49 protein-coding genes (2 of these 49 cut by a window edge) are annotated in these 57,671 nt (G+C 46.7%); 29 read left to right on the top strand and 20 right to left on the bottom strand.

The window, feature by feature from the left end; translation table 11 throughout:
• The 3 genes in view from nagB-II to KO501_RS16975 are tightly spaced (at most 46 nt apart) and all read left to right on the top strand, a layout consistent with a single transcriptional unit that may run on beyond the window.
• On the top strand, positions 1–375 hold the 3' portion of the coding sequence (nagB-II, locus tag KO501_RS16985; protein WP_252728536.1) for a glucosamine-6-phosphate deaminase NagB-II. Its footprint begins 627 nt before the window's first position; only the last 375 of its 1,002 coding nucleotides appear in the window; the start codon falls outside the window, past its left edge; it ends in the stop codon at positions 373–375.
• A gap of 2 nt (positions 376–377) precedes the next feature.
• Positions 378–1,502 carry an N-acetylglucosamine-6-phosphate deacetylase gene (gene nagA, locus KO501_RS16980; protein WP_216030882.1) on the top strand — a complete coding sequence of 375 codons (1,125 nt, stop codon included), beginning with the start codon at positions 378–380 and terminating at the stop codon, positions 1,500–1,502.
• A gap of 46 nt (positions 1,503–1,548) precedes the next feature.
• Positions 1,549–2,871, top strand: coding sequence for a sugar MFS transporter (locus tag KO501_RS16975; protein ID WP_216030881.1), 1,323 nt, complete (start codon positions 1,549–1,551; stop codon positions 2,869–2,871).
• Between the two features lie 18 nt (positions 2,872–2,889).
• Here the strand turns inward: KO501_RS16975 and KO501_RS16970 are convergent, their stop codons facing one another.
• From KO501_RS16970 to KO501_RS16960, 3 genes are read right to left on the bottom strand one after another with little or no spacing between them, the layout of a single operon-like run.
• Positions 2,890–4,989, bottom strand: coding sequence for an FUSC family protein (locus tag KO501_RS16970; protein WP_354667846.1), 2,100 nt, complete (start codon positions 4,987–4,989; stop codon positions 2,890–2,892).
• Positions 4,982–5,848 carry an HlyD family secretion protein gene (locus KO501_RS16965; protein WP_216030880.1) on the bottom strand — a complete coding sequence of 289 codons (867 nt, stop codon included), beginning with the start codon at positions 5,846–5,848 and terminating at the stop codon, positions 4,982–4,984. The genes KO501_RS16970 and KO501_RS16965 overlap by 8 nt, the downstream gene beginning before the upstream one ends.
• Before the next feature lie 2 nt (positions 5,849–5,850).
• Positions 5,851–6,051, bottom strand: a complete 201-nt coding sequence (locus tag KO501_RS16960) for a DUF1656 domain-containing protein (RefSeq protein WP_216030879.1) — start codon at positions 6,049–6,051, stop codon at positions 5,851–5,853.
• 272 nt (positions 6,052–6,323) lie between these two features.
• Between KO501_RS16960 and KO501_RS16955 the strand changes: the two genes are divergently transcribed.
• The 5 genes from KO501_RS16955 (at position 6,324) to kduD (ending at position 14,834) form a co-directional block, all read left to right on the top strand.
• The gene (locus tag KO501_RS16955; protein WP_216030878.1) at positions 6,324–8,768 is read left to right on the top strand and encodes a TonB-dependent receptor; all 2,445 of its coding nucleotides are present in this window, start codon (positions 6,324–6,326) and stop codon (positions 8,766–8,768) included.
• An 11-nt stretch (positions 8,769–8,779) separates the two neighbouring features.
• Positions 8,780–9,886: a cytochrome c peroxidase gene (locus KO501_RS16950; RefSeq protein ID WP_216030877.1), complete on the top strand. Its 1,107-nt coding sequence runs from the start codon at positions 8,780–8,782 to the stop codon at positions 9,884–9,886.
• A 191-nt stretch (positions 9,887–10,077) separates the two neighbouring features.
• Positions 10,078–11,895 (top strand): hypothetical protein, encoded by a 1,818-nt coding sequence (locus KO501_RS16945; RefSeq protein ID WP_216030876.1) that lies wholly within the window; start codon positions 10,078–10,080, stop codon positions 11,893–11,895.
• Positions 11,896–11,967: 72 nt separating this feature from the next.
• Positions 11,968–14,031 (top strand): DUF4962 domain-containing protein, encoded by a 2,064-nt coding sequence (locus tag KO501_RS16940; RefSeq protein WP_216030875.1) that lies wholly within the window; start codon positions 11,968–11,970, stop codon positions 14,029–14,031.
• Positions 14,032–14,078: 47 nt separating this feature from the next.
• Positions 14,079–14,834, top strand: coding sequence for a 2-dehydro-3-deoxy-D-gluconate 5-dehydrogenase KduD (gene kduD, locus KO501_RS16935; RefSeq protein ID WP_216030874.1), 756 nt, complete (start codon positions 14,079–14,081; stop codon positions 14,832–14,834).
• Between the two features lie 71 nt (positions 14,835–14,905).
• On the opposite strand, the gene KO501_RS16930 is transcribed toward kduD, so the two are convergent.
• From KO501_RS16930 to KO501_RS16895, 8 genes are all read right to left on the bottom strand, one after another.
• Positions 14,906–16,018 (bottom strand): hypothetical protein, encoded by a 1,113-nt coding sequence (locus KO501_RS16930; protein ID WP_216030873.1) that lies wholly within the window; start codon positions 16,016–16,018, stop codon positions 14,906–14,908.
• Positions 16,019–16,092: 74 nt separating this feature from the next.
• Positions 16,093–16,746: a DTW domain-containing protein gene (locus KO501_RS16925; RefSeq protein ID WP_216031124.1), complete on the bottom strand. Its 654-nt coding sequence runs from the start codon at positions 16,744–16,746 to the stop codon at positions 16,093–16,095.
• 76 nt (positions 16,747–16,822) lie between these two features.
• Complete coding sequence (locus KO501_RS16920) at positions 16,823–18,109, bottom strand: alginate export family protein (protein WP_216030872.1); 1,287 nt, start codon at positions 18,107–18,109, stop codon at positions 16,823–16,825.
• A gap of 144 nt (positions 18,110–18,253) precedes the next feature.
• Entirely contained in the window at positions 18,254–18,541 is a 288-nt protein-coding gene (locus tag KO501_RS16915) for a S26 family signal peptidase (RefSeq protein ID WP_216030871.1), read from the bottom strand.
• Between the two features lie 11 nt (positions 18,542–18,552).
• A complete protein-coding gene (sodN, locus tag KO501_RS16910) occupies positions 18,553–19,035 on the bottom strand; it encodes a superoxide dismutase, Ni (RefSeq protein ID WP_216030870.1) in 483 nt (160 codons plus the stop codon).
• A gap of 3 nt (positions 19,036–19,038) precedes the next feature.
• Positions 19,039–19,248 carry a hypothetical protein gene (locus tag KO501_RS16905; protein ID WP_216030869.1) on the bottom strand — a complete coding sequence of 70 codons (210 nt, stop codon included), beginning with the start codon at positions 19,246–19,248 and terminating at the stop codon, positions 19,039–19,041.
• Positions 19,249–19,264: 16 nt separating this feature from the next.
• Positions 19,265–19,744 (bottom strand): hypothetical protein, encoded by a 480-nt coding sequence (locus KO501_RS16900; protein WP_216030868.1) that lies wholly within the window; start codon positions 19,742–19,744, stop codon positions 19,265–19,267.
• Positions 19,716–20,069, bottom strand: a complete 354-nt coding sequence (locus tag KO501_RS16895) for a hypothetical protein (RefSeq protein WP_216030867.1) — start codon at positions 20,067–20,069, stop codon at positions 19,716–19,718. Before KO501_RS16895 ends, KO501_RS16900 begins: the two co-directional genes overlap by 29 nt.
• 510 nt (positions 20,070–20,579) lie before the next feature.
• Here KO501_RS16895 and KO501_RS16890 point away from each other — a divergent pair.
• The 3 genes from KO501_RS16890 to KO501_RS16880 are packed head-to-tail and all read left to right on the top strand — an operon-like array spanning position 20,580 to position 22,764.
• Positions 20,580–20,843: a hypothetical protein gene (locus KO501_RS16890; protein ID WP_216030866.1), complete on the top strand. Its 264-nt coding sequence runs from the start codon at positions 20,580–20,582 to the stop codon at positions 20,841–20,843.
• Positions 20,843–21,142, top strand: coding sequence for a hypothetical protein (locus KO501_RS16885; RefSeq protein ID WP_216030865.1), 300 nt, complete (start codon positions 20,843–20,845; stop codon positions 21,140–21,142). Before KO501_RS16890 ends, KO501_RS16885 begins: the two co-directional genes overlap by 1 nt.
• On the top strand, positions 21,139–22,764 hold the full coding sequence (locus KO501_RS16880; RefSeq protein ID WP_216030864.1) for a PepSY-associated TM helix domain-containing protein: 1,626 nt from the start codon (positions 21,139–21,141) through the stop codon (positions 22,762–22,764). Before KO501_RS16885 ends, KO501_RS16880 begins: the two co-directional genes overlap by 4 nt.
• Before the next feature lie 798 nt (positions 22,765–23,562).
• On the opposite strand, the gene KO501_RS16875 is transcribed toward KO501_RS16880, so the two are convergent.
• Complete coding sequence (locus tag KO501_RS16875; protein ID WP_216030863.1) at positions 23,563–24,294, bottom strand: FadR/GntR family transcriptional regulator; 732 nt, start codon at positions 24,292–24,294, stop codon at positions 23,563–23,565.
• A 323-nt stretch (positions 24,295–24,617) separates the two neighbouring features.
• On the opposite strand from KO501_RS16875, the gene KO501_RS16870 reads away from it, so the two are divergent.
• The gene (locus tag KO501_RS16870; RefSeq protein ID WP_216030862.1) at positions 24,618–25,373 is read left to right on the top strand and encodes an SDR family NAD(P)-dependent oxidoreductase; all 756 of its coding nucleotides are present in this window, start codon (positions 24,618–24,620) and stop codon (positions 25,371–25,373) included.
• A gap of 75 nt (positions 25,374–25,448) precedes the next feature.
• Here the strand turns inward: KO501_RS16870 and KO501_RS16865 are convergent, their stop codons facing one another.
• Both KO501_RS16865 and KO501_RS16860 read right to left on the bottom strand, forming a co-directional pair.
• The gene (locus KO501_RS16865) at positions 25,449–26,264 is read right to left on the bottom strand and encodes a LuxR C-terminal-related transcriptional regulator (protein ID WP_216030861.1); all 816 of its coding nucleotides are present in this window, start codon (positions 26,262–26,264) and stop codon (positions 25,449–25,451) included.
• A 9-nt stretch (positions 26,265–26,273) separates the two neighbouring features.
• On the bottom strand, positions 26,274–27,179 hold the full coding sequence (locus tag KO501_RS16860) for a LysR substrate-binding domain-containing protein (RefSeq protein WP_216030860.1): 906 nt from the start codon (positions 27,177–27,179) through the stop codon (positions 26,274–26,276).
• Between the two features lie 359 nt (positions 27,180–27,538).
• Between KO501_RS16860 and KO501_RS16855 the strand changes: the two genes are divergently transcribed.
• The 14 genes from KO501_RS16855 (at position 27,539) to KO501_RS16790 (ending at position 46,083) form a co-directional block, all read left to right on the top strand.
• A complete protein-coding gene (locus tag KO501_RS16855; RefSeq protein WP_216030859.1) occupies positions 27,539–28,726 on the top strand; it encodes an MFS transporter in 1,188 nt (395 codons plus the stop codon).
• A 39-nt stretch (positions 28,727–28,765) separates the two neighbouring features.
• Complete coding sequence (locus KO501_RS16850) at positions 28,766–29,758, top strand: carbon-nitrogen hydrolase family protein (RefSeq protein WP_216030858.1); 993 nt, start codon at positions 28,766–28,768, stop codon at positions 29,756–29,758.
• A 28-nt stretch (positions 29,759–29,786) separates the two neighbouring features.
• The gene (locus tag KO501_RS16845) at positions 29,787–30,902 is read left to right on the top strand and encodes a serine hydrolase (protein ID WP_216030857.1); all 1,116 of its coding nucleotides are present in this window, start codon (positions 29,787–29,789) and stop codon (positions 30,900–30,902) included.
• A 23-nt stretch (positions 30,903–30,925) separates the two neighbouring features.
• Positions 30,926–32,089, top strand: coding sequence for an iron-containing alcohol dehydrogenase (locus KO501_RS16840; RefSeq protein WP_216030856.1), 1,164 nt, complete (start codon positions 30,926–30,928; stop codon positions 32,087–32,089).
• A gap of 304 nt (positions 32,090–32,393) precedes the next feature.
• Complete coding sequence (locus KO501_RS16835) at positions 32,394–34,835, top strand: TonB-dependent receptor (RefSeq protein WP_216030855.1); 2,442 nt, start codon at positions 32,394–32,396, stop codon at positions 34,833–34,835.
• A 51-nt stretch (positions 34,836–34,886) separates the two neighbouring features.
• Positions 34,887–36,500 carry a sulfotransferase gene (locus KO501_RS16830; RefSeq protein ID WP_216030854.1) on the top strand — a complete coding sequence of 538 codons (1,614 nt, stop codon included), beginning with the start codon at positions 34,887–34,889 and terminating at the stop codon, positions 36,498–36,500.
• The gene (locus tag KO501_RS16825) at positions 36,497–37,354 is read left to right on the top strand and encodes a hypothetical protein (RefSeq protein ID WP_216030853.1); all 858 of its coding nucleotides are present in this window, start codon (positions 36,497–36,499) and stop codon (positions 37,352–37,354) included. The genes KO501_RS16830 and KO501_RS16825 overlap by 4 nt, the downstream gene beginning before the upstream one ends.
• Before the next feature lie 87 nt (positions 37,355–37,441).
• Entirely contained in the window at positions 37,442–39,058 is a 1,617-nt protein-coding gene (locus KO501_RS16820; protein ID WP_216030852.1) for a 5-guanidino-2-oxopentanoate decarboxylase, read from the top strand.
• 76 nt (positions 39,059–39,134) lie between these two features.
• Positions 39,135–40,508 (top strand): nucleoside recognition domain-containing protein, encoded by a 1,374-nt coding sequence (locus KO501_RS16815; protein ID WP_216030851.1) that lies wholly within the window; start codon positions 39,135–39,137, stop codon positions 40,506–40,508.
• 106 nt (positions 40,509–40,614) lie between these two features.
• Positions 40,615–41,757: an aromatic ring-hydroxylating dioxygenase subunit alpha gene (locus KO501_RS16810; RefSeq protein ID WP_216030850.1), complete on the top strand. Its 1,143-nt coding sequence runs from the start codon at positions 40,615–40,617 to the stop codon at positions 41,755–41,757.
• 9 nt (positions 41,758–41,766) lie between these two features.
• Positions 41,767–43,221 (top strand): NAD-dependent succinate-semialdehyde dehydrogenase, encoded by a 1,455-nt coding sequence (locus tag KO501_RS16805; RefSeq protein WP_216030849.1) that lies wholly within the window; start codon positions 41,767–41,769, stop codon positions 43,219–43,221.
• A 17-nt stretch (positions 43,222–43,238) separates the two neighbouring features.
• Positions 43,239–44,540 (top strand): 4-aminobutyrate--2-oxoglutarate transaminase, encoded by a 1,302-nt coding sequence (gabT, locus tag KO501_RS16800; RefSeq protein ID WP_216031123.1) that lies wholly within the window; start codon positions 43,239–43,241, stop codon positions 44,538–44,540.
• The gene (locus tag KO501_RS16795; RefSeq protein ID WP_216030848.1) at positions 44,540–45,772 is read left to right on the top strand and encodes an FAD-dependent oxidoreductase; all 1,233 of its coding nucleotides are present in this window, start codon (positions 44,540–44,542) and stop codon (positions 45,770–45,772) included. Before gabT ends, KO501_RS16795 begins: the two co-directional genes overlap by 1 nt.
• A complete protein-coding gene (locus KO501_RS16790) occupies positions 45,760–46,083 on the top strand; it encodes a 2Fe-2S iron-sulfur cluster-binding protein (RefSeq protein WP_216030847.1) in 324 nt (107 codons plus the stop codon). Before KO501_RS16795 ends, KO501_RS16790 begins: the two co-directional genes overlap by 13 nt.
• 70 nt (positions 46,084–46,153) lie before the next feature.
• Here the strand turns inward: KO501_RS16790 and KO501_RS16785 are convergent, their stop codons facing one another.
• The 4 genes from KO501_RS16785 to KO501_RS16770 all read right to left on the bottom strand — a co-directional run bounded on the left by KO501_RS16785 (position 46,154) and on the right by KO501_RS16770 (position 50,988).
• Complete coding sequence (locus tag KO501_RS16785) at positions 46,154–47,332, bottom strand: aminotransferase class I/II-fold pyridoxal phosphate-dependent enzyme (protein WP_216030846.1); 1,179 nt, start codon at positions 47,330–47,332, stop codon at positions 46,154–46,156.
• A gap of 70 nt (positions 47,333–47,402) precedes the next feature.
• Entirely contained in the window at positions 47,403–48,824 is a 1,422-nt protein-coding gene (locus KO501_RS16780) for an aldehyde dehydrogenase family protein (protein WP_216030845.1), read from the bottom strand.
• A gap of 15 nt (positions 48,825–48,839) precedes the next feature.
• The gene (locus tag KO501_RS16775; protein ID WP_216030844.1) at positions 48,840–50,069 is read right to left on the bottom strand and encodes a M20 family metallo-hydrolase; all 1,230 of its coding nucleotides are present in this window, start codon (positions 50,067–50,069) and stop codon (positions 48,840–48,842) included.
• A 10-nt stretch (positions 50,070–50,079) separates the two neighbouring features.
• Complete coding sequence (locus KO501_RS16770) at positions 50,080–50,988, bottom strand: arginine deiminase family protein (protein WP_216030843.1); 909 nt, start codon at positions 50,986–50,988, stop codon at positions 50,080–50,082.
• Between the two features lie 111 nt (positions 50,989–51,099).
• Between KO501_RS16770 and KO501_RS16765 the strand changes: the two genes are divergently transcribed.
• Both KO501_RS16765 and KO501_RS16760 read left to right on the top strand, forming a co-directional pair.
• Entirely contained in the window at positions 51,100–52,020 is a 921-nt protein-coding gene (locus KO501_RS16765; protein ID WP_216030842.1) for a LysR substrate-binding domain-containing protein, read from the top strand.
• Positions 52,021–52,311: 291 nt separating this feature from the next.
• On the top strand, positions 52,312–54,369 hold the full coding sequence (locus tag KO501_RS16760) for a S9 family peptidase (protein WP_216030841.1): 2,058 nt from the start codon (positions 52,312–52,314) through the stop codon (positions 54,367–54,369).
• Between the two features lie 48 nt (positions 54,370–54,417).
• Here the strand turns inward: KO501_RS16760 and KO501_RS16755 are convergent, their stop codons facing one another.
• Positions 54,418–55,338: an alpha-E domain-containing protein gene (locus KO501_RS16755; protein ID WP_216030840.1), complete on the bottom strand. Its 921-nt coding sequence runs from the start codon at positions 55,336–55,338 to the stop codon at positions 54,418–54,420.
• A 2-nt stretch (positions 55,339–55,340) separates the two neighbouring features.
• A complete protein-coding gene (locus tag KO501_RS16750; protein ID WP_216030839.1) occupies positions 55,341–56,795 on the bottom strand; it encodes a circularly permuted type 2 ATP-grasp protein in 1,455 nt (484 codons plus the stop codon).
• A gap of 167 nt (positions 56,796–56,962) precedes the next feature.
• Here KO501_RS16750 and KO501_RS16745 point away from each other — a divergent pair, with 167 nt between their 5' ends.
• Positions 56,963–57,671 carry the 5' portion of a peptidase gene (locus tag KO501_RS16745; protein WP_216030838.1) on the top strand. It continues 29 nt past the right edge of the window, so 709 of the gene's 738 nt are visible here — the first part of the coding sequence; it begins with the start codon at positions 56,963–56,965; its stop codon lies beyond the right edge, outside the window.

Below are 57,671 nucleotides of genomic sequence, written 5' to 3'. Positions count from 1 at the left end.
GGGCGGGCATTTGGCTATGCCATTTCTCGCGAAATAGCCCTTAAATTAAAAGAAGTGTGCGGCATTCAGGCCGAAGCATTTAGTAGTGCCGAGTTTTTGCACGGCCCTATATCGCTGTTAAACCGCGGTGTAGCTATTCTTGATGTACATATTGACGATGCCTCGGCACAATATCATCATGCTCAAATAGAAGAAGTAAAAAGCCGCGGCGCTACGGTTTGCCCCATGCTGCAAACCGACAAAACCACCCATCCACTGGTGGCTCCTCTGCTTATTATGCAACGCTTCTATGTCGACATAGAACTGGCTGCCCGCACCCTAAACATGGATCCAGACAGCCCTGTAGGCCTTAAAAAAGTAACTGAGACAATGTAATCATGACACGCTATTTTGCTTCACAATTATTCGATGGCTATTCACTACTGAATAACATGCGTTTTGAGGTTGAAAATGGCCGTATTACCCGGTTGGTTTCCCATGCATCTGCTGAAGATGCTATCCCGTTAGACGGGCTGGTAATGCCCGCCATGGTTGATATTCAAGTAAACGGCTGTGGCGGCGTACAATTTAACGACGCCCCTACCGTCGATACCTTAAAGCAAATGGCAAACGCGTTTTTAACCACAGGAACGGGCAGCTTAATGCCCACCCTCATTACCGATGATTTAGCGGTAATGAAACAAGGCGCCGATGCCATTGCCCAGGCCCGCCAGTGGGACCCTATCGCCATTCCCGGCGTACATTTTGAAGGGCCTCATTTAAGCACCGCCAAAAAAGGCATGCACAGTAACCAATATATTCGCGAGTTGGGCGCTGAAGAGTTTGCTCTGTTTACCCGCAAAGATTTAGGCACGGTTATGGTTACCGTCGCACCAGAAACTGTATCGACTGCGGATATACGTCGCTTAACGGATGCCGGTGTGATTGTATCGGTTGGCCATACCAATGCCACCGCCGAGGCCTGCTTTGCCGCGTTTGACGCAGGTGCCAGCAGTGCTACCCACTTGTATAACGCCATGTCGCCTCTTACCGGCAGAGAGCCGGGCACTGTGGGTGCCGCCTTATACCGCAACGACATTTACTGCGGTTTAATTGTCGATCATCAACATTTGCACCCTGTAAGCGCTACGCTGGCCATTCGCCTTAAAGGTGACGAAAAGCTGATGTTGATCACCGACGCCATGGCACCAGCTGCCAGCGATCAAGACCATTTTTACTACCAAGGCGTGAAAGTACTACGCCAAGGCCCAGCCCTCAAACTAGAAGATGGCACCTTGGCCGGTTCGGTACTTACTCAACAAGAAGCGATTCAAAATACCCATTTTGATTTAGGTTTTCCCCTTGATAGTACATTAAAAATGGCCACTGCCACCCCGGCCCACTTTTTAGGATTAAGCAACACAATAGGTACACTTAAAGAAGGGGCTCAGGCAAACTGGCTAACGCTAGATAAAAAATTAGCTATTACAGGTACATGGCGTAATGGTAAGTTGATGTCTTAGCGAGGACGTATCGGGGTTACCCCGCAATAAACTAAAGGAAAGAATAATGACAACAAATCCGCAACAACAACCGGCATCATCCCCGCTATTGCCCATGGTAATAATAGGCACCTTGTTTTTTGTATTCGGGTTTATTACCTGGTTAAACGGGGCGCTTATTCCGTTTTTGCAGATTGTTTGTCAGCTATCAAGCACCGAAGCCCTGCTTATTGCCTTTAGTTTTTATATTGCCTACGTAGTCATGGCCCTGCCCATGTCGTATGTACTGAATAAAATTGGTTATCGCAACGCCATGTCTTTAGGGTTGGCGCTGATTGCCGGTGGTTGTTTATTGTTTGTTCCTGCTGCGGAAGCCCAAACCTTTTTATTGTTTATCACCGCCCAGTTTGTGGTGGGGTCTGGCCTTACCATTTTACAAACCGCATCCAACCCCTATTTGGTAAAAATTGGGCCACCAGAAAGTGCCGCTGTGCGTATCTCTATTATGGGGTTGCTCAACAAGGGCGCAGGCTGGCTAGCGCCTATGGTATTTACCGTGCTGGTGCTGGGGGAATTTTCTGGGGTTACCGCACAAAGTGTTGCTGCGCTGCCCGATGCCGAACGCCAAATTCAAATACAGTCGTTAGCCGACAGTTTGGTCATGCCCTACATCAGTATGGCCATTGCGTTGATTGTGCTGGCAGTGGCATTACGTAAATCGAGCCTTCCCGAGCTTAACTTAGAAAACGAAGACGACGCACTACAAAGTACAACGCAACCAACCGGATCGATATTGCAGTTTCCCCAGCTGGTACTGGGTGTTATTGCGTTGTTCTTTTATGTGGGTGTAGAAGTCATAGCCGGTGACACCATTGGGCTGGCAGGCTCTGAACTTGGCGTACCCGGCGCATTAGGTTTAACCTCGTACACCATGGCTTTTATGGTCATTGGCTATTTGTTAGGCTTGGTGCTGATCCCCCGTATACTGACTCAACATCAATTGCTTATGTTGTCAGCCTGTATGGGTATTGTACTCACCCTGTGCATTCCATTTGCAAACGCCGACAGCCATGCTATTTCATCACTGCTATGGGGTTGGACCGGCATGGCAACCTTACCTAACCCAATTACCTGTATTGCCTTGTTAGGATTAGCCAATGCCATTGTATGGCCAGCAATATGGCCACTGGCATTAGAAGGCTTAGGGCAGTTTACCGCTCGAGGTTCCGCTTTGCTTATTATGGGTATTGCCGGGGGCGCTATATTACCCATGGTGTTTGGGCTGATATCTGATCGCGTAGGTGTAATGAATGCCTATTGGATGACCATACCCTGCTACGGTTTTATTCTTTTTTATGCAGCTAAAGGCTGCCGCATTAAACGCTGGTAAGCATTATACCGAGCAGAGCTAGTTCTCTGTTCGGGTGTCCACCAGCGGTTCTTGTCGGGTATCGGCGGTTCTTACCATAGTTGCGGTTCGCTCAAAGGTAAGGTTAATACGCTCGAATACCCCTTCAATCATAGCGATGTTTTCTTTTGGTGCTTGTTGATCTTCTAGTGCGGCAATAATTTGTCGATACACGGGGTTCATTAACGCTGGCGTTTCGCCCTGTGCTGCCAACACATAGGATTCAGCTAACGCCCATTGCCATGCCTGCATCAGTTGGGTAAGCGACTGGGTACTGACGCTATCTACCATTTTTCTGATACGCATAATTATATGCCCCAAATTTAGGCCAGTAAGGGCCAGGTCGGTAATAATTCGCCCCTGAGCAGCCATGCCTTTTTCGTAACTTGATAAACGTAGCAAACGGTCGCACATGCGGGCATTAAACCAGTCTACGTCGTGGTGTGGCGTGCCCACTTTGATAAGATCTTTGCGGGTAACCATAAATAGTCTTTGCTGCATTAATGCCATACCTGGGCCAGCAAACAGCTTAAATACCCAATAAAGAACAATAAGGCCGGTCATAATTGCCAACGCGTTACTGGCGGTATAGGCCACGGACAACGATGTGCTCATGTCGTTACCCGGCTGTACTAAGATAATAAATGGAATACAAAATCCTAGGCCATAAGGAAGCAAAGGCCGAGATGCAAGTAGCATCAGCCCTAGGAACAAAGGAACCCCCAAAATCATCACCAACACCGGAAAGTCACCGCTACTTTGCGCAATAAGATTAAGGGCATAAAAAATAGCAACGGGGATCGCCACGGTGGCCCCAATAAGCACACCACGCAGCGATTTTTTCACCACCGCAGACGGCAGGCGGGCAAACATGATGGAAAAAATAACCGGCAGGATCATCAGCATAATTGCTGCCGGCGAGCCAGTACCAATCCACAAGCCGGCACCAATAGAAAACACTAAAAAGGTACGAAACCCCGTTGTTAGTGCCACCAGAGGATCTCGATAAGGGGTTAACGACGAGGCTTTTAAACTAGAGGGTTCACCGCCATTCATGGCCCGATAAGCCCGCAAAATAATCACCAAATCGGCCACCATTTCTTGTGCGGTGCGACATAAACGGTATTCCAAAGCCGTTAGGTCGTTAGAGTCGAACAAAGTACGCCATTTACGCCGTTGTTGTTGAGCCAAGGTGTAGCATTCATCAAAGTCGAGCGAACTACCAATAAGGGCTACGTCTTCTCGCAATTTTTGCAGTAAGGTTGTCATGTTGGCAGAAAGTAACGACGCATTATTGCGCTGTAAGCGCCCGAATATTTGTACTACCGCAACTAACGACAAAATTTTATTGCAGATCACGGTTGCAGCCCGCGCCTGCCGCTGTCCGGTGGGGCCTTCAAATACCACGGCACTAGAATCGTCGTTAAGGGCCGTGAGAGATTCTAGCGTACTGTCGATATGGGCGTGCCGCAATTCATGCGACCCATCAATGGCCAGTTCCACAGATAAATACGCCATGGCTTCATTGATGGCATGCTGGGCGTGTTGTTTAAGGACGTTTTCTATCCGCTGGGGCCACAGCATTAACGACACCAACATGGCACATACCGAACCCACGATAATTTCACTTACCCGTTCTTGCGCAATATTAAAAATGCTTTCGCTACTGACCATAGAAGGCGTGGCCATGGTAAGCAGAATAATAATGCATGGCGTTACTGCCGCCATGGCAAAGAAGTAAATAAAATTAATGCGCCGGACTAAAGACGACAAACTGGCATTTAGACATAGCCACATGGCCAAACAAAACAGTACGATCCCCGAGTAGGCAATAAAGAAGTTAAGGATGATGAGGGCAAAGGTGCCTCCCAGCAGTGTACCGAGAATTTGGCATACGGTTTTTTCCAGCACCATGCCGGTTTCTGGACGAACCTGCAAAAACACCGCCGAAACTAACGCCCAGTAAGGGCGATCTAGATCTAACCACATGGCCACATACATGGCCATCGCCATAGAAATAACGCCTTTAAGGGCGAAAATCAACGCCCGTCGGTCAGGCATGAGGTATGCCATAACCAGACGTTTTGCGGTACTACTCACCTTGGGTGTCTAACCGTATAGAGGCGGTCATACCCGCAACTAATCGGATATTATCTGGCACAGAATCGATGCGTATATCTACCGGCACTCGTTGGGCTAACCGCACCCAATTAAAGGTTTGCTGTACTTCTGGCAACAATTGGCTGTTGGTAGCCGTGTTACTGTCGGCAATGGCATTGCTTATACTTATCACCGTGCCTTTAATGGGTTCACCACCGCTCATTAGTGTTATCGAGGCTTGTTGTCCCTCGTAAATTAGGGGCAATTTGGTTTCTTCAAAATACCCGGTTACGTATAAGGAATCTTTCGCCACAATAGATAACACCGGCGTGCCTTGTTGCACATAATTGCCTTGTCGCAAACTCAAATTTACCACCACGCCATCGGTGGGCGCTTTTACCGTAGCCCGTTGCAAATCGATTTGCGCGCTGGCTAAACGAGCCTGAGCTAACTCTAATGCCGCTTTGGCCATGCTGGCGCTAATGCGGCTGCTTTCTAGCTCTTCTGCACTAATGCTATTTTTGCTTTTTAACCCTTCTCGGCGGGAAAATTCATGATTTGCCAAATCCAGCGCAAGTTGTTTGTTTTCTACGGCGGCTTGCAGTTCGTCTACCACCGCCTGATAGCGCCGAGTATCAACTTGAAAAATCACCTCGCCTTTTTTCACTGTCTGTTTGTCTTTTACTGCCAGTGAAGTAACCCAACCCGACACATCAGGAGCCACGGTAATAATATCGGCTTGTACTTTGCCATCACGGGTCCAGGGGGAATACAGATAATGCTCCCACACCCAGTGCCCGGACATGACAGCAATAATAATCACTACAAAAGTGAGACCAATTCGAAGAAATTTCCCCATGCTTACCCCGCAAGTATTCGCACTGCACCGGCCAGATAGCACACAAAAAGTGCCACTTCTACCCAGGGCGGTTTCCATAATTTCTGATAAATGCCCGTTGCATATAACACATAACGGGTGATCAGCGACAAAGCGAACGCCAGCGGTATCATCACGACCATTGGGCTGAACAGCATGCCGCCTAACGAAAGTTCACTTAGCACTAAGCCTCCGCAGTGTTAACTCGATTTTTTGTTTGGTAATTCTAATACAGAAATGATCACTATTTCGTTCTTTTATTAGCACGAAGTAATACTTAACCCCTTTAAACATAGCTAATAATACCACTGTGCTCTCTCTAGTTGAGAAGTTTGCGAATATCCCACTTTTTTTCATCTATTAATAATTTATTCAGCCAAAACAAAATATGTTTGAATTAACTACAACCACATGAGAAACTAATAAAAATAATTATCATTTAAGTTTGTATCAAGAAATGAAACACACTCCTCTATTTTTATCACTGTTTGCAATTTTGCATACAGGGGCTAGTCAGGCGCAAGACTCCACCTTGCCCGAACTGGACATCACCGCCGTAAAATCCGAAAACAAAATACAGAACACCACCGTTCTTAAAGATGAAGATTTACGTCAATCGCGGCGTTCAGATTTAAGTGAATTGTTGTCTATTGTTCCTTCGGTGCGGGTTAGCGATACCGCCAGTAACAGTTTGCAGCAGTCTGACCTAGCGCCCGCCGAATTTTCCATCCGCGGAGCGGCGTTTTATCAAAACAATATCCAGTTAGACAATGCTGGTATCGATAGCTTTCTTGATCCTGCAAACACGCTATCGGGTGGTGACTACCCTAGTAGAACATCAGTGGCCGGTCACTCTCAATCGGTTTTTATAGAGCCGTCGTTTTTATCTGAAATTGAAGTTATCGATAGCAATGCAGCGGCCAGCGAAGGGGGCTTCACCGGCGGTGTGGTCAAAGCCAAAACCCGTAAATTTGAAGGCGAATCCCAATTTTCAGTCAGTCATAGGATCACCAAGGACAGTTGGTCATCCTTCCATGTAGATCCAACCCAGCTAAGCGACTTTGAAGACGGTGCCGCGCAACGTGTTACGGGCATACCCGGTGAGTTTCAGCCATCTTTTGATAAATCAGAAACCCTGATTTCTGGTAGCACTCGGGTCGGTAACATTGGTATTTTTGCCGGTTACAGCGACAAACGCTCATCAACGGTTCAAAAACGCACCTCTACGTTAGCGCTACTGTACGATTTCGATTACTTCCTAGAAACAGGAAATGTGTTTTTACGTGAAACCGAAGACGAACTTGAAAGCCATTCCCGATTTGCCACCGTACGCGCCGACGTGCTTGACGTGCCTTACGATTTATACGTTACCTTGGCATACAGTGACTATTCGAAAGACTCCTTTTTAATTAACTTTTTAAACTCTGATTTTACCAGCGATATTAAGGGCACGAACCTAAGTGTAAACTTTGGCAATGACTATGGCGCTACTCGTGTAGATACAACCTTAGCCATCAACTATAGCGATAATGCCCGCGACAGCGACTCGCAAACTTTATCGGCCTACAACGGCCGAAGTTTTTATACCGACAACCAATACGTGGGCAGTTACGGTTCGCTAGAAACACAACAAGCAGTGATCACCGCTTCGGCGGATATGATAACCACCATCAATGAAGTAACGAATTTACGCTGGGGGGCTGAAGTTAAACGGGTCGATTTAAAACAGCACCGTGCACAAGATTATGTGGAATCCCAGTTTTATCCACCAAACCTATCAGACTTAAACGGCTTAAATGGTGCCGTTCCCTACGACGAACACTACCTGTATGAGGAAGTTACCTACGGTGCCGGCGATATCGCCTTCTTATCGATGAATTTAGCTGCGTATTTGCAATTAGACGGTATGGTAAACGACTGGTTCTATCATGGCGGCTTACGGGCTTCCCGAGACGACTTTCTTACCAATAACAATATTGCCCCCCGGGTTTCATTTGGTCGCCATTTTGGTGCCGATGACAGCACCCGTTTTGAAATTGGGGTCAACCGCTATTACGGCAAGTCCTTTTTGTCTTACAAACTCGCCGAGCTGCAAAAGCAATATGTCACCACGGTACGACGAGAAACCCAATATGATCCCACCTCGCCCTTCGAAACCTTTTCTGGCACTGAACAATGGGTAGAAAGCGACCTTGATACTCCCTTTAATGATGAATTGAGCATCGAATTATCCACCGCATTATGGCACAGCCAAGCGGGGATCCAGTTTGTGCGACGGGAAGGTAAAGATGAAATTCGCACCAACTATGATAGTGATACAGGCTTGTATCAATACGTTAACCGAGGACAAAGCACTACCCGCCAAGTTGATGTTTATTGGCGCACGCCCGCTTACCAATGGTTAGATGCGTCTTGGCGGGTTAACACCATGTTGTCATGGACGCATAGAGATTCCGATCAACAATACTTCAGTGGCTATTCAGGGACAGAAGATGCCAATGAAAACGTGATCTTTGAAGGCGAAGAAATTTCCCGCTATGAATTGCAAGCGGCGGACTATTCGGTGCCTATTAGAGCGAATGTGGATGTCTTGACCACCGCGCTAGAAGATCAGCTCACCGTAAGCAATCGGTTTACCTATACCTCAGGTTATGAAGCCGTTTCAAAAACAGGCGAGGATGACACCACTGGGTTAGATATGTATGAGGTGATTGAGCAAGGTTCTACCTTTTCTTGGGATCTCTCTGTTCGCTATGTCTTGCCAATGTTTAATGCCGAACCTTACGTAAAAGTGGATGTGGTTAACCTTACCAATAAGTCCAACGTGATCCGTTCGGAAGAAGGCGTTCAACTGTTCGGTATTGGCCGGCAATTCTGGCTGGAAGTCGGTGTAAATATTTAAGTCGCAATGACATGCTAAACAAAATTGGCTGTATGCTTAGCCTTCTCGTTGGACTCTGGGTTTTCCCGGTGAGTGGCGACACACTCACCGAGGTTTACCGAGGCCCCCAACAAAATTGGCCTGCGCCCTTCATTGATGAAGGAGCGCAGTATTCGCCGCTGGCGTCGTTGCCAGTGCAGCCGCCCTATCCCTCAGAAAATCCTTACTCGGACGAGAAGCGCGAACTGGGCAAACACCTGTTTTTTGACCGGCGGTTGTCAAAATCCCAGCAAATTGCCTGCGCCAGTTGCCATGATCCCGATCTGGGCTGGGCCGATGGACGACGAAAATCCATCGGCCACAACCGCCAAGTGCATACGTTAAACACCCCGTCTGTGGTGAACACCGCTTACTTAACCTCGGTGTTTTGGGACGGTCGGGTCAACACCTTAGAGCAGCAAGTGGTGCAATCCTGGTCTAACCCCATTGAAATGGCGGCATCACTACCGGCAGCCACCACACGCATCAGTCAATTACACGACTATTCCCCGTTATTTGAAAAAGCGTTTGGTACCGCGCAGGTAACCACCTCACGCATTACCAACGCCATCACTACCTATGTACGTTCGTTAACCCTCACTAACACCAAATTCGACCGTTTTTTGCGAGGTGAGCGTGCCCTATTTAGCGAACCAGAGATCCGCGGCCTGCACCTGTTTAGAACCAAAGCCCGATGTATTAATTGTCATAACGGTGCCCAGCTATCTGACGGTCAGTTTCATCACCTTGGCACGTCGTTTCAAGCCGTAGGCAACTTTGAAGGTCGCTACAGCGTAACCGGCAAAGCCACAGATGTTGGGGCATTTCGTACGCCCAATTTGCGAGGGCTTAGCCATACGGCACCTTACATGCACAATGGCTTAATAAACAATTTAGACAACCTTTTAGCATTGTATAATGCCGGGTGGTGGCAAAATGCTCCCCTACACGATACAAATAATACGATCCCCCTAGCGACACTCTCTGCGTTAATACAGCCGTTAAATTTAAGTAAAACGGAAATGCACGATTTGCGCGCATTTTTAGAAACCCTAAACGGCACCATGCCTTTTACCACCCCACCCCCAGAATTGAATTAATCGGCTAAGGGCCTTACCTATACGGCTTTCGCGGTCATTTTTAGTAAAACGTTTTATGTTCATATAAAACGGGGGCTGCGCAACTCTGGACATTCCCTTTTAAATACGTCAGTATGTTTTTAATTTGTAAATATTACGCAAGTAAATATGTCATTTTGTTTACCTTGCCATTACGTATTGAGTGAGTGAATATGTCTCAGATAGCCATCTCTGATTTAGAGTATTTAGTCATTTTTGGCTATCTCATTCTCATTGTTACGGTGGGGTTGGTGTTTAAAAAGTTTTCGTCAAATACCGATGATTACTTTAAAGGCGGTTGTAAAGGCACCTGGTGGCTAGTGGGTGCCAGTGCGTTCATGAGTGCCTTTAGTGCATGGACCTTTACCGGCGCGGCAGGTATTGCCTACGAATCTGGGTTCTCAGTTATTTTTATCTTTTTAGGCAACGTGCTTGGCTTTTTTGTCAATTACCTGTTTATGGGGCCGTGGCTACGGCAAATGCGTGTGACCACCTTTCCTGAAGCCATTGCCAAACGCTTTGGTAGCGTCACCCGAGATTTCTACGCCTTTTACGAAGTGCCCGTACGTTTACTTTATTCCGCCATGGCGTTGTACGGTCTGGGTATATTCTGTTCTGCGGTTTTTGGTTACGACATTTATCACGTTATTATTGTCTGTGGCGTGGTGGTGCTGTTGTATTCGGCCACCGGCGGGCGCTGGGCGGTAATGGCGACGGATTTTCTACAAGGGTTAATACTGGTACCACTAACGGTTATTGTGGCTTGGCTATGTATCAGTGAAATCGGCGGCGTATCAGCCATGTTTGAACAGATACAAATAAAAGGGCTAACCGAAGAATATCAAATGGTGAACTCAGCCACCCTATTTGGTGGTGCATACACCTGGGGTTGGGCCAGTGCCATGGTGGTCAAACAGTTCATTGTATTTAATTCCATTAACGCCGCACCTCGCTACTTCTCGGTAAAAGATGGCAAAGAAGCCAAAAAAGCCGCCCTGTTATGTGCCATTTTAATGGCCCTGGGCAGCGTTATTTGGTTTGTGCCTCCCATTGCTGCACGAATTTTATACCCCGAAATGATAGACGGCTTTGATATAAGTAAGCCCGCTGAAGCCAGTTACGCCGTTGCCAGTATGCGCTTACTTCCTGTGGGTTTGGTGGGGCTAATTGTGGTGGCTATTTTGTCTGCCACCATGAGCTCTATGGATACCGGCCTCAATACCAATGTGGCGATTTTAGTAAAAGATATCTATCCCAAGTTAGTACGCTTTTTTAAGTGGCAGCCGAAAAGTGAAAAACAGCTACTGCGCTACGGCATACAGCTTACTTGGGTCATGGGCGTGTTCATCATTTTACTGGCCATGTATTTTGCCGGCCAAGAAGGCATTGGTATTTTTGAAGTGATGATCAGCGTAGGCACCTTGTTGTCTACGCCCATTACCATTCCCTTATTGTGGGGGCTGTTTATACGCCGCACGCCATGGTGGGCGGCGTTATTTTCCATTGGGTGCGCACTAATCTACTCTACCATTGCCTTTTTCAAAGTTCCGCTGGTGAATTTTGGCTTTTCACAAGCCCTCAGCGATAGCTTTACGTGGAATTTCCAACATCAGTTTTTCGGCGTACTGCTTACCGGCACCTTGCCGTTTTTCTTAACCATCCCCTTTGCTCCGCCTCGTCATTCTGAACACAGAAAACGGGTTGATGCGTTTTTTACCACCATTCGTACGCCGATTAATTTTGAGCAAGAAATTGGTGAAGGGAACGATCTTAAACAACTTACCGTGGTGGGCTGGTTTGGCATTGCCATTGCTGTTTTTGTAGGTTGTATGCTGTTTTTCCCTAACTCGGGAACAGGCCGATTGGCCATATTAATACTCGCGGTGGTCATTGGCATACTAAGCGGGTTAATGATTTGGGCAGGCTCAAGAAATACCGTGGCGGCAAAGCCCGTCACCGACAATACTTCATCATGTTCTTACGTAAAGTAACCCATTTTAGCCACCACGTCGAAAACACCCATTTTCGACGTGAGAACACTTAACAAAAGGTTAAACGCTACCATGAATTATTTGCTTATTAACGAGCAACTCGACACCTTAAAAGCTGAACTAGGCACTTACCGGAAAAACCAATTTACCCGGCTAATCGAACAATGCCGCTTGTATGAAAACGAGCCACTGTCGGTTACGCCACCGGCCACCAGCGTGACCTATATGGGCATGGCCAGCGCCAATTTAAGCCTAGCCTATTTGCTTACCGAGCAGCCCCACTACCTTGAAGAAGCCAAACGCTGGATCTTTACTGCGGTGGGTTACGATGTTTGGGGTTATGGCTTTTTAGTGGATGTAGATTTAAGCGCGTCTTGGTTACTGTTTGGCTTAGGATTATCTTACGATTGGCTAAAAGACCACCTTAGCGATGATGAACGGCAACAATTTTTAGATAAGCTGATTTTACAAGGCAATAAGATATTTGATTACGGGCAAGAAAACCTGGGCCACTGCTGGTCTACCAATTTCTGGCAAAACCATAATTGGATAAACTATGCTGGCTTGCTTACCACCGCCTACGCCATTGTCGATGACTACCCGCCGGCGCAAGTATGGATAGACGAAATTAAAACCAATTTTGATACCGTATTTAAGTATATGCCTGAAGATGGCTCAAATTACGAAGGTACCGGCTATTGGCGTTTTGCCATTAACTTCTTTTTAGTGGCCGCTGACCTTATTCGTAAAGACGGTGGCAGCAACCACTTTGAAACAGACTTTTTGAAAAACACCTTTTATTACCGGTTGTATCAGTCTAATCCTAACTGGGAAGAAAACGTCAACTTTGCCGATGTGCACGACAAGCGTAGCTCTCATTCTATTGGTGCTTATTATAAAATTGCCAGTGAGTACAACAATGGTCACGCCCAATGGCTAGGCGAACTAGTAAGAGAAAACTTCCTCTTTCGAGAAGCTTACCAAAGCAAAATCTTCCCCGGCATTTTACCCGAAGCCTTTTTAGAAATGATTTGGTACCGCCCCGAGGTTAAACCCATATCGCCAGACGTGTTGCCGCTGTCGGCCTGCTTCCCTGATTTAGGCTTGGTAGTGATGCGTTCGGGCTGGGAAACCGATGCCACCCACCTGTCGTTCAAATGCAGCCCTCCTGGCGGACACAAACAATGGGAATTAAGCTGGCAAGTAGACGAAGAAAACAACTGGCACACCCGTAGCCTGACTCATTATCATGTCGATTTTAACAGCTTTATTCTTATTCATAATGGCACTTATCTCGCCATTGACGAAGGCTACAACCGTACTTCAAAAGCCGAAATACACAACATGATTACGGTGGATGGCACCGGCTGCGTGGGTGAAAAAATATGGGATAACGCAGATTTAAGCGATCCTGAATTATTTGACCAAAATTGTAAGGGCATTTTTAATGTGTGGAAGGACGTGCCTCGTGAAGCCACCGCGCAAATAGAAACCTTCTACAATGAAGATGACTACACCTATGCGGTGGGTGAATCAAGCAAGATGTACTACCCAGAAATGCAATTAACCCGCAACGCAAGGCATATGATCAACAGTCAAAGTGGGTATTTTATCGTACTTGATGAACTGGCCAGCCACCTTGAGCATACCTACACATGGCGTCTTCATTCAGAAAAATTTGCCAACCATGAAAACAGCGACCACTTTGAAGTAGAAAACGGTAACGGCGCTTTGGCCATATACCCTGTGGCACCGCAAAAACGTAACGTGCGCATAGAAGAAACCTTGGTGGAAGAAGTAATGACGCCCCAACGCCCAGATGATATTCGCCGTATCAGTTTAAAAACCTTACTTATCGAAAATACAACGCCGGTAAAAGAGATGGCGTTTATCACCGTACTGCAACCTAAAACCCTGTATAGCGAGGCCCCTACGCCACCCATTTCGGTTACGCCAATTACGGCACCCGATTGGCAGGGCGTAGAAATCACCTCAACGGACCATGTAGAAACGTTTTTGTATGCACCAAACGGGTATCTGCAATACGACGGGGTAGATATACAGGCAACCTGGCTGTCTGTGGTAAAAGACAAATCAGGTAAGGTGGTAAAAACCACGCAGTACACACAACCTTAAACGACAACGGTCTTTGTATGGCCGCTATATGAAAGGGAATAAATACCATGAAGGCATTTGATCTGTCAGGAAAAACAGCATTAGTTACCGGTGCCAATACCGGCATTGGTCAGGGTATCGCAATTGGGCTTGCTGAGGCTGGCGCAAACATTGTGGCCGTAGGCCGTACCCCTGCTAACGACACCCAGCAGCGCATTGAAGCGTTGGGCCGCCGCTGTGTGCTGGTAGAGGCAGATTTATCAAACTGCGCTGGCGTAGAGAAGATTGTCGATAAAGCCGAAACCGAACTGGGCGCGGTGGATATTTTGGTAAACAATGCGGGCACCATCAAACGCAACGACGCCTTAGATTTTACCGAAGAAGACTGGGACACGGTAATGGACGTGAACCTAAAAAGCCTGTTTTTTCTTAGTCAATGTGTGGCTAAGCGTATGGTGGCCCAATCTCGCCCAGGTAAAATCATCAATATCGCGTCTATGTTGTCATTTCAAGGCGGCATTCGCGTGGCGTCATACACCGCCAGCAAAAGCGGTGTGGCGGGGCTAACAAAGCTTATGGCGAACGAGTGGGCCACAAAAAATATTTGCGTAAATGCCATTGCCCCAGGTTACATCGCCACCAACAACACCGCCGCATTACAGGCCGATGAAAAGCGTAACAGTGAAATTGTGGGCCGTATTCCAGCCGGACGATGGGGAAGCCCTGATGATCTAAGCGGAGCGGCGGTTTTCTTAGCCTCTACCGCCTCTGACTACGTGCATGGCACTGTGCTAGCGGTAGATGGTGGCTGGCTAGCTCGCTAATTTTTTGCCCTACATAGCGAATCGATATCTTGACCCTAAAGCCGGGTGAAGCCGGCTTTAGGTAGTCAACCCTAAGTAATTAGATCGTGCATCCAGTTAAGCGATGGCAATTGTCGGTCGGGCTGATAAAACAACCGGTTAAGACGGCCTAGTAGGTTTACTGGGCGGCTAGGATCGTGAGACTTCACCCTGTGTAAACTTTCTGATTGCACAAATTCCCAAGGCTGCAAATTCAACGCTTCAATTTCTTCGGTGGTAACACCCATGGCTTTTATTGTCGAAAGGATCCGTTCGGTTTTACTTTCGATAAGGGGCACAATAGTGTCGCCATAAAACTCTCTTAGGGGCGCATTGATGGCTTCTAAGGTATGATTAATGGCTCGCCACACATCGTCATGATCAAATTGCCATTGGCGCGGCGCGTAATAACCTTCAATTTCCCATTCTAATTCGGCATTGCTTACTGCAATTGAGCTTTCGGCCATTGGCGAGAAGGATAGATCCGGTTTTGCACCAATATTGTATGCATCCACACTCAAGGCGACACAGATAATTAGGTCGCCACATACGGCCGGGTTTTGATACAAAGCCTCAAAAGCCGCGCGCTTAACCCCCATCCAACCATGCACTCGGGCGGGTTGTTCAACAAAATGCCGCACATCGTTTGGTAAGTCTTCACCGTAGCGATCAATAAGTAACGGCAGCGGGTTTTGATCTGGTGCTTCGTCGGGCATCCATACTTCGTACTCCTGACGGTTATCAGCCTTACCCCGACTTTTGATGCCGTAAGATAAATTCACCGGCCGACAAATGCTGCGATCTTCATCTACCCGATGAAAATACTCTGAACGCATACGCTTTATAAAGGGAGCATCAAGACCTGCTAAAGCTGCGGTAGGATAGCGATAGCCAATTTCACTGTGGGTAACCATAGTTAACGACGGTATAGCGTTGGCAAGTTTTGATTTTACCCCGGCTAAGTCATGCACACTGGGTAACACAATACTGCGCTCGGGTTCGATGGTTAATCGGCGCCCCTGTTCGTCCACAAACTTAGGAGTTTTGTGAAATTGATAGTCTTTCATACCTAAACCCGCCACCGCCTGATGCCGGTATTGGGCCAACTCAGTAAACAACGCATTATGATTGCGTATATGTTTGAACAACGGACGATTTAGTGTCATATCACAACTTCCCTCAGTAAACTAAAGCCAGTGTGCCATAAAGGGCACAGCACAAGAAAGCATGTTCAGCTCCTTTATGCTTTGCTATGGGGTTTACCCTTTAAATATTGCTGCCTAAATTGTAAAAAATAATGCTGTAGCGATGCGGCACAGGCGTGTTCGCCAGCAAGTTTAAGAATTTCCACCCCCACTTCGGCGGTACATAATTGATGAGCATGAGACGCTTCTCGAAGTGCATAGCTAGACAACTGTTCAGGTTGAATGCCTAACACCGGAAACGCTTGTAGGTAAGCGCTCTTTCTAAACATTCTGCCCGCTTCGCGCCAAGTACCATCTAGCATAATAAATAATGGGGTTTTGCCCATCACTTCTGGCACCGCAGAAATGCACCGTTGCGCCGGTGCCGACTCGTGAGGAAATATAACAATGGGCTGATAATGGGGGCTGTCTAACAACGCTAATAAATCTGGCTGAGGGGCAGTACGAGACCATACAAAGGCAAAATTGTGTTTGCATACATCGGCAATCAGTCGACCGGTGTTTGATGGTTTATAACACTCCCCTTTGGCCATTAAAAACACAAAGGCACTATTGGCCGACGGAGTGGGTCGAACAGCGCAGATGCAATTAAGCTGGGGTAATAAACACCCTTCACAGCGCACCACCTTGCTGCCTCGAGTAATAAATGGGCGGGTGGAGGTGGCCAGTTCTTGCAGGCGCAAAGCCATAATAGAGTTATGCAAATTGGTATAAGGATCCGAGTAGCAGAAAGCGAAGTGTACGCAAACCTGCGCCAAGTTGCGACTAGAACGTTACCTTAAAGCCGGTAAAGCCAAATAAGGAATCGTCTGGATAATCACCGGATGTAAGCGCCGCGCCTTTATTTAAATATGCGCCCCCCATGGCCACCTGCAGTTGTTCATTCACTTGATATCGCCAGCGCGCTTCTAGTTGGTGTCCAATAAATTTATCGTCTGACGTAGTGGTTTTTAAATACCAAAGGGCTTTATAGGCCACCATAATATTGTGTGCGCCTGTTAACTTGGTGACGCTTCGTATTCCCCCTGCTAGCAGGTTTCTGCGAGGAAACGCTTGGTACACGTCGGTGGGGCCAAAATCGAAACGACGCACACCATATAAGGTGTCAAAGTCGTTAATGGTTGTATCTGCGCCATTGTTATCACCACTGGCCAGATCCAACTCTGCCCGCATGAAGGTGTTATCACTCACAGGTTTGCCTATATCGGCGTGGACCATCCAAGCCCGCACTGTTTTATCGAGGGTATCGGTGGCCGCTTTAGTTTCTCTCGCCGTACCGGTTTGACCGACAACCTCCACCGTGCCCTTCCACTGCGCAAACGGGGTATAGGCATAGTTTACAGAAAGGGTGTAAAGGTCTCGGTTTTTGGTGGCCAAATTGGGCCCGTCGGCTTCTTTTAACCAATAGTTTTGAATGGCCCATTGGTTGTTAGGAGAGGTAACATAAAAGCCATAAAAACGGCGGCGGCGATCACTTTTATCGAAGGCTCTGTCGTTATTATCTAGGCTGTCGGCATCGGTAGGTAGCCGGCTTACTGGTAATAAATAAAACCCGCGCACCTTCCAATTATGCCAATGCGTATCAATCATAATGCCATCAAAGGCATTCGCCGTATTGCGATAAATCCCTTTTGCTAGCAAACGGCGACTACCGTGATCCACGGTCATACGCCCGGCTGTAATGGCGCTTATATTCTCGCTCACATTGCTATAGCGAATATAAAACTGCAGGGGTTCAAACGTGTTTACCTGGTTCGACGTTAAACTGGGGTCATTGTCATCTAGCATGGCCCGCGAGTCCTGCAGTTGTGCCACACCTTCCCAATGCCCATAGCTTATACGCCCGTTAACTAACAACCGAGATGATAACCGTTGGTTGGTTTGGGTTCTGACTTCAGCTGTGGTGGGAAAAATAGGGTTATTTAATGACTCATACCGTAAACGATAAGACCCCCCTAGGGATGTGTCTAAATCCTGCGCTAAAATTTGGTCGCAAAACAGGGTGCCGATCACGGCCAATATAAACCGTAATTGGGCAATTGGTGCTTTCATCTCGTTCTCTCGTATTGCCGGTGCCATAAAGCGGCCACTAAGCTATGGAGAAAGAGTATAGAGGTTGATTTTTATTCCCGCCTTTGAACTTTTAGCCAATATAAGCAGCAATAATTGCGTCCTTGCGCGAAGAAATTCAAGCCGTTAGGCCGTTGCCGATTTAACGCTATGCCAAATCACCTTACCGATGATCTGACGACGGGGAACCCAGCCAATTTCGGCGGCAGAAATAGACTCGGCAATATTATCGCCACCTAAAAAATAGCCTTTATTGGGTTCTACAGACAACACCCGTTTGACTAATTTGCCACGGTTAGGACAACGAAATACCACCACATCGTTCACATCCAGTGTCCATTTTCCTGGGCTAAACACCAACACAAAGGAGCCGGGTGGCAGCGCAGGCATCATGCTGCGCCCAGCCACTTTCATCACACTTAGCATCAGTACAGTTTAGGGTAAACCACTTGTTCTGCCGGTGGATATGGGCACGTTGCCTGTACGGTTTGGACCCCTTTTGAGTGCCAAAAGTAACCGGCAAATTGGTTCACCAAAGCCAGTAACTGTAAAGACTTGTCTCTATCCACATGCTGTTTGCAGGCTGAGCCTGCCATCATGATATTGTGCACCAAGTCATGCACATCAGGATATTGCTCGATTTGCGGCGCTTTAAAATAGTCGCCCCATATTACGCGCACTTCCTGCTTTACTTTTTCCGCATGAATTTCTTTTTCTCTGACCAAACGCACCAGTTGTGCACCATTGTCAGCCGATAACTCGTTAATGAGATCCGTAAATCGGATCACACTTAAAGCGGCAAGCTGAGCACTAATAGGATCATAAATTTTGCAGGGAATATCACAGTGAGCACTGACTTTTTCAAAGCCCACGTGGTTATCCAGCTTGGTTAATAGTTGATGCAACATGACTTACCCTCTGGTTGCGCGATTACGCTGTATTGCCTTGTAACCGGCGTATCCACAGGCTGCCGCGGCTGCGGTTAACGAGGCATAAAACAACACATGCAAGATAACGCTTGTCCAGTGATGATGATCATGCCCCGGATGAGCATATAGAACAGAACTAAACATTGCCGTGACAATGACTAGCTGTAGTCGCAAAAGAAATCGTTTATTCATGATCTACTCCCTTTGTTCAGTGCAGGGGCCCATAGGCATATTTTCTGTCGTCAGGATTTTCGGTGTTGAAAGCCGGGCCACCGTTATCTTTCTGTACACCATATCGCTTGTTAAATAGATAGATTTGTTCAGACGCTAACCGTATTCCCCACAACACCACTTCGTGGCAGGGGTTCGCCTTTGCCAACTTAGCAATTCGGCTACGGGCTTTGTTCAGTGTATATTCGGCCAAGTCGATGTTCTTTGCCGTTTCGTAAAGATCGGCAAGGTTGTGATAACTCACAAGCAATGCGCCAACCGTGGGTCGAAGATTTGGCTCTAGCGCAACCATAGCTTGGGCCAGCTCAATGGCTCTTAAATATTTCAGGCGGGCGATGTCTAGCTCTCCCGCCATATAGTCTCGGTTGCCATCTAAGATCACTTTCTCCCAGACAAGGTATTTGCGATGGCATTCTAGGCTAAGTACGCTAAGCATGTAGCACCGTAATTTCGCCATACAGCACATCGAAAAACAGATTGTCGAGACGGGATTTAACTGCCACTCGGTACTCATGCAGCCCAAGCTTTGCGTACGCCTGGCACAATAAATCGGATAAGCACTCTAACTTTCGCTTAAACGTGACATTTTGCCCTTCGTCTAGCTCATAAAGGATGGCCGCAATATCAAAGGCACACCCTAAGTAAGCGATGGCTTCACGAATTTGACCGTCGACAAAAAGCATAGCGCCCTGATATTCGTCTCTAGCGAGAAAGTGAACAGCTTCTTCCGGGTGGCTATAAACCCACTCCGAATGTTTGGGACATAGAAAATTTACCTTCATATGTAATACCTTCTGCTGACTGTTTTAGGGTCTGACCGGTAAGAGCGCCCAACCTACATTGCGTTAACGGGTCGATGTTTATACATCGTTCAATATCTACATTAGACACTAAAAACCAACAATGCAAATGATAATTGTTACTATTTACGGAATTATTAAGAAGCTGACGGTATGATAAAACCCATGGTTTAAGGCAGGCGGTAACTGTGTTCGGACTTTGCAGAAAAAACACCTCTAGATACTAATAGTAATAATTACCATTTACATAAACCCTTAGGCTTATGTATACTCTGATAAAAATTAAAATAAAATATTACGTCTAAAAGACGTGCTCCCCTTGTTATCAATTAGCGATATGGATGCTTGGCTGTGCCTAGGATTATGGGTGTGGTTACGCGCGCTAAAGGCAGTGCACTTACAACAACCGGCATAAGGCAACATGGCCTTTGTCAGTAAGTTAGCCGCTAAAACGTGTTTTAAGAATTAATAGTTAATTACAGGAAGTTCACCATGCTTTTTCTTTTCATGGCATTTATATTGGCGCTTTCAGGTACCGTATTTGTTTACCTAACCAATCGCCAACAACGCATTCTTGTGCGCCCCCTTCCCCACTTATACCGCTTTGTCGGTTACGCCCAACTTGGCATTTCTTTGGTGTGTTTTTTATTGACCCTTTCTGTCGCCTCTGCTTTTTTCACCTGGCTATCGGCATTGATGATCACCTTAGTTGCGGTGCCCTTTGTGTCACTCGTTAAAGCAGGAAATCCCACCTGATGGCTCGTTTAAGTGCAGACCAAAAAATTCAACCTCACTGGTGGTCAAAAACCATCGCCAGCGCAGTCCTCGGCTTAACCTTGGCCTTTGCCATAATAGGTTTGTTTGCCTGGTATGGCCCAGGAGGCATTAATGGGGCGAATAAAAACCAGTTTAATATGTGGATGATCAGCCCTATTTGGCTAGCTATTATTTCATTTTCGTTTTTGTTTAGAACCGGCACCCGGGCGTTTCTTTTCCTTGGCGGGGCAAACGTCATTTGTTGGGGGCTATTCGTGCTTTTAAGGTATGTACTATGAAAATACGCAGTGACATTCTTCGCATCTATCAGTCGGTACATACCTGGACGGGGATCACCACCGGGCTTGTACTGTTTATCGCCTTTTTTGCCGGCGCCCTTACCATGTTTCAAACGCCCATTACTCAATGGGCCATACCGACAACCCAAACCTTGCCTCAGGTTTCCTTGGCCGAAAAAGACACCCTGATTCAATTAGCGGCATCGGAAAATGAAACAGTAAAACGCGGTTTTACCATTAACCTTGACGATAACCTTTCGCCAATGACTTGGGTTGAACAAGGTGGCGGTCGCGGTTTGCGTATAAAAGATGAAGTACGCCAAGCCTCCTTAAATGAAAACGGTGATTTGATTACTCTAAGCACGCAGCAAAATGTTTTAGGTGATCTAGTGGATTGGCTGCATCGCACCGCAGGAATTCCCGGCAAAGCAGGGCACGAAGATCTTGGCGTGGTGATATTAGGGGTGGCGTCGGCCTTGTATTTTGTTGCCTTGGTGTCGGGGGTGATATTTCTTTTACCCACCTTAGTGAAGCACTTTTTTGCTTTGCGCCAGAAAAAAGGGTCAAGCCGTTTTTGGCTAGATACACATAATTTGTTGGGGATCACCAGTCTGCCGTTTCATTTAATGATTGCATGGACTGTGGTGGTATTCGCCTTTCACGATGTAATGTACGACGGATTATCTGTTGTTTATGGCGATGAACCCATGTTTAGCCCCATGCCCAGATCGTCACAAACCCAAGATATTAATACCTTACCGCCCCTATCTACTTACCTGCAAAAAGTGGCCGATACCACCGACGGATACACGGTAAAAAGCCTCACATTTAGCAAATTAGAAGGCCCTGGGGCTTCACTGCGCATAAACGTTGTTGGTGATGGAAAAATACAGCGGGCAGCAGAATCAGATATCATCACAATGGATCCTTATACAACCGACATTATCTATTCCACCCTCAGTACTGAAGAAAACGGGTTATATGGTGCCCTTGTCACTAGCTTTTTCTCGCTGCACTTCGGCAACTTTGCTAACGATGCGGGTCGCTGGATTTATTTTATCTTAGGGCTAATGGGCGCCGCATTGTTCTACACCGGGAACTTGCTATGGTTAGAAAAGCGACGTAAAAAGCAACCTGTTCAGTCTCGCTCTAATCGCGTGATGGCCAACCTTACCGTGGGCGTATGCTTAGGCTCGGTATTCGGTGTAGCGGCCTGCATGCTGTCATCTAAATGGTTGTATTTATTCAATCAAAGCATAAACCCCATGTACCTCACTATTTACTATGCGGTGTTCTTTTTCGCGATTGTGTATAGCTTTTGGAAAGGCGCGGCACTCAGTGCCATCCACCTACAGTATGCCTTAGCGATAAGTTGCGTCGGGGTTCCTGTTACCAGCCTTGTTATGTTCTTGGTATCTAATAACGAAGCCTGGTCCGTCACCACACCAGGCGCTATAGGAATAGAAGTAGGGGCGATTGGGTTTGCGTTACTGTTTTTCTATGGCGGGCGAAAAACCACACAACGGGCTTACCAAGGGGATAAAAATAGCATTTGGTTTATTGCTAACAACGCCCCCGCGCACCTGGTCGGTAATAACATAACACCGTCCAATGTACGCTAAGAGAGTAATTGTGAAAGGATAGAAATGCCACCATTGAAGGTGTGGAACTGGGATCTGATTGCTAGAATCTAATCGACGCCCATACCTTTACAAAAGACGGTGGCGAAGGGATATTCATTCAGTACTTGTATGTCCGACTAAACGTACCACAAATCCAAATGTAGCGGCTGTACCTCCAGCCAACATTAAAAACACAAGTGCTTCCATCGTTCGACTCCTAATGTAGGTTGTATATGTACGGCCTTGCTGTTGATTCCAGAGACTGCGGAATACCTGCATACTGCGTTGTCTTTCTTTATTATGATGTAACTATACTCATCAAACCCTCATAATGCAAATGATAATTATTTCCAATTAGAAAATACGATGGCGTTTATCGCTTTCTTATCGGCGCAATTTAAGGGCAAAAATGTGAGAAATGACGGCCTAGCATTATTAAGCTTGGCTACATAAAAGACAAAGCTATCTTACAAAATGCTTTGACAAAGCAAATTTTGGTCACTATATTTGGTCTTACATTAATTGCGACCAATTTTACGGCAAGCAATTAGCCACGTAAGGTTTTGTTCTCGTCCCCCATAGCGGCAAAAGCATTAGGTGGCATTACGCTGTATAAGAAGGGTGTTACGTGCTTCGAGGCAATCAATGAAAAACGACGTCGACCTCGGTTTTCATTTATAGGATTCGGTACATACCGCCTAACGGTTGCATTAATTGAACAATAAGAAAACGCAATTCACGTGCGTACCCTACGTAAGTAACAGGCTTCTTTATGAAGCCTGTTTTACTTTTAGGGGTTTATTTACTGAGGTGAGAAATAGAATATAAGCCTCGGGTCTCATCGGTTTTACGCTTAATTTCTTCCAGGGCTTTTGCCTCGCTGGCATCAAATAATGCATTGATAAGACGATTAAAGTGATTGTGCATGGCTTGTCTGGCAGCGGATGGGTCGCCACTGGCAATGGCTTCATAAATACTAGTATGTTCTTTTAGTCTTTGTTCGCTGCTTTGGGAGCACACCTCACCGTAAGACGCGATGATCTCAGGTACTGTTTTTCTTAATTCCCATAAATTTTCTACCGATAAAATAATGGCATTATTACGGGTTGCCGCAGAAATGACTTCGTGGAACTGTTGGTCGGCAGCATCGGCCTGTGCCGGCACACACATGTCTTCCAACGTTTGCTTTAATACCGCTAGCTCGTCAGGCTGGATGGTTGCGGCGGCAAGTGCTGCGGCCTCCCCTTCTACCAATGCCCGTGCCTGAGTTAACTCAAACGCACTGATGGGTTTTGCCACTCGGCTAGCCGCGCCTTTATTGACAACATAGACACCAGAGCCTGTTTTCACTTCAATACGTTCCCGTACTTCCAGTGCAATGATGGCTTCTCGTATGGTGGGGCGACTTACATTGTAGGTTTCAGCTAATTCCCGTTCGGGTGGCAACCGACTACCTACAGGATAAACACCTTGGTCTATTAAAGCCTCTAATTTATCAACGATGTTCCAGAATAGCCGGCGAGCTTTCATTACTCTCTACCTTTTTAATATTTTTTTATTAATTGTAACAGCAGGCGCAATTGTAGCCCGAAGTTTAGCCAAGCGCAAAGCCTCCTCGCCCTGTTATGAAGGCTTTCCAGCGGTTTTTTTCTACTTAAAAGTGCTCCCATTTCATCGTCTTTCGGTGAATAAGGTGGATCATTGTTACCAAATAATCTAAATTGGTCATTACTGACTGTCTTACACAGATCGCATGGCGATGTACCGCACCAGAATCCGTAATGCGGTACTTCCTTGCCGTAATAAATAAGTAAAACAGCATTTATCTAATTAACCAAAAAGAGTAATTCACTATGTCTAAAAAAGTGGCTTTAATCACCGGCGCTACTGGCGGCATCGGTTTTCAGGTTGCCAAGCGTTTAGGAAATGATGGCTATACCGTGGTGCTAAATGGCCGAGACGATGAAAAAGGCGCCGCCTGCCTGGCTGAATTAAAAGACGCGGGTATAGACGCCGAGTACGTCAGCTTTGATGTTACCGACGATGAAGCGGTGAATAAGCATGTTGCGGCTATTGGCGACAAATACGGTTATATCAGTGTTGTGGTAAATAATGCCGGTGGCCTTGGCGGACGTAGCTCCATGGAAGAAATGTCTACCGAATTTTACCGCTCGGTGATGGCGCTTAACGTCGACAGTGCGTTTTTTGTATCCCGCGCCGCCATTCCTTATCTGAAAAAGACCACCGGTGGCTCTATTATTAATTGCACCTCTAATGCCGGCTGGAATGCAGGCGGGCCTGGTGCAGGTATTTATGGTGTATCAAAAGGTGCCGTGCATGTGCTTACGCGGGCGCTAGCAAAAGAACTGGCAGCGGCGGGTATTCGAGTTAACGCTGTGTCTCCAGGTACCATCGACACCCCGTTCCATGCGCAAATTAAAGCAACTAAACCTGAAGTGTTTGCATCGTGGAAAGACAGCATCTTGCTTGGACGGTTAGGTGAACCGGAAGAAGTGGCGTCGGTTGTGGCGTTCCTCGCTAGCGATGATGCCTCGTTCATTACCGCAGAAACCATTCAAATTGGCGGTGGCCAAGCGCTAGGAATTTAAATTCCCCGCTCATTTTTGTTGTTAAGCCAAGTAAGCAAACGCCCTTGTTTACTTGGCTTTCTTTTTTGTTGTGTCCTACCCCGCTTGCGTCAGCAAGTTTAAGAAATACGAAAACAACTCTGAATTTGACCGCAAGTTTAACTTCGCATAAAGCTTAGCCCGGTGCACCCGTTCGGTACCCGGCGAGATACAGAGTTTATCCGCCGCCGATTGCGACGAATACCCCATGATGATCAACTTAGCAATTTGCCGCTCTCGACTGGTGAGACGTTCAGCCTCAAAATTTTCTAATAAGTGATTTACACGGTCAGAGACCAGACGGGAAAGGGGTTGAGGATGAAGAGTTTGACGCAACACCGCCATTTCAATGTGTTTGGCAATTAAACCAATCACAAGCCCTTCCACACCCTGCACCTGCTGTATTTCGTGTTGCTCAAATACCTTACTTGGCGAATGCCGTCCCAAACTAAACTGCATATAGCCTGTGGCGCCTGTATCGACGAAAAAATACAATAAATCTTCAATACAACTGGGCCGATAATACGCATCATACATTTGCGACTGTTTGAACCCTGGCGGCATGAGTTTAGACCACGGATACAGACCATCAGGATAACCATTTACAAAACCCTGATAAGCGGGGCTGATCACGTAGGCCCCATCTAAAAATCGGGCGCAGAAAATGGCTTGTTCGGTTTCGGTAAAATTGGCAAACAATAGTTCTGGCGCATTCCCCTTCTTATATAAAATCGCAGAGGCACTGTCGAAATTGATCACCGTGGCCAAATACACCAGCAACGCTTCGTAAAAGTTCGGCTCGCCAATGGCCATAATTAATGCCGAGATACCCTCAACATCTTGGGCGACAGCGGGAATGTGTGACTGCTTCATGGATGTGCTCTACATGTCATCTTTGTGTGTCATCAGCCATTTTCTGAACTGACGGATGGCATAGTCTTCTTGACGTTCTTCATCATAGAGTATGTAAAAACGCTGGTCTGGGCTAAAACTTTGCTCACAAGCTAGTATAAGATCGCCGTTGATGATGTCTTCTTTAACTAAGTATTCCGGTAAAATAGACACCCCAATATTGTTCTTTACCGCCTGTAACAGGTAAATAAAGTAATCAAAATGCTGCCCACCAATCATAGAAATTTCTTTTTCCGTTAATCCTGCCTTTAAAAACCATTGGTCCGTGGTAGAACGGGCGCTACTTTGATGAATAAAGTCGAAATTGGCCACTTCACGCATGGTTTTAACGGCTTTGCGGCCTCTTAAATAACGTGGTGTACACACCGCCAGGTAGGTTTCCTTTCGTAGAGGCTCGGCAATGTAATGTGGCCAGTCGGCGTCGCCCCATAAAATGGCAAAATCGCAGCGGCGGGTATTACGGGTAACCGATTCATAATCGGTGCCCAAATCGATTTCGATATCCGGGTAATTGATGTAGAACTCATTGAGCTTTGGCATTAGCCACGCAATGGCAAAAGTGGGTTCGGTAACCACTTTAAGCTTTACCGCTTGCTTAAATTCGGTGTTCGAAGAAATCTTCTGGGTAACGGCATTTAAGCTGGTAAGAATTTTATGTACTTCTTCGGCATATTGTTCGCCCACGGGGGTTAAAATAAGCTGGTTGTCTTGCCGATAAAACAATTTACGACCAATGAGGCTTTCTAGGTTTTTTACCTGTCGGCTTACTGCACTTTGCGTTAAATGAAGGGCTTCACCCGCGTAGGTCATATTTAAATGATGGGCCACAGCATCAAAACACTGAAGTGAAATAATACTCGGTAATTTTCCTCTCATGGCGTGTCTCTCTATGCACTAACAATAGCAAATACCCTACTACCACCCCATGGGAAACAGCATCGTTTGGCCGCATTTCTAGTACATAAGGCTGCAAAACAATCAGGGTACAAAATCAGTGTGACACAGGCTATTACATTTTGGAATAGCACTAGGAGTTTTCATTGTTTGCCGCGAAAAACCCTCATCAATATAGTGAAGAAAGTAATGATATTAAATCGTTTCTACTTTTCTCCATAACACGTTGAATCATCGGTATTTTCAGCATTCATTTTGAGTTAAAGCATGAACACCGCGAGTTACATACACAGGTAGCTTTAAAAGGCATTCATCAGCACACTCACAACAGAGATTTTATAGTGTTAGATATTAAAACGAATAAAAACCCCATATGGGAACATATCATTTTGGCGCTAATTGGTTCCTTTGCTGCCAGTGTTATCGAGTTTTTGCCCATCATGGTGGGGGCGGTAAGTGATTATCTTGATGCCTCGCCCGATGTGGCAGGTTTTATTTTCATGAGTAATTTTCTTGGTATTGCCATTGGTACCCTACTCTCCATTATTGCCATGCGACATATGAGTTTAAAGCATTGCACGTTACTGGGGATCACCCTTATCTCCCTTGCTGAACTCTGGTCTGCATTCATACTTAGTACCGATATTCTCGCCATCGTAAGGTTTATTTCTGGTATCGCCTCCGGCCTAATCAGCGGCTGCGTCGCTGCTGCGATTACGTTATTTCCCAGACAAAAGCGAGGCTTTGGTTTATATATGCTGGGCATGTTTGCAGCCAGTGGTATTGGCCTGTTTATTCTACCGTTTATTATCGAGGTTCACGGCACAAAAGGGCTTTTCATTTCGTTAGCTGCACTAGGACTTGTCTCACTTTTGTTATTACAATTTCTACGCATTCCCGCTACCACCAAAACCACTTCAAGCCACAATGTCACCCATCAGAAAATCGCAAACATAGCCTTGGTTACGCCACTATTGGGTTGCATTTTATTTCTCATGATAGGCGTAGGCGGTTCTTGGGCATTTTACGAAAGACTGGGGCTCGCTTGGAACCTAGATATTGACGATATTATATTCGTATTGTCAGTAAGCGCCGTCTGTGGGTTTGCAGCCTTTTTTGTTGAATCCAGTGAAAAGTTACTTAAAAGCCAATATTTGATTCTGATTGGTGTGCTAATAACATGGCTTTCCATCGTCTTTTTATCTACCGGTAATAAAGGGTTTTCATTTTATACCCTCAGCTTATTTCTTACCGGAATAGGCTGGGCATATACCGTACCTGTCATACAGGGAAAGCTGGATCACATAAGTAAAGGCAATAAAAATATCGCCGCCTTGTCCATGCTCATGTATTGGTGCGGTCTTTCTTTCGGTTTATGGGTCCATGGTTATATTCTCAATGCCACCAACAGCTTTCAGATTACTCTATTTTCATGTGGCGCATTTTATACGTTAAGCCTTCTGTGCTCACTTTACGTGGTTTATTCCACCACCTTAAAAAACCAAGTTCTTGCAAAAAATGCTATTTAAATTGTTATTAGCAACAATGAATTAAGGGGAGTTAAGACTTTGTCCCAAAATGATAAAAAAGTAGCCATTGTGCAAATCCCATCCGCCATTTTAGATTTAGCGGAAGGAGTACGACGAGCTGAATTGGCTATTCGTGAGGCAGCAGAAAACGGTGCTAGCCTTGTCGTATTTCCTGAAAGCTGGTTAACCGGTTACCCCGCTTGGGTGTTTGATCTTGCAATTTGGGATGATGCAGAAGCAAGGTATTGGCATGGTAAATTTCTTGAGCAATGCCCAACAATTAACTGCGACAGCTTGTTGCCTATCAGACAAGCTGCGGCAGACTGTCATGTGAATGTGTTACTAGGTTTAAACGAACGCGCCCGCCCACATGCAGGGTCCATTTATAACAGCACCTTGTTAATTGGTACTAAGGGTGAAACCCTTAATGTTCATCGAAAATTAACCCCCACTCACACAGAACGCATTGCTTGGGCCCAAGGCGATGCCTCAGGTCTAAAAGTCACTCAAACCACCAGCGGCAGAGTCGGATCCCTCATTTGCTGGGAGCATTGGCATCCATTAATGCGCCAAACAATGCACTTTCAAGATGAGCAAATACATATTGCCTGCTGGCCGGATATGGCAGACAGTCACATTGTGTCAGTAAAGCATTATGCCTTTGAAGGACGATGTTTTGTTGTCTCGGCAGCCCAGTATTTACGTGCCGACGATGTTCCTGAAGCACTAAGAGCAGCCTATCGAAAAGGATTGGGGGCCACAGGGCCCGTACTTGAAGATGAAAATCTCTTTTTTAACGGCGGTAGTGCGGTTGTCGGCCCGAATGGAGAATGGGTTGTTGAACCACTTTTCGACCAACCCGGTATCCTTTACGCCAATATTGATATAGATGAAGCCAATCAATACAAGCATGATTTAGACGTGGTGGGTCATTATTCACGTAGCGATGTATTTCAGTTATCCGTGAATCGCACGGAAAGAGAAATTGTGGCGTGGAAAGACGACGAAAGTACAAGCCTATTAGCAAAGTAAGTACTTACAAAATAGTTGTGGAATTGTTATGGCTTTAAAAGACGTTTTAGCAAAAAGCTCCGTATCGCTGAATAACTGGCAATTAAACCGTAAACTGGGATTACGGCAATTACAGCACATTTTGCCCGATTTAATGAGCGTAAATGCCAGAACAACAAGGCCCTTAACAGCCTCATATGACAAAGTCCTTGCCGCACAACCTCAGCTAAAAGCGTTAAGCGAACAGCCTGACATTGATGGTTTTGTTGTTCTAAAAGGCAGCCATATCGTGTTTGAACACTATGCTGATGACTTTTCTCCATCCAGTTTACATAGTGCACAATCTGCAACCAAACCTGTCAGCATTTTGTTGCTGGAAAAAGCGATTTTAGCCGGACGGATCTCGATTCACGATAATGTTGAGCAATATATTCCTGAAATAGGAGACGGTTTTCACGGACGCTCGGTGAAAGACATTATGGGCATGAATGTACTACACGAATTTAATGAAATGACGGCCTATACCGCTCCTGCGGGTAGCCGCCTTGAACAGATTCGTTTTGCCGATGAAAGAAGCTTTGGTTACTTACCGCTTAATGAGCATGCGCCTATCTCTCGACGAGATTTTGCCAAAAGCCTTAAACGTTTACCGCACCATAGTAGCAATGAAAATACCCACAATACTATGGTGTACGCCACCATAAATACAGAAGTTAGCGGGTGGATCCTTGAGCGGGCAATGGATAAGCCATTGACGGCTCAAGTCAGGGAACTCATGCACCAAATTGGCGGTGAGGACACCGTTTATATGTCAGTTGATCATGAAGGCATACCAAGTATTGGAGCCGGACTTATCCTAACAACCCGTGATTTTGCCCGTTATGGCATGTTGTTACGTGATTGCACTTGTTTACCCGCAGCGCGCAAAGAAGCCATCACAAAAATGCCAAACTCTTCTAATAAATATAGCTTGTCTTTAACCGTATCCGAAACCGGTTATTCACACTCAGGCTGGGGAGGACAATATCTTTTTGTTTGCCCTAAAACAGATATCGTTGTCGTGGTTTTTGGTGGCATAAACGGTGACGACCCCATGCCAAAATCCTACTTTGACAATCTTGAATCGATTACTGCAGCCATTGTTGCCTATTACAATCGTCCTTAACCCACACATTAGCGAAGTAAGTTATGACTATCTCACATTGGCAAGTAACAGTACCGGACGTCACTTTTGGTCCAGGTTCAGTAAAGCACACCCTAGATTTGTTAAAGCAACAAGGCTTATCACGGCCTATGTTGGTCACCGACGCTGGAGTGCTTACACAACCTTTCACGAAAGCCCTCATCGCACAATTGGAAGCCAATCATTTTCTCGTCAGTACCTTTAGCGAAATCAAAGGTAACCCCACCAAAAGCAATGTGGATTTAGGGGTAGAATATTTACAGAGCGCCAACAGCGACAGCATAATTGCCCTTGGTGGTGGAAGTGCTATTGATGTGGCTAAAGCCATGTCTTTGGTCGCACGAAATAAAAAAGATCTGTGGCTATTTTGCTACTTTGAAGATCCTGACACCTTACCTCAACTCAGCGCTAGCGATGATTTTGTCCCTATGATGATCATACCTACAACCGCGGGGACAGGCTCCGAATTATCAGGAAGCTCCTGCGTAATCACCGACGAGGTGCGCGGTCAAAAACGGGTGGCTTATCACCCTAGCCACTTTCCCTTTGCTGTCATCGCAGATCCTGAGCTACTGATCTCCCTACCTAAACATCTTAGTGCCTGGACCGGCATGGATGCATTAACTCATGCCATTGAAGCCTACTGTGCACCAGATTTTAATCCACTATGCGATGGCATCGCCCTTGAAGCGGTGCGGTTGTGTTATGAGCATTTATCAGAAAGTGTAAACAGCATCGATTTATTACCCGGACGCACACAAATGATGGCCGCGTCTTCCATAGCAGCAGTTGCATTTACGTCAAAAGGTTTAGGCGCAGTCCATTCCATTGCCCATGCCCTTGGCGCACTGCTAGATATTCATCATGGGCTGGCAAACGCCGTTGTATTACCGTATGTGCTTAAATTTAACCTTTCTGTAATAGCACCAAAACTGACAAGATTAGCCAACTTATTAGCATTACCGGACAGAACCGCTAAGGGCTTTATTGCTTGGATAGAGGAATTGCGCCAACAACTGGCCATTCCTAACACGCTAAAAGAAATACATGTCAAACCCGAACAACTGCCTCACATTGCTGCTTTGGCATATAAAGATACCGAGCATCAGACCAACCCTGTGACGATGAGTGAGGCGAATTTTCTCCACATCTTGAAAACCGCTTTTTAACACGCTAACCAAGACAAAAAAATTTGTGTTCATCGAGTACTCAAATGGGGAATCCCTCATTTGAGTGTTCGACACTTCTCTTATTTTACTGGCTATTTTTCATTCTTTTATAAAACGTAACACCATCCTATTTACCATAACCCACAGCGAAGCCTTTGTTCTATCGCACCATTCCATTTTGGAATAGCACTAGGAGTTTTCATTGTTTGCCGGTTAAAAAGCACCTCCCTAGTATGGATAACAGCAGATAAAAACAGAAAAGCTGTACCACTGATAACAAGACTACATTTTAGGGAATATTTTGATGTTTAAACCACACAAATTAAGTATTGCTATTTGCTGTGCTTGCCTCGGTTCACCATTACCGAGCATGGCTCAAGCACAAGCAGACGAAGAAGCTGAGCAAGCGTCAAATACTAATGCAATAGAGACTATTTCTGTAACCGCCACCCGCCGAGAAACCACCATTCAGGAAGTACCGTACAGTATTTCCGCCTACGGTGGAGAAGCATTGGCTGATGCAGGCATTACAGATTTTTCTAGCTTAGCCCGCGCGATCCCCGGTCTTGTACTGTCCGATGTTGGTCGCGGCAAGAATGGGATTTCTTCAGGCATTATTATGCGTGGTTTAAACCTTACCGGTGGTGCCCAAGAAGATTTCGCCATGACAACAGATCCGGTGGTTTCCATTTATTTAGGTGAAACCCCCTTATTCGCCAACCTAGAATTACGTGATATGAACCGTATCGAGGTGCTTAAAGGCCCCCAATCGACCCTGTATGGTTCAGGTTCATTAGGCGGCACCATGCGCTATATTCCAAACAAGCCGGAATTTGACGAAATCTCGGGTAATGTAAAAGCTAAACTTTCCTCTACAGACGGTGCCGGTGATGTAAACCACGATGTGGAATTAACCCTCAACCTACCAATTACCGATAACTTCGCCATTCGCGGCGTGATCATGCAACTGGAAAATGGCGGTTATATCGACAGCGATTACATTGCCGTACTTGATGATAATAAGCAGCCCACCGGTGAATATAGCAGCGCCAAAGACATCAACGATGAAGAAGTGCAAATGGCACGGATTTCGGCTCGCTGGCTACCGACGGAAAATACCGAAGTGTTGCTTTCGTATAACCATCAAAAAGATAATGTTCAAGGTTCCACTGCCTCATCTGAAGGGCTAGATGATTATCAGTCTGCCGCAAAAATTATCGAACAGTTTGAGCGGGAAACCAGTGTTACCTCACTGGTTATCGAACACGATCTGGGCTTTGCACAAATCACCTCTGCCACCTCCATTACGAATAACGATGCCGAAAGCATCTATGACCAAAGCTATAACTATGGCTATTCTTCGTGGTGGGGTCCATATTATGTATCCTATTATGGTTATACAGGCGGAACCGCGCCAGCGACGGAAGTTATTGGCGGTGAAAAAGCCTTTAGTACTGATACCTTCACCCAGGAATTACGCTTAACCGGCTCAACGGACAATGACATCGACTGGTTAGTGGGCTTGTACTACAACTCAGTAGACTTTGATGCCGAAGCTTACGATATTGTATACGGGTTGGATGAAGCCTTTAATATCACCAACCCTGTAAGTCAGGATGTGGGCTACGCCAACATTCAGCATACCGAATTTGAAGACTACGCCATCTTTGGTGAAGTAACCTACTACCCCACTGACGACTTAAGCATTACCGCAGGTTTACGTTATTTTGAGCAAACCTTTTATGCCAAGCAGGAAGTGTTATTGCCCGCTTGTGAAGAGTTTTGGTATACCACTTTAGGCTTCTTTACCTGTGGCGACACCGAAAACGCGGGTACGGATCCTAGAGGTTATGCCGCTGGCGAAGATGAAAAAGACTTCAATGACTTGCTTTATCGCTTCAATGTGGCCTACGACATTGACCTCGATACAAAAGTTTACCTGAATATTTCACAAGGCACGCGTCACGGTGGCGCAAACGGCTTACCTACCACAGGCATCTTTGCCGAAAGTGAAGAATACTTATTCTTTGAACCAGATAAAACCACCAACTATGAAGTGGGCGTAAAAGGCAATCTGTTCGACAGCAGCGTTTACTACAGTGCAACGGCATTTTACATCGACTGGGAAGATCCTATCTTGCTGGTGCAATCACCCAACGGTGGCTTCCCAGCCATGATCAATGCCCAAAGTGCAGAATCAAAGGGTATTGAAATTGAAGTGAATGCCCAGCTTAGCGATAGCTTTAAGCTTAACGCCGGTTATACCTATACCAGCGCAGAACTAAGTGAAGACTTTATAGTGGCTGATGGTACCTATGGTGGCGCTAAAGGCGAATCCTTACCCGGCATTCCTGAACAAACCTTGGTGAGTACCCTCATTTACACTCAACAAATGAATAAAGGGACACTGACGGCTCAGTTAGGCGTGTCTTATAAAGACAGTTTTGTTACTGGCTTTGATTCTCCGTCTATTTTCTACGAAACAGGCTTTGATGAAATTCCTTCCTCGACGTTGTGGAACGCCAGTGTGCGATACAAGCAAGACAACTGGTCTGTCTCTGTGTATGCCGACAACCTGTTTAACGCTGATGATCCCACCGCTTCCGATGGTGATGGCAAGTACATCATTGATGAGTCTGCAGGCGAAAGTAAAGCCGGTGAGCAATACGACATTGCCCAACTAGGTGATCAGCTTTACCGCGTAAGACCACGGACTGTGGGTATTTCAATGAGCTATGCTTTTTAATCGGCCTTTCCCTTCGGCAATTGCCGAAGGGCTCTGAAAGGGAGCGCTTGCTTGTTTAACTCAGCAAATCAATATTACGAAGCGGTGCAACAGCACCGTGCCAATAATAAGTTGTCCGAAGCGTCCTTATTGTGCACTCAGGGTTTAAAAGTTTACCCCAAAAGTGGGCAGCTTTGGATAGCTCTGTCAGACATCAGCATGGGGTTAGGGCAAAGTAAAACCGCCATCAACATGGCACTTAAAGCCATTGACTGTGAACCTGATACTTGTTGGCATTACTTTCATTTGGCAGGCTGTTACTTACACCTTCAAGTGTTTGCACCAGCAAAAAGCACCCTAGACCGCGCACGCACCATAATGTCGCGAAACACCAGTGCAAAAGCATGGGACAAACTGGGCGAACTGTACTATACCGCCAATAATATTGACGCTGCCATCAATGCACACCGCCAAGCGCTTGGTTTTTGCCCCGACAGTGTTAGCAGCAAAAATCACCTGGCAGCCTTGCTACGTTTTAAAGGCCAGCTTGATGATGCAGAACAGCTTTATTTAGACGTTTTACGCTTACAGCCTGACAGCTACCAAGCTTGTTATAGCTTGTCCCAACTTCGCCGAGTGAAAACCCTTTCGCCTTTGCTTAAAGCCATCGATGAATGTGAAAAAGCCCTGCCTGCAGGCCACCATGGACACATCATGCTGCAGTACGCTAAAGGCAAGGTATTAGAAGACACCGGTAACTTTGATGATGCATTTAACAGCTATCAAAAAGGGGCACAGTTAAAGCGTACACAGCGCCCTTACGATGTGGCACAAGATATCTTGCTTATGGACACCGTATGCCTTGTATCCGATGCCTTGCAAACTGCGGCGTTGCCTAGCCCTAAAGCCGACGCAACCCAAACCCCTATCTTTGTACTTGGGCTACCTCGTACCGGTACCACCTTGGTAGAACGTATTTTAGATTCTCACCCCCAAGTCACCAGTGGCGGCGAGCTTAATGCGTTTCCTATGGCGCTGTTAGAGGCCGGCGGGAAAACCCTTTCTGCAGGTTTAGATGGCCTCAATGCCGATTTAATCAACGCCTTAGATAACGACGGACTACAAACACTGGCTAACCGTTACCTGCAGTTAGCCAATAACAACATTGAAGGTGCTACCCAGTTTGTCGACAAATTACCTTACAACTTTTTGTACTGTGGCTTCATTTTGCAAGCCATACCCAACGCCAAAATTGTTCACGTAAAGCGCAACCCTTTTGATGCAGCCATCAGCAACTTCAAAATGCTGTTTGATCGGGGCTACGAGTATTCTTACGACCTTGAAGATACCGCGCGGTTTATCGCGGCCTATGAACAGTTAATGGAAAACTGGAAGCAACGTTTCCCCGGCCAAATTCATACCGTGGAATACGAAGAGCTTGTTAAGCACCAACACACACAAACTCAAACACTGTTGCAGTTTTGTCAGCTCCCTTGGGCCGACGACTGCCTTCATTTTCATCGCAATAGCAGTGCTAGCCAAACGGCCAGTGCCAGTCAGGTTCGTGAACCCATTTATCAGCGTTCAGTCGCCCTGTGGCGTCAATTTGACAAGCACCTTGTACCGTTAAAAAACGCTTTTGCAGCACAAGGCATCATGCCAGATACCAGCAAGGAACAATCATGAGTAAGCTTGATGTTTTTCAATCTATGTGGGCCATGGAATACCGACGCCCAGACGGTTTCGAGTTAAGCCTGGAACAAAAAATAAAGAAAATCGCTGACGCCGGTTTTGTGGGTCTGAGCTTTGATATCGGTTACCACTCCTTTGAGACCATTCAAACCGCCATGCCCCTGTTACAGAAGTACGGCTTAGAGTTGGTGTACAACGCCTTTGTGAAAAGTGTGCCCCACTATGAAGAAATCATCGAATTTGTTGCCAGTCAGCCGGTGCAGCCTCGCTTTATTGCCATCGTTGGACAGATAGAACCCTACAACGTAGACAATGTGGCCGAGGTTACCCGTCAGTGGATGGCCATTAGTGAAAAAGCAGGCATTGTTTCCCATGTAGAAATTCATCGAAACTGCATGACAAACGACCTTTTGTTTACCTTACAACTGATGGATCGCGTGCCCGATTTACTTATGGTGGCAGATTTATCTCACACTTTAGTCAATCAGGAATACTACTTGCCTCTACACGATATGGCTAACCAACGTATCTCAGAATTTTTGACCCGCGCAGAAGCTTTTCATGGCCGAGTCGCCACCCGAGAACAGGTGCAGATTCCTCTTATGTTCGAACAAAGCCAGCCCTGGTTTGATTTATTCAAGCAGTGGTGGCTAGAAGGTTTTCAAGGATGGTTAAAACGTCATGGTAAGCAAAGCGACGATGCCTGCGTATTTTTATGCGAATTAGGACCACCGGTTTATGCCATTACCGATGGCAACGGCGAAGAGTTAAGCGATCGCTGGGAAGAAGCACTGATTTTACGGGAAACCGCACAGCAATTATGGCAACAGGCCATGGCTGACCAGTAAACAGACAATAAAACGCCGTTACCGGCGACAAAGGCCAAATGCTTTTACAAAGGTAATGAGGTGTGTAAGTAAAGGTAATAACACGTTATGCAGGAAAGAACATGTGGTGAAGCGTTAACCGCGTTACTGGAAGCCTATGGTGTAAACACCGTTTTTGGTATTCCTGGGGTTCATACCATCGAGCTTTACCGCGGATTTAACCACACGAATATTCGCCATGTCACCCCGCGCCACGAACAGGGGGCAGGCTTTATGGCTGATGGCTATGCCCGAGTAACCGGCCAACCTGGGGTTTGTTACATCATTACCGGGCCCGGATTGACCAACATCATCACTGCCATGGGTCAAGCCATGCAAGATTCCGTTCCAATGCTAGTTATTTCGTCGGTGAATCGTACCGAACAGCTAGCCATGGGCGAAGGGCGATTGCACGAACTACCAAACCAGGCCGGCATTACGGCTGGGGTTTCGTTGTATAACCACACCTTACTTAGCGTAGACAATTTACCTAAAGTCATTGCCCGAGCATTTACCGTATTTAACAGTCAACGTCCGGGCCCGGTGCACATCGAAATTCCCATTGACGTGCTATCGGCCGATGCCAGCCACCTTGATCTAACGCCTTGGCCATTACCCCACCGCCCCATCGCAAATCCTAGCAGCATTGAGCAAGCCGCCGCCTTATTAAAAGACGCCAAGCGCCCGTTAATGATCTTAGGTGGTGGTGCCCGAAATGCAGGCATAGAAGCCAAAAACCTGGCAGAAAAACTCGCGATGCCTGTGGTTAATACCTGCAATGGCAAAGGGGTGATCCCTGGCGATCACCCGTTAAGTATTGGCTCTACCCCTTCTCACCCAGCTATTCGAGAAGAAATTGAAAAAAAGGCTGATGTTGTACTGGCAGTAGGCACGGAATTATCAGAAACCGATTATGACTTTTTCTTTTTAGGCGATTTAGCCATTGACGGGAAGCTTATTCGCGTAGATATCGACAATGCTCAGTTGTTAAGGAATCATCGCCCTGATGTGCCGGTATTATCTGATGCCAAACAAGCGTTAGGGGCAATCGTCGACACACTGGCAGATGTAAACCGTGATATGAACGACCATATTGTGGGGTTATGCACACAACTTAAAGAGCGTACCCGGGATATGAAGAAGCCTGTGTACGCCAGCTTTTTTAAAACCCTTACCGAAGTATTAGGTGATTGCGTGATTGTGGGTGACTCTACCCAACCGGCGTATTACGCACAGGCCTATTATGAAACCCAACACACCGCCCGTTATTTCCATTCTACCACCGGCTACGGCACCTTAGGTTATGCCTTTCCTGCTGCCATTGGTGCGGCGCTAGGAGCGCCAGATAACGCGGTAGTGGGTTTAACCGGCGATGGCGGCGGCCAATTTAGTCTAAATGAAATTATCAGCGCTGTAGATGCCAACGTAGCGGTTATTTATATCGTTTGGAACAACAGTGGCCACGGTGAAATTCGTCGATTTATGGACGATGCCAAAGTAACCCGTACTGGGGTGGATATTACCTCGCCCAACTACGCGGCACTGGCCTTAGCCATGGGCTGTCCCTCTGCCAAAGCCAATAGCTTGGCAGATCTTAAAAAGGCCTTAGTAGAGGCGAAACAACACAACGGCCCCTTTCTTATCGAGCTAGACGAAGCCTCACTCGATTGCGGCTATGCATTTTAAAGGAGCCGAGGTTAATGAACGTTTATCTTAATTCTACTTCAGCTAGCGCCGGTTCCCCCGTCAACAGGAGAGCACGATGATTAAAACAGAAGCTTCCACCGCAAAAATCGATGCCACACCGTTAATTGTATGGGCAAAACTGTTTTGCTGTTCGTTATTTGGTATTGGCTTTTTCCTCGTACCCTTTACCTATGACGGCTCTTGGACCATCGTACTGGGCGTAGTCTCAAGCTTCTTTGCGACCCTGTTGGGCGACAACATGAAGTACTTTACTTGCAGCATCTTTATTTTAGGCGCGGTATTGTCGGCTATTTACAACCTTACTCCTCATGCCTTTGCCATACGCCTGCCTCATAGTCGGCGGCTCATGGCCACGCATTGGTCGTGGACAGTGCTTACCCTTATTGGTGGCCTCACCGCCGCCATGACCTTGTTTCAAGTGGGGCCAGAATGGGTGACCAGCAAAGAAACCGGTGTCACTGCTTACATTGATGTGGCTGGCGCCATCTTCTTGCTAATTGGCTTAGGCTGTTTTTTCCTGCCATTTCTTACCGACTATGGCTTGTTAGATTTTATCGGCACCTTGTTGCAAAAAGGCTTCCAAAAGTTTTTTAACCTGCCCGGACGCGCCACCATCGATACCTTGGCCTCTTGGGTAGGCTCCTCAAGCATTGCCGTGGTGATGACCAACTATCAGTACTTACAAGGGTATTACAGCGCCCGAGAATCAGCGGTTATTGCTACCAATTTTTCGGTGGTGTCGATTCCCTTTGTGCTACTGACTTCTCAGGTTGCGGGTATCGAGCAGTATTTTCTGCCTTTATACGGCACCATGTTTGGTATTTGTATTTTATGTGCCGTGATTACGCCCCGGTTACCGCCCCTTTCTTCATTCAAAGACGAGTATTTTGAAGGACAAGAAAAGCAACTTAACGAAGATGTGGATTCTGGTGAAAGCCGCTTAGTGGTGGCGGGTCGACGTGCTATCTCTACGGCCAAAAAAGCGCCGTCGCCGCTGCAGTCTATGAAAAAAGGCTTTTGGTCTATGTTCGACATATACCTCATGATGATGCCTGCAGCCATGGCCATCGAGTTTTTAACTTTAGCGGTGTATTACAACACCAGTGTGATGCAAGTACTGAGTTATCCGGCGTATTTACTGCTTGAGTTGCTACGTATTCCTGAAGCGGAGATGGCAGCGCCAGGTATGTTTATCGGGCTATTGGATCAGTTTGTGCCCACCATTATTGCAGGTAACATCGCCGACCCCTTTACCAAGTTTATTTTAGCCGGCCTTTCGATTACCCAGCTTATTTTCTTCGCAGAAACCGCTCTTTTAATTATGCGTTCTGCCATTCCATTAACCATTATGCAATTAATCGCTATTTTTGCGATTCGCACTGTTATCGCCTTTCCTATTTTGTATGGCATGGCGCATCTTCTGTTTTAACCCAGCCTCACTACCAACAACATAACATTCTTCGTATGTTCCCTGTTTGTTGGCTGTGGTTAGATAGAACATAAAGAACAGGCACCCGAACAATCTGGAGTAAACAATGACCGTGGTAGATTCTATTACCAGTGAACACGTTGCTTTGCATGGACTACCAGCAAGCGTATTTAAAGATCCTAATACTTATAGCGCCGAGTGCGACGCCATTTTTGCCAACGGTTGGGCCAGTATTGGCTGTGGTCAGCAAATTCCAAAACCTGGCGACATCATGCCTATTCGTATTGCTGGGCAATCACTAATTGCCATTCGCAATAAAAACGGTGAAATCGGTGTATTTCATAATATTTGCCGTCATAAAGCCGCACCGTTAGTAGATGAACCCTGCAACAAACGTTCTTTGGTATGCCCTTATCATAAGTGGAGCTTCAAAATTGACGGCTCGCTATTAAGTGCCCCTCGTTACTTCGGTAAAGAAAACAAAGTGATGTCTGCTGAAGATAAAGCTGACAAAGGGCTGATCCCTGTTCGATTTGCTGTCTGGTGGGACATTATCTTTGTTAACGTCAGCGGTGACGCCCAACCCTTTGACGAATTTATTAAGCCCCTTGATGACTTGTTGTCCGACTACCCTAAAGATGACATTCAGATGGTAAGTACCACCGATTATGCCGGAGAAGTGAATTGGAAACTTGCCGTGGACAACTTCCTTGACGGCTACCATGTGCCTTTTGTGCACTCCCAAGCCTGCACCGTGGAGTCGGTACTGGAACAGGACGACTTATTTTTGTCTGACGATATTGTAGGGTTAAGACTAAAAAATGGCGCCAGTGCCAAACCAGCCAAAACCAGTAAGCAATTACCCCATTGGCAGGGCTTACCTGAAGATAAAAAAGGCACCCAGCAATGGTTTGGTATTTTCCCTAACACCTTATTTTTTGTGGATCCCTGCTGGGTTCAAACCATCGTGATTAAGCCCATGGGTCAAACCACCACAGACGAATCGTTAAGTATTTATGTGGTAAGTGAAGACGCGGCCAGTGACGAATATCAGGCCGAGCGAGATCGTCTTCACGAGGTGCTCAACGAAGTGAATGAACAAGACATAGAATTGCTCGACAAACTGCAAGTAACCCGCAGCAATACTATTGCCAATCAAGGGCACTTGAATAAAGCATGGGATCAGGTGAATATGACCTTCCACCAAATGTGGCTAAAACAGATGAAAGCCGCATCAAGCCACAAGTAGGATCTCAATATGTCTTTTTCTTCGAATACACAGTTACTTGCCACTTCCGCCTTCATTAATGGCAGTTGGGTTACTAAGCCAAGCACTTTCGCGGTCACCAATCCGCTAAATGGCGAGCATATCGCCGACGTCAGTGACTGTGACGAAAACGATGCAGCATCGGCGATTGAAGCAGCCAAACAAGCTTTTCCAGCTTGGGCCGCCATGCCCGCCATCGAACGCAGCAAGCTACTAAAGCGCTGGTATGCTTTGATCATAGAGCACCAAGATGAACTGGGTAAAATACTAACGCTAGAACAAGGTAAACCCTTAAAAGAAGCCGTGGGCGAAATTGGTTACGGTGCCTCCTTTATTGAATGGTTTGCCGAAGAAGCCCGACGTTTATACGGTGACACCATACCATCGGCATCGCCCAATAAGCGCATTGTGGTGATTAAACAACCCGTAGGCGTGGTTACCTCCATCACGCCATGGAACTTCCCCAATGCCATGATTGCCCGCAAAGCGGCGGCAGCACTGGCAGCAGGTTGTACCTTTGTGGTTCGTCCTGCCACCGAAACGCCCCTATCAGCGCTGGCTTTGGCGGTTTTGGCCGAGCAAGCCGGAATTCCAAAAGGTGTACTAAGTATTGTGCCCGGCTCTGATGCCGCCGGCATAGGTAAAGTAATGACTCAGCATCCTGACGTTGCCAAATTTTCTTTCACCGGCTCTACCCGGGTAGGCAAGATACTGACCAAGCAATGCGCCGACTCGGTAAAACGGGTATCTATGGAGCTTGGCGGTAATGCGCCTTTTATTGTATTTGAAGATGCCGATCTTGATGCGGCGGCCACGGGGCTTATTCAGTCGAAATACCGCAACGCGGGGCAAACCTGTGTGTGTACAAACCGTATTTTGGTGCAAGAAAGTGTTTACGACAAATTCCTCGCCATATACGCAGACAAGGTCGCCAGCCTTAAAATGGGTGACGGCCTAGCTCAAGGGACCGACATTGGCCCCATGATCCATGAAAACGCCTGCAAAAATGTGCACGGATTAGTGGAAGATGCCATCGAAAAAGGGGCCACCTTAGTACTTGGCGGTACCCCCGCCGGTGACGACAATATTTATCCTCCCACGGTGTTAGGAAACGTTACCTCTGACATGCGCGTTTTTCGCGAAGAAATCTTTGGCCCAGTGTCACCCATCGTGAAATTCTCTGACGAACAGCAAGCCATCGCCATGGCAAACGACACTGAATACGGGTTGGCATCCTATTTTTATTCTAAGGATATCGGGCGAGTATGGCGTGTATCTGAAGCGCTAGACTTTGGCATGGTAGGTATAAACGAAGGTTTGATTTCTGATACTGCCGCCCCGTTTGGTGGCGTTAAGCAATCAGGAACGGGCCGTGAAGGTTCCCATTATGGGTTAAGTGATTACACCAATATTAAATATCTCTGTATGGGGGGAATTGGGCAGTGAAAGTAGATGAGACAGTGATGAACAACGAGCAATTGCAACAAAGAAAAGACAAGGTGTTCGCCCGCGGACAGGGTAACAGCTACCCTGTATACGTAAAAGAAGCCCGCAATGCAGAAGTCTTTGATGTTGAAGGGAACCGATTTATTGATTTTGCCACTGGTATTGCCGTTTGCAATACCGGGCACAGTCATCCCGACGTTGTTCAAGCTGTTACTGAACAGGTAAGCGCGTTTAGCCACACCTGTTTAATGGTAAACCCTTACGAAAGTGCGGTGGCGTTGGCTGAAAAGCTTACGGCACTCGCGCCAGGCGACTCGGCCAAGAAAGCTATTTTTGTCACCACTGGGGCTGAAGCCGTAGAAAACTGCGTAAAAATCGCCCGTTGCCATACCGGTCGTCGGGGTGTGATAGCCTTTAACGCCGGTTTTCATGGTCGCACTAATTTAACCATGGCACTGACGGGCAAAATTGCCCCTTACAAAAAAGATTTCGGCCCCTTTCCAGGTGATATTTACCATGCGCCGTTTCCTAATGCGCTGCACAATATTACCGAGCAAGATGCCCTCTTTGCGATAAAGAACCTGTTTAAAGCCACCATTGCCGCGGAAGACGTTGCGGCCATTATTATCGAGCCGGTACAAGGTGAAGGGGGTTTTAATGCGGCACCCGCTAGCTTCTTAAAAACCTTGCGCAAACTGTGTGATGATCATGGCATTGTGCTGATTGTAGATGAAATTCAAACTGGGTTTGGTCGCACAGGAAAAATGTTTTGCTGCGAATATGCTGGTATTGAGCCTGACTTAATGACCATGGCAAAAGGCATCGCTGGCGGGTTTCCTCTTTCTGCGGTAGTGGGTAAAGCTGACATTATGGATGCGCCGTTACCGGGCGGATTAGGCGGCACCTATGGTGGTTCTCCCGTCGCCTGTGCTGCAGCGTTAGCCGTATTGAATGTCATCGAAAAAGAGCACTTAATTGACAAAGCCAATGGGTTGGGCGAATTATTCAAGGCGCGACTGCAAGGGCTTAAACAACGCTACCCAGATTTCATCTCAGACGTCCGTAATACCGGTGCCATGATTGCCATTGAATTTATGTACAATGGCGACCCAGAACAAACCAACCCAGCACTGGCCCAAGCCATTATTGCTAAAGCCAAAGAGCACCATCTTATTTTGCTGGCCTGCGGTTACTACGGGAATGTTATACGCTTTTTACCCGCCCTTACCATGACCCCAGACATTGCGTCTGAAGGTTTAGACAACTTCGAACAATTATTGGCGTCGTTGTTAGATAACGCGGAAGAGGTAAGTTACTAATGCATTGTGTGATCGTAGGTGCTAGCCATGCTGGGGTGCAAGCAGCAGTTAATTTGCGCGCCCAAGGCTATGACGGTGAAATCACCCTCATTAGCGCTGAAAAAGTGCTGCCCTATCAGCGCCCGCCGTTATCTAAAGCGTTTTTGCAGGACACCTTACCCGAGCAACGTTTATGGCTGCGACCTGAAGCATTTTATCAACAAAAAAACATCAATTTGATGCTAGATACCAACGTAGTTGGCATAAACCGTCAGTCTCAAACTGTGGAATTAGCGAATGGTCAGTGTCTTGCTTATGACGATCTTATTTTAGCCACCGGTGCCTCGGTACGCCGCCTAAGTATTGCTGGGGCCGATCTTAAAGGGGTGTATTATTTACGCGACCATCAAGATGCCACTGGGATAAAACAGGCCCTGCCTAAGGTAAAAAAGGTCGTGGTTATTGGCGGCGGCTATATTGGCTTAGAAGCGGCGGCCTCGTTGCGAAAAATGGGTAAAGAAGTGACCGTGCTAATAAATAGCCAGCGTCCTTTACAACATTTAACCAGCCCTGGGATCAGCGATTTTATCACCGCATTACACCAGCAAAATGGCGTAACCATTGTCACCAATACCATGGCAGTGGAAATCACCGGCGACACACAGGTTACATCGGTCATTGCCGATAACGGTAAACACTATGAGGCTGATATGGTAGTAGCCGGCATTGGTGTACAACCAGCGCATTCATTGGCGAGCGGCTGCGGATTAAATGTGAGTAACGGTATAGATGTAAATGGGTTTATGCAGACCAACGACCCGCATATTTATGCCATTGGCGATTGCGTGAATTTTGCCCACCCCGTATACCACAAAAAACTACGTATTGAGTCGGTGCAAAACGCAACGGATCAAGCCAAGACCGTGGCGTTAACTCTATGCAATAAACCTGCACCTTATAACGCGTTTCCCTGGTTTTGGTCTGATCAATACGATGCAAAGCTGCAAATTGCCGGTTTATCTGCCGGTTATACCGATGTGGTTGTGCGCCAAGAATCAGAAAAAAGCCTCGCGGCGTTTTATTTTGTGCACAATAAATTGATTGCCGTTGACACCATTAATCAAACCAAATCTTTTATGGTGGCACGCAAGTATCTGCCCCAATTACCTGAACTAGACAAGACCCTGTTGGCCGATGCCAACATACCTGTTAGCGATATATTCACAGGAGCACCACAAGCATGCCTAACATAACCTTTATTCTACCCGATGATAGCCAAATGACGGTGACGGCTATCGACGGCGACAGCCTAATGCAAACAGCCGTAGATAACGGCATTGAACAAATTACCGCAGATTGTGGTGGATGTTGTTCTTGTGCTACCTGCCACTGTATTGTGGATACCGCTTGGGTAGGTAAAGTTACCCCGCCAGATAAAATGGAAACCGCGCTACTTGAAAGCGCCATTGACGATTGTCAACCCGGTAGCCGTTTATCTTGCCAAATCACCTTGTCTGACGACTTAGAAGGGTTGGTGGTCAAAGTACCAGAAAGCGACTGGTAATATACAACAAACGCAATAAAAAACGGGCTTTGCTATAACGCAAAGCCCGTTTTTTGCATTTATACGGCGTTTAAGCAAACCGTGCCATAAACCTGTCTATGCGCTCACAAGCATCAGCAAGCTGCTCATCATCCACCACATAAGAAATCCGAATGTAGTCGGAGGCGCATTGACCAAAGGCCGTCGCAGGCAACACTCCGATACGCTCAAATTCTAGCAGAGCTTCGGCAAATTGCTGAGCGTTTAGCCCTGTCTGACTAACGTTGACCAGTAAAAACATGGACGCTTCTGGAGGCACACAAGACAAATTCTTATGCTTTTTAAAGCAAGCCACCAAGGTATCTCTTCTGCGCTGATAAGTGTCTCGCATGTGCTGTGACGCAGCGACGGCGGATTTATCCGTTAACGCCGCATAAGCTGCCTGTTGCACAAAGCCCGGTAGCCCGTACAGCATACACAAGGACAAATTAGACATGTGTTTGGTAAGGGTTTCAGGAGCAATGGCCCAGCCCGCTCGCCAGCCAGTCATGGCATAGGATTTTGACAAACTGTTTAAGGTTACCGTGCGCTCTGCCATGCCATCGAAGCCGGCAATACTTAAATGCTCACCGTCAAACACGGTTTGGCTGTACACCTCATCGGACACCACCCACAAATCATGCTTAATGGCGATATCAGCAATAAATTGTAATTCTTGACGATTTAACATTACGCCACTGGGGTTATTGGGCGTGGCAAAAAATATGGCCCGAGTTTTATCAGTAATGGCATTGGCCAGTGCGTCGGCATCTAAGCGAAAGTTATTGTGTTTATCCATGGCCACGGGCACCAGTTTTGCGCCAGTAAGCTGAATACATGCCTCGTAAGTAACATACATGGGTTGCAGCACAATGGCTTCATCCCCCGGAGCTAAAATACACAACGACGTGGAAAACAAAGCGTTTTGTGCCCCAGCCAGTAAAATCACGTTGTCTTTACTGACCAGTTGGCCGCATTTTACTTGATGCTGTCGAGCGATTTCTCTTCGTAAGGGATCACGCCCCTCAATTTCCACATAATGGGTATCACCTTGCCTAAGACCACTCACCGCCGCTTCCACCACCGCGGGTGGCGTATCAAAGTCTGGATCGCCAATACTTAGTATGATGACACCCGGATCTGTTTCTTTTAAAGCGGTGGCTTTAAAATGAATATCCCAAGCATCCACAGTTTCTCCCTGAATGGCCTGGGTTAATGGCGCATAACGCATAAATTTTTATCCTAACAAAAACGTAACGCTTCAAGCCCGCGAAAGACCCCATGCTTTCACGGCAATAAGGTTACTGAAAGATAATGGCTTTGGTTTCGGTATATTCTTTTAGGCCTTCTATGCCCCACTCACGACCGTTTCCAGATTGTTTGTAGCCGCCAAAGGGAGCGTCGGTATTAAAATAGGCGCCTTGAATAAGGCACTGACCCGCCTTTAACTGGGCCGCAATGTCTAAAGCTTGGTCTTTATCTTCTGCAAAGACCGCTGACGACAGACCATATACCGTATCGTTGGCAATATGGATGGCTTCATCAAGACTGGCATAAGGAATAATACACAGTACGGGACCAAAAATTTCTTCTCGGGCAATGGTCATATCCGGCGTGACGTTAGAAAAAATGGTGGGCATCACGTAAGCGCCATTTTTAAGGTGTTCCGGTAATTCTTTCCCCCCGCAAAGCAGTGTGGCACCTTCGTTAATACCCGCATCAATGTACCCATGAACCCGCTGTTGCTGCAATTTAGAGCTAAGAGGGCCCATAAGTGTATCTGGGTGAAGAGGGTCGCCAGGGGCCCAAGCGGAAACAAGATTTAGGGCAATATGCTCGACTTCAGCAAGGACATCACGGGGAACAAGCATACGAGTTAGCGCGCTACATGTTTGGCCTGAATTTATCATTATGTCTTCTACGCCGTACTTAACGGCAGCGTTGAGATCAGCGCCGGGCGCAATGATATAAGGCGACTTGCCGCCAAGCTCTTGGCAAACCCGTTTAACACTGGGGGCCGCTGCCTGAGCCACCTTAATACCGGCCTGTGTCGACCCAGTAAACGACACCATGTCGACATCGGAGTGACTACACAGGGCTTCACCAATATCTCGTCCAACCCCGGTTAGTACGTTTACCACGCCAGCAGGGACACCACACTGATTAATAATATCGGCTAAAATTAAGTCTTGTAGAGGCGTTTGCTCAGCAGGCTTGATCACCACAGTACAACCGGCAGCCAGCGCCGGCCCTAGCTTTCCAACTAACTGGGACAAGGGATAATTCCAAGGGTTGATGAGCACGCAAACCCCTATGGGCTCGTGTACGGTAACAAAGCTTTCGTGCTGCTCTTGTTTGTCGACTTCACATGCTAAATCAGCAAAACTGCGGAAGGAATCGATGGCTCCTTGTACCTGAATATCGTCAGCAAAAGCTAGCGGACATCCCATGGAGCTAATGATGCCGTGAATAAGTTCATCTTTGCGCGCTTCCATAACATCGGCAATTTGATGAATTAAAGCAGCACGTTGGGCGGACGAGGTTGCACTAAAATCTGCAAACGCCTTTTTCGCCGCCGTAATGGCTTTATCCACATCATCGGTAGTGGCTGCTGGCACTTTGGCTATTACCTCGCCATTGGCTGGATTCACCACATCTAAGGTCTCACTGCCAGTGCTGGCTAGCCATTCACCGCCGATATAAAGCTTTGTATAATTTTTCATCCGCTGATTCCGTTTTTAGGCATTTGCCAGTTTAACCATAGTACCTAACAATACCTGACACCCTGATGTAATATCTTCCGGTGTGGCGTTTTCGGCCTCGTTATGACTGATCCCTTTTTCACAGGGAATGAAGATCATGGATGTGGGGGCAACTTTTGAAACATACACAGAATCGTGACCTGCACCCGAGAACATTTCTTCATAATCCAGTTCGGCTTGCTGAGCTGATGCACGCACCGCATTAATACAGTGTTCATCAAAAGCGACCGCCGGCGAATTCCATTCATCAACAATTGTGTGTTCTACCCCACAAGCACGGCTAATGGTGCTGGCAATACGGCGAAATTCAGCGTCCATGTCATCGAGGGTATGTTGATCAGGATGGCGTAAGTCCACCGTTAATGTCACGGTTTCTGGTACCGTATTGCGAGAGCCTGGGCTGGCATTGATATCGCCAAAGGTTGCCCGAGCTAATGGACCGGTGTCGTCAGCTAAAGCAAATAAAGCGCTAATGATTTGTGACACCGCTTTCATGGGGTCTTGGCGCTGATCCATGGGCGTAGGCCCAGCATGAACTGGCTGACCGGTTAGCACAAGATCGTACCAACGCATGCCCTGCACACCTTTTACCACACCAATGGGTTTTTCCACCGCTTCTAATATGGGGCCTTGCTCGATATGCAGCTCTATTGCCGCTTTAATTTGAAAAGGTGCACAAGGGGCATCGCCAAGATACCCGTGACGGGCAAGTTCATCGCCAATACTGATACCCGCTTTGTCGGTACGGCTTAATCCGTAATCTAAACTAAATTCACCGCACCATACCCCCGAACCGATCATAGCCGGTGAGAACCGCGCTCCTTCCTCGTTGGTCCACACTACCACTTCTAAAGGGTGTAAAGTTTCAACGGCGTTTTCATGCAAGGTACGCAGGACTTCTAAACCAGCCAGCACACCATACACGCCATCGAATTTACCGCCGGTGGGCTGAGTATCTAAATGGCTACCGGTGATCACCGGTGGCAAAGCGTTATTGGTACCGGCTTTACGCAAAAACAAATTGCCCATTTGATCTACACGCAAAGTACAGCCAATGTCTTTGCACCAAGAAATAAATAGCTCTCGGCCTGCTTTGTCTTTGTCGGTTAAAGCCTGACGATTACAGCCCCCTTTGTCGGTGCCGCCAATTTTCGCCATTTCCATAAGGCTCGCCCATAGGCGTTCACCGTTTATTTGTAACGCCATTGTCTTGCTCCTATGCATCTGCGCGGCTAAGTGGCTGGCACATACAATGTACGCCGCCGCCACCGGAAGTAAACATGGAAATATCCGGTGAGAAAACTTCAAGGCCATGGGCTTTGGCTTTTTCCACTAGCTCTTTGCTGGCTTCAGGAATAAGCACTCTGTCTTTTCCTAGTGCCACCACATTGACCCCAAGTTCAAGCACCGAACGATAAGAAATGTCGATAATTTCAATGTTACGGGCTTTTAGCCAGTCTAGCAGTTCATCTTCTACAGCCTGCGTACACACGGCCGCGAGTTTTTCTGTAAGCATGGCAAACTTCACATCAAGATGCAGAAAGTAAGGGTCAAACTGATAAGATTTAAATTCCCAACCTTCTTTTTCTACCCAACCTTTCACCTGATTAAGGCCTGCTTCGCTGGTACGCTCACCGGTATACCCACATAAAATAACACCGGGCTCTAACACCATAAAATCACCGCCTTCAAAAGAACCGGCAGTAACTGCATCAAAAATTGGAATATTTGCTTGCTCGTAAAATTTACTGACACTCACCCATTCGCCACGACGCCATGGGCTGTACATTTGGGTAATGATTGGCCCCCAAGGTGTTAGTACCGAAGAGTCTCTGGCATAAATCTGATACGGCAAATGCTCATCAGGCGTTAAAATATGGGTTTTCACGCCGCAATGATGATACACATCTAGCATTTCTTGGTATTGCTTGGCGGCCACCGCTTTATCAAACTGTCTACCCAGACGCACAGAGCGGCGGGACATGGCATTACCGTCTTTCCAGTTGTAATGATCCATAGGGCCAATGAGTACTTCTTGCAGTTCTCCGTACTCAGAGTCCATGCTCCAGTGCTCTAAACGGCCCGTGTTCCCCAAAGGGTTACGACGATAAAACGATTTGCTCATTTCGATTTACTCTTTATGTTTCGATAAAACCAGTTTATGGTGACAAATCAAATACACAAGCATCGTTTAATTACCATTATGGTCTAATTATTAGACCATAAACACAAAAGCATGAAACCAGAACAAACGCCTTATTTAGATTTACGACAAATTCCCCTTAATGCGCTAGTGGCCTTTGAAGCCGCGGGCAGGCACTGTCATATGCGTAAAGCCGCCCAGGAAATGTTTGTGTCTCACTCGGCCCTAAGCCGACACATTAAGCAATTGGAAGCCAGACTAAACACCCAACTGTTTGAACGCAAAAACAATAAGCTGCAATTAACCGCACCGGGCATGCGCTTGTTAGCGTCGGTGCAAAAGGCCTTTAGTGAATTAAATAATGGTTTACACCTGCTTGATCCTACACAAGTAGCCGGTGAAGTGATCATAGGCACAACCGGCACCATCATGCTTAACTGGCTGTTACCGGTTTTAGCCGATGTGCAACAACAATACCCTGAAATCTCCTTTAAATTACGCACCCTAGAGCCCCATCAGGAAACCCTGCCGGCGGAACTGGATATTGCGCTATGCTTAGGCTGCCCAAATGAGCCGGATAAAACGGTAAAAAAACTGTATAACGAATACTATGTGCCGGTGTGTAATCCTGCATTATTGAAAGGTAAGACCATACAGTCAGTGGCAGACCTTCTTACCTACCCGCTGCTCCATGACAGCCTTGGGCAATGGATAACTTGGTTTAAGCACCATAAACTGGATGGTCGACAATCCCCTCAGCACACCTATTTTGATTATGCTTATCAGGCCATTGAAGCGGCGCGTTTAGGCATGGGGTTGGCATTGGCCGACATTGTGGAAGTCAGTGACGATATTCGCCAAGGTAAATTGATGCAGGCACTGGATTCGGTCCATCCGGCAGGAGAATCGGTTTATTTGGTGACCCACCCCGCGCCTTTAATGAACTACCGCACCCAGCTGGTATTACAAAGCGTGCTGAAGAATTTAGACGAAAAAGGGGCTCGCCTTGAGTGAATTTGTGCTAGAAAGCGGCCAACTGATTATCGGGCAAAACCCCAGCAGCCCTCTAAGGTATAAGGCTCGTTCATGGCTACCCCAAGCGTTTTTTGCACAGGGCACAAGAGGTGAACGGTTAAAAGACAAGTTAAGAGCCCTCAAAAAGAAACGGTATTCATGTAAGGTAAAAGGGTTTGCTGTTAATTAAAGCGTTGACAGAAAACACTGATATGTACCTTAAGCACTAAACTTATAACGATATAAAACAGATCAGAATACAAAATAAGACACACAAAAAAGGAACTGGCGATGAAAAAATGCTTCGGCACCGGCATGCTGTGCTTAGTGGGGCTTCTCGTTTCCACCGTAACCTCGGCACAAACTAAGCCCGCTTTTCAAGATAGCGATGTATTCAATTTAGAATGGGCGGCAAACCCAGCCATATCTCCCGATGGCAAAACCGTGGTGTTTAATCGCGGGTATATGGATGTGATGACAGACTCCCGTCAATCTAGATTATGGATGGTGTCTTCAGACGGCAGTGATCTTTCCAAACTCACCGAGCGCGATACCGGCGAAGGCGCGGCAGTTTGGTCGCCTGATGGGAAACGCCTTGCTTATACCAGCAAAGGACTACACGGTAGCGAAATTTACGTTTATTGGGTAGAAACAGGCAAAACCGCGCGATTAACAGAATTGGAACGCTCCCCTTCAGGCCTAAGCTGGTCTCCTGATGGCAAAGCCATCGCCTTTTCCATGCTAGTACCAGAAAAACCACCCGTCATGGTAAGTATGCCAGCTAAACCCAAAGGGGCTAAGTGGGCCGATGCGCCTCGCATCACCACCCGCCTTAAATACGAACAAGATGGTCGCGGTTATATGGAAACCGGCTTTTATCATCTGTTTGTTATACCGGCAGAAGGGGGAACGCCCCGCCAAATCACATCGGGCAATTTCCATCATAAGGGCACACCTCAGTGGACACCCGACGGCAAAAACCTCATCTTTTCCGCTAATCGGCATGCCGACTTTGAACACGACTTTCGTAATTCAGAAATTTATCAGGTTAATCTAGATAGCGGTGATATTAAGGCCCTAACTCAACGCAAAGGGCCTGATCACACGCCGGCCATTTCCCCAGATGGAAAGCAAATTGCCTGGTTAGGTTTTGACGACAAAATTCAAGCCTACCAAGTGACACGTTTATACGTAATGGATATAGACGGCAGCAACAAACACGAAATTGATACCGAGCTTGATCGCAGCATGGGTCAACTAACTTGGCAACCCAGCGGGCTGTACTTTACGTATGACAGCGAAGGCGATACTCGCTTAGCCAAAGTGTCGTTGTCGGGCAAGATTACCGACCTGGCCACTAATATGGGCGGTACTGCAGTAAGCCGTCCCTATGGTGGTGGCAGTTTTTCAGTGAATGCAAAAGGGCAAATCGCCTTTACCCACACCACCGCTTATCGCCCTTCAGATGTGGCTGTGATAACGAAAAAAGGCAACGACCCGGCGCTTATTACAGGATTAAACGAAGATCTACTGGCTTACCGCACCTTAGGCAAAGTAGAAACCGTATGGTACAAATCCACTGCTGACGGCAGAAAAGTGCAAGGTTGGGTGGTGTTCCCTCCCAATTATGAAGCAGGTAAATCTTACCCATTACTGGTAGAAAATCACGGCGGCCCCATTTCTAACTATGGCGCCCGTTTTTCACCTGAAATTCAATTGTATGCCAGTGCAGGTTATGTTGTTTTTTACCCTAATCCTCGAGGTAGCACGTCTTACGGCGAAGAATTTGCCAACCTGCTGTATCGCAATTACCCCGGAGAAGACTATCAAGATGTGATGGATGGCGTAGACGAGATGATTCGTCTTGGTTACACCACAGAAGATAAGCTCTATGTTACCGGTGGTAGTGCTGGCGGTATCATGACCGCTTGGATGATAGGTAAAAATAATCGGTTTGAAGCCGCTGCTGTAGTAAAGCCGGTGATGAATTGGATCAGTAAAACGTTAACGGCGGATAATTATTACGGTTATGCAAATTACCGTTATGAAGGCCAACCTTGGGAAAACGTGCAGGAATATTGGAAGTTTTCACCGCTTTCTTTGGTAGGCAATATCCATACTCCCACGCTGGTGATGGTAGGAGATGCCGATATGCGCACACCATTGTCAGAGTCTAAACAACTGTATAACGCCCTTAAAATTCGAAAGGTTGATACGGCTTTAGTAGAAATGCCCGGCGCTTTTCACTTTATTGCCAAGCGTCCTAGCCAACTTATTGCCAAGGTAAAGCATGTATTGGCTTGGTTTGAACGTTACCCTAGCGGATCAGCGTCTACCGAAACACAATAAAAAGAAGTGAAGTATAGCTGGCACCATTAAGGTGCCAGTTTTTTTAGTTTAGAAATACGCCTCGTTAATGGCTTGGTGAATGTTCACTAAACCTACCTGCACTTCATCAATTGTTTCGTGCAGATTATCTTGAGTTAATTCGTAAGTATCTAACTGTTGTAAGTTTTCTGACAGCACCTTCACCTGCTCTTTAATGTGATCAGATTTAGGCAATTCAAGCAAGCACTTACCCATTTGCTGCAAGCAGTGACTTAGCGAACGGGGGAACTGGGTGTACTGCAATAAAAACTTCAATACATCGGTACGATTAATACGTATACGCATTTCCTGTCGGTACATTTGATAGGCGGTAAGCGACTTTAACACCCCCATCCATTGAATATTTTCAAAGGCAGATTGTTCTGGCGATAGATCCGGTAACAAAGACGCCGAACGAACATCGATAATTCGAGAGGTCATATCGGTACGTTCTAAGTGCCGACCTAACCGTAAAAAGGCATAACCTTCTCCCCGCAACATGGTACCGCCCAGTAGTCCGGTGATAGTTTGGTTACCAATAATGATTTTGTGCAAGCACGCGAATCGGTGGCGACGGGTAAGCACGCTTTGGCCATCGGCTTTTGCAGTAAGGTGAAGGTTATTAATTTGCTCCCACGCCTCGGCGGGAATGATTTCTCTGACTATACGTGCGTTTTCTCTTGCCGCGGCTAAACAATTAATAATAGAGCCAGGGTTGGCGGTGTCTGTCACCATGAATTTGATAACACTTTTTTCATCAGCCACGTCGTAATGTTCATAAAACGCATCACGAAACGACAGCATATCGATAATAGGCTCCCAGCCTAGCGTGATGTGTCGCGGCAAATCTAAAAGTAAGTGAGTGTTTACTTGTATTAAGCGAGCGGTATTTTCTGCTCGCTCAAGATAACGTTCCATCCAGTAAATATGATTGGCAACCCGAGATAACATGATTAGTCCTCCTCCATGTCGACAATCCAAGTGTCTTTACTGCCACCGCCCTGGGATGAATTTACCACCGTTGAGCCTTTTTTCATGGCCACACGGGTAAGACCGCCCATGGTTACGGTGGTATCAGTACCACTTAAAATAAAAGGCCGTAAATCGAGGTGACGAGGTTCGGCTTTGGTGCCAATTAAGGTAGGCGCTGTAGACAACAATAACATGGGCTGAGCCACGTAATTACGGGGGTCTCTGCGAATTAGACGAACGAATTTTTCGCGCTCGGCTTTGGTAGAATGCGGGCCAATTAACATGCCGTATCCGCCCGACTCATTGGCCGGTTTTACTACCATTTTATCGATGTTTTCAATAACGTAATCCCGTTCTTCTTTATTAACGCATTTGTAGGTAGGGACATTGGGTAATAAAGGCTCTTCATTGAGGTAATAGCGAATGATTTCTGGTACATAGGCATATACCACTTTATCGTCGGCCACGCCGGCTCCCGGCGCATTAGCAAGACTGACATTACCGGCTTTCCAAGCCCGCATCAGACCGGGCACCCCTAACATGGAATCCGCACGAAACACTTCTGGATCGATAAACGCATCATCAATTCGCCGATAGATCACATCCACTCTGGATAATCCATCAACGGTACGCATGTAAACTATGTCATCGTCGTCTACCACTAAATCGCTGCCCACCACTAACTCGGCCCCCATTTGCTGGGCCAAATAGGCATGCTCAAAGTAAGCAGAATTGTAAATACCAGGGGTAAGGACCACCACTTCGGGTTGTTCGATGTCCCGGGGAGAAAGTTGACTCAGCATGTCGTACAGTTCTGAAGGGTAATCATCAACTGGTAAAATATTGTATTTTTCGAACATATCGGGAAACACACGCTTCATCACATGACGGTTTTCTAACATGTAAGAAACACCGGAGGGAACACGTAAGTTATCTTCGAGTACGTAGGGGGTACCGTGATGGTCACGCACTAAATCTGTGCCACAAATATGGGCCCAAACGCCATGTTTTGGCCTAACGCCCATGCATTCAGGTAAAAAATTGGTAGAGGCTTCGATGAGATCCCGAGGCACAATGCCATCCTCAAGAATACGCTGTTCATTATAGAGATCTTCAATGAACATATTCAGCGCTTTAACCCGCTGCTTTAACCCTTTTTGAATTTGCAGCCATTCTTTTTTTTCAATGATGCGCGGAATAATATCAAAAGGCCACGCACGGTCGATTGACCCTTCTTCCTCGCTGTATACCGTGAAAGTGATCCCCATGACGTGAATGGCAGTGTCTGCCGCCGTAGTGTATTCAACCAATTCCTGATCGGAAAGATTACGCAGATACTTACATATTTCCTGCGCAGCGGGTCGTGGTTTATTTGCGACTCGAATAAGCTCGTCATAAAACTCCCCTACCCGATAATTTCCCCATCGTATTGCCATGCTACAATCCCTAGCGTGATAAAAGTGTTTTATTCATACCATATAAGCGAGTTTTCGATTAAATTGCAATGGGAATAATGATATTTACCTGTAACTGAACAAAGGTTAAATAGCCTTGATTCCCCTCATTTTGTTTTGTTGCCTGATTTTTTAAAAAGAGAGACACCGTGACATATTGTTTAGCAGTCAAAGTAAACCGGGGCCTGATTTTTGGCTCAGATTCCAGAACCAATGCCGGCGTAGATCATGTGGCGACCTACAGTAAAATGCGTCGTTATTGTTGGCCCGGCGAACGTGTTTGCGTGCTAATGACCTCAGGAAGTCTAGCCACCTCACAAGCGGTTATGAATGCCATTGAACGGGATTTAGCTAACCCCGATGCCGAATTTAGTTTGCGTGATGGCAAGCAGTTACATGAAGTGGCTCAGTACATTGGCAAATTAAGCCAACAAGAACAACAACTGCATGCCAAAGCCATGGAAAAGTCTAATGCCAGTGCAGAATCTAACTTTATTTTAGGTGGTCAAATAGCGGGAAAAGAAGCGGAAATATTCCATATCTATCCCCAGGGCAATTTCATAAGCGCGTCAGAAGATACGCCCTACTTGCAGATAGGTGAAACCAAATACGGTAAGCCCATACTCGACAGAATTATATCTAAAACCACCACGCTAGAAGATGCTGCCCGGTGTGCCATGGTGTCATTAGACTCCACCATTAGAAGTAACATTTCGGTAGGCCCGCCCATCGAAATTGCCATGTATCAAAAAGACTCCCTAGACGAGCCCTATCACAACACTTATTCCCTCAATAGCCCTATGTATAAGTCGTTGCAAAAACAATGGACAGAAGGTGTCAGAAAGGCCTTTGATCAGC

This window comes from Alteromonas sp. C1M14, from assembly GCF_018860965.1.
GTDB lineage: Bacteria > Pseudomonadota > Gammaproteobacteria > Enterobacterales > Alteromonadaceae > Alteromonas.
Note: the sequence above shows the minus strand (reverse complement) of the source record. Positions and strands in the feature narration are given on the sequence as shown.

Bases quoted from the DNA above. Each gene is read 5' to 3' on its own strand.
- KO501_RS16945 (WP_216030876.1), top strand. From the start codon at position 10,078: ATGTCTCAGATAGCCATCTCTGATTTAGAGTATTTAGTCATTTTTGGC.
- KO501_RS16915 (WP_216030871.1), bottom strand. From the start codon at position 18,541: ATGAAAGTGGCTGGGCGCAGCATGATGCCTGCGCTGCCACCCGGCTCC.
- KO501_RS16925 (WP_216031124.1), bottom strand. From the start codon at position 16,746: ATGGCTTTGCGCCTGCAAGAACTGGCCACCTCCACCCGCCCATTTATT.
- KO501_RS16860 (WP_216030860.1), bottom strand. From the start codon at position 27,179: ATGAGAGGAAAATTACCGAGTATTATTTCACTTCAGTGTTTTGATGCT.
- KO501_RS16950 (WP_216030877.1), top strand. From the start codon at position 8,780: ATGCTAAACAAAATTGGCTGTATGCTTAGCCTTCTCGTTGGACTCTGG.
- KO501_RS16920 (WP_216030872.1), bottom strand. From the start codon at position 18,109: ATGAAAGCACCAATTGCCCAATTACGGTTTATATTGGCCGTGATCGGC.
- KO501_RS16845 (WP_216030857.1), top strand. From the start codon at position 29,787: ATGGCTTTAAAAGACGTTTTAGCAAAAAGCTCCGTATCGCTGAATAAC.
- KO501_RS16895 (WP_216030867.1), bottom strand. From the start codon at position 20,069: ATGAAGGTAAATTTTCTATGTCCCAAACATTCGGAGTGGGTTTATAGC.
- KO501_RS16835 (WP_216030855.1), top strand. From the start codon at position 32,394: ATGTTTAAACCACACAAATTAAGTATTGCTATTTGCTGTGCTTGCCTC.
- KO501_RS16840 (WP_216030856.1), top strand. From the start codon at position 30,926: ATGACTATCTCACATTGGCAAGTAACAGTACCGGACGTCACTTTTGGT.
- sodN (WP_216030870.1), bottom strand. From the start codon at position 19,035: ATGTTGCATCAACTATTAACCAAGCTGGATAACCACGTGGGCTTTGAA.
- KO501_RS16760 (WP_216030841.1), top strand. From the start codon at position 52,312: ATGAAAAAATGCTTCGGCACCGGCATGCTGTGCTTAGTGGGGCTTCTC.
- KO501_RS16940 (WP_216030875.1), top strand. From the start codon at position 11,968: ATGAATTATTTGCTTATTAACGAGCAACTCGACACCTTAAAAGCTGAA.
- KO501_RS16780 (WP_216030845.1), bottom strand. From the start codon at position 48,824: ATGAAAAATTATACAAAGCTTTATATCGGCGGTGAATGGCTAGCCAGC.
- KO501_RS16930 (WP_216030873.1), bottom strand. From the start codon at position 16,018: ATGACACTAAATCGTCCGTTGTTCAAACATATACGCAATCATAATGCG.
- KO501_RS16965 (WP_216030880.1), bottom strand. From the start codon at position 5,848: ATGGGGAAATTTCTTCGAATTGGTCTCACTTTTGTAGTGATTATTATT.
- KO501_RS16750 (WP_216030839.1), bottom strand. From the start codon at position 56,795: ATGGCAATACGATGGGGAAATTATCGGGTAGGGGAGTTTTATGACGAG.
- gabT (WP_216031123.1), top strand. From the start codon at position 43,239: ATGAACAACGAGCAATTGCAACAAAGAAAAGACAAGGTGTTCGCCCGC.
- KO501_RS16770 (WP_216030843.1), bottom strand. From the start codon at position 50,988: ATGAGCAAATCGTTTTATCGTCGTAACCCTTTGGGGAACACGGGCCGT.
- KO501_RS16975 (WP_216030881.1), top strand. From the start codon at position 1,549: ATGACAACAAATCCGCAACAACAACCGGCATCATCCCCGCTATTGCCC.
- KO501_RS16785 (WP_216030846.1), bottom strand. From the start codon at position 47,332: ATGCGTTATGCGCCATTAACCCAGGCCATTCAGGGAGAAACTGTGGAT.
- KO501_RS16905 (WP_216030869.1), bottom strand. From the start codon at position 19,248: ATGAATAAACGATTTCTTTTGCGACTACAGCTAGTCATTGTCACGGCA.
- KO501_RS16805 (WP_216030849.1), top strand. From the start codon at position 41,767: ATGTCTTTTTCTTCGAATACACAGTTACTTGCCACTTCCGCCTTCATT.
- nagA (WP_216030882.1), top strand. From the start codon at position 378: ATGACACGCTATTTTGCTTCACAATTATTCGATGGCTATTCACTACTG.
- KO501_RS16765 (WP_216030842.1), top strand. From the start codon at position 51,100: ATGAAACCAGAACAAACGCCTTATTTAGATTTACGACAAATTCCCCTT.
- KO501_RS16815 (WP_216030851.1), top strand. From the start codon at position 39,135: ATGATTAAAACAGAAGCTTCCACCGCAAAAATCGATGCCACACCGTTA.
- KO501_RS16810 (WP_216030850.1), top strand. From the start codon at position 40,615: ATGACCGTGGTAGATTCTATTACCAGTGAACACGTTGCTTTGCATGGA.
- KO501_RS16955 (WP_216030878.1), top strand. From the start codon at position 6,324: ATGAAACACACTCCTCTATTTTTATCACTGTTTGCAATTTTGCATACA.
- KO501_RS16870 (WP_216030862.1), top strand. From the start codon at position 24,618: ATGTCTAAAAAAGTGGCTTTAATCACCGGCGCTACTGGCGGCATCGGT.
- KO501_RS16825 (WP_216030853.1), top strand. From the start codon at position 36,497: ATGAGTAAGCTTGATGTTTTTCAATCTATGTGGGCCATGGAATACCGA.
- KO501_RS16875 (WP_216030863.1), bottom strand. From the start codon at position 24,294: ATGAAAGCTCGCCGGCTATTCTGGAACATCGTTGATAAATTAGAGGCT.
- kduD (WP_216030874.1), top strand. From the start codon at position 14,079: ATGAAGGCATTTGATCTGTCAGGAAAAACAGCATTAGTTACCGGTGCC.
- KO501_RS16865 (WP_216030861.1), bottom strand. From the start codon at position 26,264: ATGAAGCAGTCACACATTCCCGCTGTCGCCCAAGATGTTGAGGGTATC.
- KO501_RS16795 (WP_216030848.1), top strand. From the start codon at position 44,540: ATGCATTGTGTGATCGTAGGTGCTAGCCATGCTGGGGTGCAAGCAGCA.
- KO501_RS16885 (WP_216030865.1), top strand. From the start codon at position 20,843: ATGGCTCGTTTAAGTGCAGACCAAAAAATTCAACCTCACTGGTGGTCA.
- KO501_RS16755 (WP_216030840.1), bottom strand. From the start codon at position 55,338: ATGTTATCTCGGGTTGCCAATCATATTTACTGGATGGAACGTTATCTT.
- KO501_RS16790 (WP_216030847.1), top strand. From the start codon at position 45,760: ATGCCTAACATAACCTTTATTCTACCCGATGATAGCCAAATGACGGTG.
- KO501_RS16880 (WP_216030864.1), top strand. From the start codon at position 21,139: ATGAAAATACGCAGTGACATTCTTCGCATCTATCAGTCGGTACATACC.
- KO501_RS16820 (WP_216030852.1), top strand. From the start codon at position 37,442: ATGCAGGAAAGAACATGTGGTGAAGCGTTAACCGCGTTACTGGAAGCC.
- KO501_RS16900 (WP_216030868.1), bottom strand. From the start codon at position 19,744: ATGGCGAAATTACGGTGCTACATGCTTAGCGTACTTAGCCTAGAATGC.
- KO501_RS16890 (WP_216030866.1), top strand. From the start codon at position 20,580: ATGCTTTTTCTTTTCATGGCATTTATATTGGCGCTTTCAGGTACCGTA.
- KO501_RS16775 (WP_216030844.1), bottom strand. From the start codon at position 50,069: ATGGCGTTACAAATAAACGGTGAACGCCTATGGGCGAGCCTTATGGAA.